Raw genomic sequence first — 57,671 nt, 5'->3', positions numbered from 1 at the left:
CTCCATGATGTTCATCTGGGTGGTGTTGATCGCCACCGTGACCTGATCGGGTTTTGGCGTCAGCTCGGCCAGCATGTGGCGCGTATCGTCAGACAGCCACTTGGCGGCTTCGCCATCGCTTTCGGGGGCGAAGGAAATCGAACCACCGACCTGGATGATCATGTCCGGCACGGCCTCACGCACACCGGCAATCAACTCATTGAATTTGGACAGACGCTTGGAACCCTTGCCGTCCAGTTCGCGCACATGCAGGTGCAGTACGGTAGCCCCGGCTTCATAGCAATCGACCGCTTTCTGTACTTGCTCATCCATGGTCAACGGGATGTCTTCGGGAAAGTCTTCCGGCATCCACTCAGGGCCATACGGGGCCACGGTGATGACCACCTTTTCCATGTTTTCCGGGTGCAGGGAATCGTCGAAGAATTGCATGAGTTACTCCTATTATTATGGTTGTCCGCCCACATGGGGTCGTGCCGGGTAAGCCTGTATGCAGGTGCGAGTGCGAATGCAGTTGCGGTCGATCAGTAAGTCTTGTCGCCGATGATCCCGGCACGCTCCATCTTGCGATGGCACGGCGGGTAATCCATGACGGCGTAGTGCTGGGTACTGCGGTTGTCCCAGATAGCGATGCTGTTGGGTTTCCAGCGCCAGCGCACCTGATACTCGGGGATATAGGCCTGGCTGATCAGGTAGCGCAGCAGCTCACTCGCGCCAGGGTTGGCGTCCTGGCCAAAACGTACCCGCTCGGGGGTGTGGTAGTTACTCAAGTGGGTGGTAAAGGCATTGACGAACAGTACCTTTTCAGCGGTTTCCGGATGGGTGCGCACCACCGGGTGCTCGGCATCCGGGTACATCGCCTTGAGTGCCAGACGCTTTTCGATCGGCATGGCGGCACCAAAACTTGCTTCGATACTGTGGCGGGCGCGCAGGTCGGCAATCTTCGATTTCACGTCATCCGGCAAGCGTGCGTAGGCTTCCACCATGTTGGCCCACATGGTGTCGCCGCCCACGGGCGGGCATTCCACGCAACGCAGCACACAGCCCATCGGCGGTGCTTCGCGCCAGGTAGCATCGGTGTGCCAGGCATTTTCGTAGCGGTCAATCGGCTGATCCGGACTCTTGTAGATGCGCACCAGGCCCGGATGATCCGGATCGCTGCCAGCCACCGGATGATCCTCCAGCTCGCCGAAACGGCGGGCGAATGCCACATGCTCGGCGCGAGTGATGTCCTGATCACGCAGGAACACCACCCGATGCTTGAGTAGCTGAGCACGAATCTCGGCAAAAAGACCATTGTCGTGGATCGCGTCGGCGAGGTTCACGCCGAGCAGTTCCGCGCCAATGCTGCAGGTCAATTGTTCGACTTTCATGGCAGGCGACTCCCTTAAATGACGAAAATCGATGAACCCGTGGTCTTGCGTGATTCCAGGTCGCGATGGGCCTGCACGGCATCTTGCAACGCATAGTGCTGGTTGATCTCGATCTTGATCCGACCGCTGCCGACGAGGCCAAACAACTCGTCCGCCAGAGCAGTTTTTTCCAGCGGGTCGGCGATGTAATCGGCCAAGGCCGGGCGGGTCATGAACAGCGAGCCTTTCATCGCCAGCAGTACCGGATCGAAAGCCGGGATCGGGCCGGACGCCGTGCCGACGCAGACCATCAGGCCGCGGCGCTTGAGCGAATCCAGGGAGCCCATGAAGGTGTTCTTGCCGACACTGTCGAACACCACGTTGACACCGACGCCGTCCGTCAATTCGCGAACGCGCTGGGCGACGTCTTCATGGCTGTAATTGATGACATGATCGCAGCCATGGGCCTGGGCGATTTCGCCCTTGAGCTCGGTGGACACGGTGCCGATGACAGTCAGGCCGAGCAGCTTGGCCCACTGCGAAACGATCAGGCCCACACCACCGGCGGCGGCGTGCAGCAGAATACTGTCGCCCGCCTTGAAATCGTAAATGCGCCGCATCAGGTACGCCGACGTCAGGCCGCGCATGGTCATGGCCGCGGCCGTCTCGAAACTGATGGTTTCCGGCAGCTTGATCAGCGGCGCGGCCGGAATCAGACGCTCAGTGCTATAGGCACCCAATGTATTGAGAAATCCGGTGTAGGTGACGCGATCACCCACTTGTACGTTGGTTACCCCCTCGCCGATTGCCTGGACCACACCGGAGGCCTCAACCCCCATGCCGTTAGGCATCGGGATCGGGTAGGTGCCATTGCGAAAATAGGTGTCGGCATAGTTCAGGCCGACCGCCACATGACGAAGACGGACCTGGCCTGGACCGGGTTCGCCGACTTCGACCTCTTCATAACGAAGAACGTCGGGACCACCGGTTTCGTAGAAGCGTACGGCGTTGGCCATGTTTTCTTATTCTCCATTCTGCAAGGTTGGCGTGCTGCGTCGATTTGCGCTGATTGGACTGTAGGACGCAGTCTGGCGGGCCGCTTCTCATCAGACGACAATGGCTTTTCATTTCGTGACAGCTACCCGCTTGCAGATTCGCAAACAGATTCTCAGCGGAAGAATTCAAGGGGGCGTACGCAGACTCGAAAAAAGTTTTTATTTGACGAGTCGCGTTTCCTTGGAGGGCCTGTATCCAAAGTACGAGCTATAGCACTTGCTGAAGTGACTGGGGGATACAAAGCCACAAGCAACCAACACGTCTACCTGGGATAGCTCTGTGTGCTGGAGCAGTCGGCGCGCCTCGGTGATACGCAGTTCCATGTAATACCGTTGCGGCGTCGTTCCCAGTTGTTCCTTGAACAAGCGTTCGAGTTGTCTGCGTGAACGGCCAGCGTAGACCGCCAACTGCTCCAATTCCAAAGGCTCTTCGAGGTTGGCATCCATCAGCTTCACCACCTCGCGTAATGGTGCGCTCACACAGATATTTTCAGCCGGTTTTATACGCCGATAACGAGACTCCTCGAAAGCCAGGATGTCCTCAATACCCTCGACGAGCGCTTTACCGTGTAATCCCTTGATCCAGTCCAGCGCCATGTGGAATGCCCCAGAGGGACTGGAAGCAGTAAGCCGGTCTCTATCAATGATATAGGGCTCACTGCTGACCTGCGTCGCCTTGCAGAACTCCGCAAGTGCGGGGCGATGTTCGGGGTGGATGGCGCAACGGTAACCGTCAAGCAATCCTGCCCTGCCCAGGAACCATGCGCCATTCCACAACCCGGCCAGACTGACACCGAGGTCTGCGGCAGCTCTCAGCACATGGATGAGCTCGTCCGTTGCCTTGAGTTCTGTCCTGTAGCCGCCGCAAATGACCAGCAGATCGACGTTTTGAATGGCTGAAGAATCGATGCGTGCATCCGGCCGAATGACCAGGCCCAGATCGCTGACAACTTCCCCGTCATTCAAGCCGAACGTTCGGGAAGAGAACAACCCGGGCCGTAGAAGATTCGCAGTGACAATCGTATCCAGTGCCTGGGTAAACGCAGGCAGCGAAAAATGCTCGAGCAGCAGGAATCCTGTCCGAGCCATTTGAGGCATCTCGCTGGGGTTTTCATTCAGATAGCGAAGATTCTTGCCCTTCATACCTCCGCTAAATTGGCGTCGTTCGATCAATGTTTGATCCACTCGGTTACGTTAACGACACTGTCGTTTGGTGCGTTGATAAAGCGTCATGCTAACCGCCGGAGTATAAAGTGTACTACGGGCTGAAACCCGGCCGCCGCCAGCCGGTGTGGCAGGTTTTGAGCACTGACTTACACTGCGATACACCCAATGCAAATGAATGACTGTTCAACAGATCGATAGGTCCCACGGCAATCCGGGCATCACGTAATGATCTGGGTGAAGCCAACATGAAAACGCTCACGACCCTTTTCACCTGTCTGCTCGCTGCCAGCCTGTGCGCGGCGACGAGCACCTGTGCAAATGCTGCGCCCCCTTCGCCACTCTTCAAGACCAGCTTCGACTGTGCCAAGGCAAGTGCATCCGTCGAAAAGCTTATCTGTCGCGATCCGCAACTGGCGCAGATGGATATCGAACTGACGCGTCTTTATCGCCTGGCGCTCACGGATGAACATTCAGTATCGCGTCCAGACAAAGTCATGATCGACCAGCAGTTCTGGATCGAGGCCCGCAATCAGTGTGCCTCCACGCCTGCGCCCAAGGCGTGCACGATCCGAAGTTATGCCGAGCGCGCGCACCAGCTACGCCAAGGCTCGGCAATTGTGAGAACCAAGGATCCAGACAGACTCACCGAAGGCCCCCTGGTTTTTCGTTGTACCGGGATTAACGCGCTGATTGCTGCCACGTTCTTTAGCACGCAGCCTGGTGTGGTGTACCTGAAATGGGCAAACAGCTCGATCACCCTGAGCCAGGTGCAGAGTGATTCGGGAACCCACTACACAGGCAAAGATTACCAGGGGAACTACAGCTTCTGGCAAAACGCCGATGTGATCCTTTTCCAGAAGCCCGGCTCAGGGGAAATGAGTTGTACGGCCGAGCCGGCCAGCTGATTTCTCTGGCGCAGGTACGGTATACACATTTAGGTCAGATCAAGAACCTTCACCAGGACTGCAAAGAGGACATATAGCAAAGCCATCGATGCCAACAGCCAGCGCGAGATGATGCCCTTTCGGAAAGCCAGGAACATGATGCCCACACCTAGCAGAGTGATGACCCCCGCCAAAACCAGCGACTTGTCCAGCGCCCAAGGCGTAAAGAACAAACCGAATGCAGTGGGCACTGTGGCTTGAATCATCATGGCGCCACTGATGTTGGCCAAGGCCAGCCGGTGCTTGCCCTGCCGAATCCAGATGATGGCATTCAGCGTCTCGGGTAACTCGGTAGCAATCGGGCTGAGCAACAGGGCCAACAGTTGAGGGTGAATACCCAGCATTGGACCCAGGGCATCGAGCTGTCCAACAAAGAAGTGCGAAGCAGCAAAGATAACCGCCAAGGCGATAAGCGTTTGAGTCACGGCAGCCGACGTCGACGGAGTCGCTTGGCCTGGCGACAGCTTCAGGGGTTCAAGCTCATGCTCTTCTTCATCCTGCTCAGCACGCATTTCCTTCCAGAAATACGCTGCATAGGCCGCCAGGAAAAGAACACCGAGCCAAGGTTTGTATACGAATACGACAAGACCGAGCGCGATCTTCGCCACAAAGATCGCGAGGAACCATCCTTGATCACGGCTGAGTCGTTTGAAGTCCTGACGGATCGCCTCGGTATTCGCCAAGCGCTGACGACACAGCAAGAGCGTCACACCGACTACCGCATAGGCGATCGTAGCCAGGACCAGAGGACCGCCGAGTGCAGCGCCGACACCGAGGGACTTCTGCTCTGGCGTGTCGCCAAACACAACGGCAATGAACGTGATCACACTTTCGGGTAACGCCGTACCGAAGGCCGCCAGAATGGAGCCCGTGGCCTGCTGCCCGACCGCAAGTTTGCGACCGACCCACTCGACGCCATTGACGAAGTATTCACAAGCCAGATAGATGACAACCGCGGAGCCCAACAGCAACGCAAACGTCATGGGCATTGAATGCATGAGGAAACCTGAGGGGCCGGACACAAGAGCCAATGGTTCAGACACCCGCGTCCGACCCACAGACAGGTATCTTCACCAATGGTCTTGCCAAGTCATACGACCGGTCACGCCATGGCTTGCGAGCCAAGTATGTTGACGTGACCCCTTCCGGAAACGAAGGCGGCTACTCCCCAAGGGAACGGCGATCCTAAAGATGAAGTACACATGCGTCAACGGCTTAGTTGCGAGTCTTCAAACTCAAGACCTTATTACTTTGTTGCAGGCTCATATATAGCTAGAGCAGGCGGAACTTTAAGCGCTCGATACAAGCATTTGTAACATTCCATGTCTCAAAAGCGCTTCGGCAGCAATTTCTGAATGAACGCTGAACACTATCCATCGAGCGGGTTACAGCAAAAGCAATCTCTCTTACTCTTGTTCCGGAAGTAAGCCGTTGGGGATTACCCAACAGTCTTGCGTGGTAATTTTTATATTTGGAGGTAATCAAAAAACAGTGTGTTGACACCGGCGATGCCCGATTCCAGATCGGCCCCGCCTGGTTTATTTAATGTTGCAGTATCTCGTTCGGCGAGGCTCCTGTACAAACACAGGTCACTGATCTGACGACGTCGAGAGACGCCCAAGGTTAAGACAGGCTCTATCGGATTAAGGTTTAGCCCAAGTGACTTCCGGCCGGAGTGGCCCGGATACGTTGTACAGTGCCAAAACTTAGACGTGGAGATCGCTTTCTGCACTCTCTTCTCTGGTTTACGCCCCTATGTGAGAACTGTTTGTGGTCAAAACAGCTACGGGGACTACCTCAAATGTCAATGGCAAGCGCTACCCCTTCCACGTTCAAGGACATCCGGCTGAAAGACACAGTGGTGTCTTATATGAGCCCTCTGCTCATCACCGTGACCGGCAGCATGACGGTCAGCCAGGCCAGGGAACATCTGCTCAAGCAACTGCCGGACGATGATATTCCGGCGCACATCTTTGTCACTGATCCGAATAGCGCTGTGCATGGCCAACTGTCGGTCAAGAAACTGCTCACCGAAAAAATCACGGACCTTTGCGTTCGCGAACTGATGATGCCTATCCGCTTTTCGGTTTCACCGAATCAACTGCGGCGCGACATCGTGCCGGAGCTGATCGAGAAAGGCGTGGACATCGTCCCCGTCGTCAGCGAAGGCCGGCTGCTGGGTGTGTTGTATGAGAAAGAAATCGCGGCGCTGATTCAAGACGAAGGCACCGACGATGCCCAACGCCAGGGCGCCAGCCTGCCGCTGGAAACGCCCTATCTCAGCACCAGCCCGTGGAGTTTGTGGAAAAAACGCTTGCCTTGGCTACTGCTGCTGTTCCTCGCTGAAGCCTACACCAGCACCATTTTGCAAGTATTCGAAGAGCAGCTCGAAGCCGCTATCGCCCTGGCCTTCTTCATTCCCTTGCTGATCGGCACTGGCGGCAACAGCGGCACGCAGATCACCTCCACCCTGGTGCGGGCCATGGCCTTGGGCGAAGTCAGCCTGCGAAATGTCGGCACGGTTTTGCGCAAGGAAGTGACCACCTCCTTCATGATCGCGCTGGCGATCGGCATCGTGGCCTGGATCCGGGCGTGGATGCTGGGGGTGGGATCGGAAATCGCCATGGTGGTCTGCCTGACGCTGGTCGCCATCACCATCTGGAGCGCCATCGTCTCATCCATCATCCCGATGCTGTTAAGAAAGATGCGCATTGATCCGGCAGTGGTCTCGGCCCCCTTCATCGCTACTTTTATCGACGGTACCGGCCTGGTCATCTATTTCAACATTGCCAAACTGGTGATGACTGACCTGCCGGTTTAAGTCGAAACCACCCTCTGTTAAATGGCGGAAGGCAGCGGGAGTCGAACCTGCCCGGGAACGGCTGCCGCCCCCAACCGGGTTTGAAGCCCGGCCGCGCCACCGGACGCGATTGCCTTCCTTGAAGTCAGTCCTCGGTTCGCTGTGCCAGAGCATTCTCCGCACGGATGCGACGCTGGTCGCCAAACCGCCGGGTCAAGCCGATCCGGTCGAAAAACTCAAGTATCTGGATACTGCGCTTGCGGCCGATCCCTACCTTGTCTCGAAACGCCGCCGTCTGAATCAGCGGATTGTCGGCGACCAGTTGCAACAGCATAGCTGCCAATTCGCGCACCGAAGCGTCGAGGTAAAACAGGTCACGGACAACTTGATGAACCAGCCCTGATCTCGCCAGCTTGCGTAGCAGCAAGCGCACGGCAGCTTCATCACATCCAACGGCGCTGGCCAGGTTGCGCACCCAGGGTGGATCGAAGCCAGCCTGTTCGAACAGCGGCTGCAAGCGTTGCCACAGGGCCTCGTCTTCTTCGCTCAGTCGAGCCTGGTGTTCGGGTAAATGCAGCCATGGTCCACTGGCGGCAATGGCGCCGCTGGACAGCAGTTCGTCGAGCAGAGCGATGAAGGTCGGTCGGTCCAGCGGCGTGGCTGCGAACCGGCGCAAGCGATCCCGGTCTGGCCCCAACTCGTCCGGTTCAAGTTGATGAAAGCGCGCCAGTTGCTCCAGCAACGAAACTTTCAGCGTCTCCCAACGTGCAGTGTTGAACAATAACGGACCTTGGCGCGTAGCAATGACACGAACATCTGCCGGCAACTGCCAGGTGCTGCGCAGGCGATTGAACTGGCGTTCCAGGCGCAAGGGGTCGAGCCCGGCGTCACTGTTGGCAAGCAGTTCTGGCAGTGTTTGCTCCAGACTTTCGCTGGCGGCCAGGGCTTGCAACTGCATCAGTCTGGTCGGACTGCGGCGCTGGCGTGCCGGTGCAAACGGGTCGAGCACCCGCCCGCCGCCGAGGGTGCGCCGCGCGCTCTGGTCGCGCAAAACCAGATGGTCGCCATGCACCGCCTGCAACGGCGTGTTCAGCAACAGTTGCGCGAACATCCGCTCACCCGGTTCCAGGTGTGTGCCCTCCAGTAATGCGACCCGGGCGGTGACGTCCTGAGTGCCCAGATGCACGTGCACCGGGCTGAAATGCTCGAAGGCGCGTGGTTCACTGGCCAGCAACTGCATCTCGATGTCCAGGCGCTGCGTGGGCGCGAACAGCCACTCGGCCAGTAACCAGTCACCCCGGTGAATTTGTTCCAGGGCCAGGCGCTCGGCACTCAGGTTCAACGCCACCCGCTGCCCGGCCCAGGCCTCGACGACGACGTGGTTCTGCGCATGCAAACTCCGCACTCGCACAAGCTTGCCTGTCCGACCCAACAGGAGTGTATCGCCCACCTTGACCTGCCCGGCCAACGCTGTGCCGGTAACCACAATACCGGCGCCGGTTACGCTGAAAGCGCGGTCGATTGCCAGACGGAATCCCCCACTGGCGCTACGCTGGCGGACCTCACACTGGGCGGCCAGCAATGCTAGGCGCAGGGCTTCAATGCCCTCCCCGGTAAGGCTCGACACGGCGAACTGCGGCGCACCGTTATACGACCCTGACGCCAGCAACGCGGCGACCTGGGCGTGTACCGACTGCACTCGGTCGGGCTCGACCCGGTCACATTTGCTGATCACGACCAGCAACTGGGGGATGCCCAGTAGCTCGACGATTGCCAAATGCTCGCGGGTCTGGGGCATGACCCCGTCATCGGCAGCCACTACCAGCAGCACCAGGTCGATGCCTTGAGCGCCAGCGAGCATGTTGTGGATGAAACGCTCGTGACCGGGCACGTCGATAAAACCGGTCATTTCCGCCCCGGGTTTCAGCGGTGCATAAAGGAAGTCCAGGTCGATGGTGATGCCACGTTCGCGTTCTTCCCGGCGCCGGTCACCGGCCTGCCCCGTCAGGGCTGCGAGCAACGCTGTTTTTCCATGGTCGATGTGTCCGGCGGTGCCGACGATCACCTTGCCTCCCCCACCCCTTGCAGCAGGTCCAGTTGAGCGAGCCAGGTCGCTTCGTCGTCCAGTTGGCGCAGGTCCAGCCACAGGGCATCGTCGTCGATACGACCGATCACCGGAATGGGCAAGGCGCGCAACGCCGCTTCCAGACCATGCAATTGCCGTCCCCGCATACGTTTGGATACCAGCGGGCGCAGGCATAAGGCAGCGCTTGGCAACCGAGCCACCGGTTGGCTGCCGCTGCCGATCATCCCCAGTGCAGGCAACGCGGCCACCCCCCAGCCGTCGCCCAACACGTGCGCCAGCAGCGGACGCAGACGTTCGGCCTGAACCAGGATATCGGCTTGCGGGCGGGTCAGCAGACGCAGACTGGGCAGACGTTCGGCCAATCGGTTAGGGTCGCGGTACAGCCCCAGCACCGCTTCGAGGGCCGCCAGGGTCAGTTTGTCGACGCGCAAGGCCCGTTTGAGCGGGTTCTTCTTTATCCGGGCGATCAGGTCCTTGCGACCGACGATCAATCCCGCCTGGGGACCACCCAGCAACTTGTCGCCGCTGAAGGTGACGATATCCGCCCCGTCGGCCAGCGCCTGGCGTACTGTCGGTTCGGCGGGCAGGCCCCAGCGAGTCAGGTCCAGCAGACTGCCGCTGCCCAAATCTTCAAGCAATGGCAGTCCATGCCGGTGGGCCAGTTGCGCCAGTTCGGCGGTCGGCACCTGGGCCGTAAAGCCCTGAATGCTGTAATTGCTGGTGTGTACGCGCATCAACAAACCACTGCGAGTGCCAATGGCGGCTTCGTAGTCTCGGGCATGGGTGCGGTTGGTGGTGCCGACTTCGTGCAGCTTGACCCCGGCCCGAACCATGATGTCAGGGATGCGGAATGCACCGCCGATTTCGATCAGTTCGCCACGGGAGATGATGCCCTCTTTGCGCGCACCCAGGCTGTTGAGCGCGAGCAACACGGCAGCGGCATTGTTGTTGACCACCGTTACCGCCTCGGCACCGGTCAGCTCGCGTACCAGGCCTTCGATCAGATCATCGCGATCACCGCGCTTGCCACTTTCCAGATCGAATTCCAGATTAAGTGGATAGCGGGCAGCCTGTTGCACTGCCTCGATCGCTTCCTCCGGTAACAGTGCCCGACCGAGGTTGGTATGCAGCACCGTGCCGGTGAGGTTGAACACTCGCCGTACCCGACTGCGGTGCTGGTTTTCCAGGCGCTCGCCGGCCCTCCCCGCCAATACCTGAGCCGTGAGTTCAATGGCGTCAAGCTGGCCCAGTTGAACCGGTTCGCGCAGGTCATCAAGCAACTGGCGCAGGGTGACGAGCAAGGCCTCGCGGCCATAGCGTTCGGCCAGCGGTTGGCAGGCGGGGCTGCGTAGCAGGCTGTCGATTGAGGGCAAACGCGATGGGGCCTTGGCAGACAACATAGAAATTTCCACCGTCTGTACAGGCCTTGAGTGTAGATGCCGTCTTGCTCCTCGTGAGGCAAGCGCTGATGTTGGGGCAAATAGTGGCCCCTGTAGCAGCTGCCGAAGGCTGCGTTCGCTCGCGAAGCGGGCGCAGAATTCGTGATTGCATGAAAGTCCTGCGGACTTTGACGCAGCCTGGCGGCAGCTGCTACAGGGGTTACGGTATGCGTACCGGCGATCAATCTCCCCCAGGCGTCAGCATCAGGTTCGGCGCCAGACGCTGGTAGCCTTCCAGGTCCAGGCGCATGTCCAGCGTCAAGCTCGCCAGGTCCGCCGAGAGTGCTTCGGCTTCAGCGTCATTTTCCAGGTAGAGCAGTTTCAGGTAGCGGTTGCAGCCGGGGCAGATTTCAGCCCGCAGCGGTGCCTGGTCGGCCGTATGGCGGTCATCCTCGAAGCTGACGTATTTGAGCCCTTTGCTCTGCTCGCAGTAGACGCATTTGACCCGCACCACATGCCATTCGCAGGCACACAGCGAACACACCAGATAACGCAGCCCGTTGTATTTGCCCCGCTGGTGAATCACCCCGGCCATGGCCGGTGAACCGCAAGCCGGGCATTGGCCGAGGCTGGTGCAAGGCTTCAATTCGCCAGTCGGCATGCTGAGTAACCATTGGCTCCAGGCCGCCTGCAAGGCCGCGCCGAGAAACGGCACCAGTGCCGCCGGCAGCCCCGCGTACTGGCCGCTGAGCAAGGCAATCGCCCAGACTTTGCGTTGCCCGACACTGGCGTTGTGCAAGGTTGCCACGGCATTTTTCACGGCAGAGCGTGGCGGTGCCTGGTAACGCCGCAGCAAGGTTTCCAGATACGGCAGCCAGCCGCCCTCGCGCACCAGACTGTCGGCGGCCAGCGGTGGCAAGCCGTGTTCCTGGCACAACAACAGGCGTTCGTGGGCTGGGGCAGGAGTTAGCGGCGGTTCGTCCAACAGACTCTGCTGGAGGTGGCACAGACTGGCGACCAGATGCAGGTAGTCGGCGAGTGGATGCCCATTGGCCAATCGCTCCAGGCGCATCGCGCGCAAGGTGAACAGGTTGTGCGGCGGCAGACGCAGGAACGGCGGCGTGCTCGCCGACGCTTCGATCTGGCCGGGCTCAAGTATCAGGCTCAAGGCATCATCCTTTTTTGCTGATCGGGCGGTCGGGTGGCTCGTCGCGCGTCACCTCGCGGTACCAGAGCGCATGGTGTTTTTTCGCCCAGGCGCGGCTGACCCAGCCATGCAACATCGCGCTGACCGAGCCCTTGATCCAGATGCCGGCATAGATGTGCACGATGATGCTCAACACCAGCACGAAAGCCGCCAGGGCATGCAACAGCATCGCCAGGCGAATCGAGGTGATACCGAAGTATTGGCTGAAATAGACCCGCCAGATCACCACTCCGCTAAACAGCAGCACCAGCATGCAGGCCAGCAGGGTCCAGAACAGCAGCTTCTGCCCGGGGTTGTATTTGCCGATCGGCGGCACGCCCTCCTCCTCGTTACGTATCACCCGGTCGATCCGTTTGAGCCACAGGCGGTCGTTGGCAATGAAAAAATTGGCCCGCCAGAAGCGGATCACCAGCCCGAGGAAAAACACGAACATCAGCACGCCCATGAAAGGATGCAGGATGCGCGTCCAGGGCCCGCCGCCGAATAGCTGGCTGAGCCAGAACAGCGACGGGTGGAACAGTGCCAGCCCCGACAGGGCCGCCATCAAGAACAGAATCGCCACCAACCAGTGGTTGGTGCGTTCGTTGGCGCTGTAGCGCTGGATCGTTTTGTCGTTCATGGTCGTTTTCCCTCCGGCGATCCAGGCGTGTTCGGGTCATAGACATGCACGGTCGGGTCGACCTCATGCACGCTGAGGTCCTTGCCGGGCGGGTGTTCGTCTTCCTCGACGCGCTGCGGGCCGATGCGCACGTAATGGAAGAAGCCCGCCAGCACCGCGGCTCCCATGGCCAACAACGCCAGGGGTTTGCTCACGCCTTTCCACAGCCCTACCAATGGGCTGATGACCGGCTGATTCGGCAAGCCGGCGTACAACGAAGGCTGGTCGGCGTGGTGCAGGACGTACATCACGTGGGTGCCGCCGACTCCGGCGGGGTCGTAGAGACCGGCGTTGTCGAAGCCCCGTGACTTGAGGTCAACGATACGTTCGGCGGCATGCTCTTTCATGTCCTCCTTGCTGCCGAACACGATGGCTCCGGTCGGGCAGGTCTTGACGCAGGCCGGTTCCAGCCCTACCGCCACGCGGTCCGAGCACAGCGTGCACTTGTAGGCCTTGTGGTCTTTCTGCGAAATACGTGGAATGTTGAAGGGGCAGCCGGTGATGCAATAGCCGCAGCCGATGCAATGGTCCTGATCGAAGTCGACGATGCCATTGGCGTGCTTGATGATTGCCCCCGGACTTGGGCACGCCGCGAGGCAGCCAGGTTCGGCGCAATGCATACAGCCATCCTTGCGGATCAACCATTCGAGGTTGCCGGTGTCGGTTTCGTGCTCGGTGAAACGCATCAGCGTCCAGGTCTCGGCGCTGAGGTCCTGAGGGTTGTCGTAGGTTCCATGGTTGTGACCGACCTCGTCGCGTAATTCATTCCATTCCGAACAGGCCACCTGACAGGCCTTGCAACCGATGCATTTGGTGGTGTCGATCAGCTTGGCGACTTCCTCCTGTTGACGTACCGAGGGCGGCAAGGTGGTGGTGGCCGAACGGGCAATGATGTCTTGGTTGGCCATCAGATTTTCTCCACATTGACCAGGAATGACTTGGATTCCGGGGTCTGTGTATTGCCGTCACCGAGAAACGGCACCAGGGTGTTTGTCAGGTAGCCATGCCGGGTTGCCCCGGTGAAGCCCCAGTGCAATGGGATGCCAATCTGGTGCACGGTCTGGTTGTTGACCTGCAGTGGACGGATCCGTTTGGTCACCACCGCCACCGCCTCGATATGCCCACGCTTGGAGCTGACCCGCACCCGGTCACCTGCGGCAATGCCCTTCTCCTTGGCCAACGCTTCACCAATCTCGACGAACTGCTCGGGCTGGGTCACGGCATTGATCGGGCAATGCTTGGTCCAGAAGTGGAAGTGCTCGGTCAGACGGTAGCTGGTGGCGGCATAGGGGAAGTCCTTCGCCGTCCCCAGCGAATCCCAAACGGAATCGAAGATGCGTCCGGCCGGGTTGCTGGTCGCCTTCTTGTTGCCGGGGTGCAGCGGGTTGATGCCGATGGGGGTTTCGAACGGTTCGTAATGCTCCGGAAATGGCCCTTCGTTCATCTTGTCGAGGGCGAAGAAACGCGCCACCCCTTCGGGGTTCATGATGAACGGGTTCATGCCGGCTTCCGGCGGCACATCGGCTTTGTAGTCGGGCACGTCGGTGCCGCCCCAGGCCTTGCCATTCCACCACACCAGGCGCTTTTTCGGATCCCAGGGCTGGCCCTTCGGGTCGGCCGAGGCGCGGTTGTAGAGAATGCGCCGGTTCATCGGCCAGGCCCACGCCCATCCCAGGTTCTGCTTCATCCCGAAGGGGTCGCTGTTGTCGCGGCGAGCCATCTGGTTGCCCTGCTCGGTCCAGCTGCCGCAGAAAATCCAGCAGCCCGACGCCGTGCTGCCATCGTCCTTGAGTTGGGCGAAACCGGACAACTGCTGCCCGGCCTTAAGCGTCGTTCCCGTGGCGTCGGTGACATCGGCAATCGCGTAGCCGTTGAACTCTTTGGCGATCTCTTCCGGCGTCGGATCATCGGGCACCTTGTAGGGCCAACTGAGCTTGAGAATAGGCTCGGCGAAGGCACCGCCGTTGGCCTGGTAGCGCTGACGCAAACGGATGAACAGTTCGCTCATGATCTTGATGTCGGTGCGTGCTTGCCCCGGGCCGTCGGCGCCCTTCCAGTGCCATTGCAGCCAGCGGCCGCTATTGACCAGTGAGCCGTCCTCTTCGGCGAAGCAAGTGGTGGGCAGGCGGATGACTTCGGTCTGGATGCTGGCCGTTTCGACATCGTTGTAAGGCCCGACATTGCGCCAGAACTCCGAGGTCTCGGTGGCTAGCGGGTCCATCACCACCAGCCATTTGAGTTTGGCCAGCGCGGCCATCACGCGGTTCTTGTCGGGCAACGCGGCGATGGGATTGAAGCCCTGACAGACGTAACCGTTGACCTGCCCGTTGGACATCATGTCGAACACTTTCAATATGTCGTAGCCGGGGATGTCGAGCTTGGGCAGCCAGTCGTAGCCCCAGTGGTTGTCGGCGGTGGCGTTGGCGCCGTACCAGGCCTTCATCAGGCTGACATGGAACTTGCCGTAGTTCTGCCAGTAGGACAGCTGTCCGGGCCGAAGTGGTTTGAGCGCACGCTTGGCGATGTAGGTGTCGTAGTCCTGCTCGGCGTCGCCCGGCAGGGTCAGGTAGCCGGGCAGCAGGTTCGACAGCAACCCAAGGTCGGTCAGGCCCTGGATGTTGGAGTGCCCGCGCAGCGCATTGACGCCCCCGCCCGGCATACCGACGTTGCCTAGCAGCAACTGCACCATGGCCGCGCTGCGAATCATCTGCGAGCCGGTCGAATGCTGGGTCCAGCCCAATGCATAGAGGATCGTCATGGTCTTGCCCGGTTGCGAGCAGGTGGCGATCTCTTCCCAGATTTTCTGCATGGCGTCTTGCGGCATGCCGCAGATCTGGCTGGTCAGCTCCAGGGTGTAGCGGCTGTAGTGCTGCTTCATCAGTTGGTAGACGCAACGCGGGTGTAACAGGGACGGATCGACTTTGGCGAAACCGTCCTCGCCGATTTCATAGCCCCAACTGGATTTGTCGCTGTAGGTGCGCTTGGTCGCATCGTAGCCGGTAAACAGCCCGTCCTCGAAGCCGAAGCCTTCCTTGACGATGAACGACACGTCCGTATAGGCATGCACATACTCGTGCTGGATTTTGTTTTCAGTGAGCAAATAGTTGATCAGACCGCCCATGAAGGCGATGTCGGTGCCGGTGCGGATCGGTGCGTAATAGTCGGCCACCGAGGCGGTACGGGTGAAGCGCGGATCGATCACGATCAGCCGCGCCTGGTTGTGCGCTTTGGCTTCGGTCACCCATTTAAAACCACAGGGGTGGGCTTCGGCGGCATTACCGCCCATGACCAGAACCAGATTCGCGTTGGCGATATCGGTCCAGTGGTTGGTCATCGCACCTCGGCCATACGTTGGGGCAAGACTTGCCACCGTCGGGCCATGTCAGACACGTGCCTGGTTATCGAACCCCAGCATGCCCAGACTGCGAACGACCTTGTGAGTCATGTAACCGGCTTCGTTGGAGGACGCCGAGGCGGCGAGAAAACCCACCGAAAGCCAACGGTTGACCGTCTGGCCCAGGGCGTTCTTCTCGATGAAATTGGCGTCGCGATCGGCCTTCATCAGGTCAGCGATGCGATCCAGCGCTTCATCCCAGGAGACCCGCGTCCATTCTTTGCTGCCCGGCTTGCGCACCTGCGGATAGTGCAGCCGGCTGGGGCTATGGACGAAGTCCAGCAGGCCTGCGCCTTTGGGGCACAGCGTGCCGCGATTGACCGGGTGGTCGGCGTCCCCTTCGATGTGAATGATGCTCTGGGTGACGTTCTTGGCCGCATCGCCCTGGCTATACATGATCAAGCCGCAACCCACCGAACAGTAGGGGCAGGTATTGCGGGTTTCACGGGTATGGGCCAGCTTGAAGTGGCGTACTTGTTCGGCGAAGGCAGGCGCCGGGGCCATGCCCAGCGCAGCCAGACTGGAGCCTCCAAGGCCGATAGCGGCGACCTTGAAGAACTGACGACGGTTGAGGTCCATCGTGCACTCCTGATCAGGTTAAGTTACCCGGAGTTTGGCCGGAAAATCCTGGACGATCACGGTGGCTGCGATACGGCCACACATAGTTGAAACTTTAGTCAAGATTTCAAGGGATGTAACGAAACCCGATCGTCGGCGGGGCATGCGCCCTGCTCCGCTTACTTCCTTGGGTGGCCGGTCAATTCAGATGCCCAATGGCCCGGTCACTGGTTTTTTTTGCGATAGGCCATCGAATCGTCGATACGTTTAAGAATGTAGTCGCCCGCAGCCACCGGCGGGTACAGGCTGAGTGCCGGGTCGATACCCAAATCACAGGGATCGACTCTGGCGTTATAGGTCGGGTCGTAGAATGTCGCGATGGAGTAGCGCTCATGGCCTGAAGAGTTGATCACCCGGTGCAGGGTCGAACGAAAACGATTGTTTGACCAATGTGCCAACAGGTCTCCGACGTTCACTACAAGACTGCCCGGAATCGGCGTGGCCTCGATCCAGCGATTGGAGCCCAGTTCGCGCACCTGCAAACCACCGCTGTTGTCTTGATAGAGCAAGGTGATGCAGCCGTAATCGGTGTGAGGGGCCACACCGAACTGGTCAGCTTCTGCCTGCGGCGGTTGTGGCGGGTAATAGACCATCTGCGTGCGCTGCAGGGGTTTGGTGTATTTATCCGCGAAGAAATCTTCTTCGATACCCAACCCCACCGCCACCACCCTCAGCAGGTCCGCCCCAGCCTTGCCGATTTCCGCATAGTACTCAGTCAATGCCTCACGCAGCTGCGGCATGAATGCCGGCCACTGGTTCGGTCCACGCAGAGCCTCACCGGCGAGGACGCAAGGATCATCCTCCGCCAGCTCCAGCCCCATACTGAAGAACTCCTTGTGATCGGGCTTGGTCGCTTCATACATGGTCGCCCCACCCAGCGCATGCCAGCCTCGATGGCGCTTGTTCACCGCGACCTGACGTTTGACCTCGACCGGATAGGCAAAGAACTGCCCGGCAGCCGACATGGCTTTGTCGATCACCGTTTGCGGCACGCCGTGGTTGATGATGTAGAAGAACCCGGTTTCGCTACAGGCTTTTCGAATGGCGTCACCGGCACGACGAATACTCGCCTGATCACCTTCGCGGACACCGGACATATCGATCAAGGGCAGATTGGCGCTAGAGGTCATGTTCATTCCTGGGTGCATCGTGCATGCAAGGGTGGGATGAAGGGTTTCGTCAGTAAACTGTAAACCGGTATATACAGGTTAAAGCACTTACTGTGCCGCTCCGCCAGGCAATCACCGGCAAGCCTCAGACCAAAGCGAACATCCCTTTTTGATAACGGTACAAAACCGCCAGCGAGCTGTTACCTACCGGTTTCCATTCGCCCCAGCCGGGTGCAGAGAGCCCCCACTTGGTGCAACCTTTGGTGACAGGCCTGAAAAAAAAAGGCGCCCGCGATTGCCTCTTCGTCTTGGGTAAACAGCGTCTGGAATGCTGGTTGGCGAGCGAATTCGAAATTATGGCCTGCATATTGCTCTACCTGTATATACAGGAACATATAGCTGCCCTATTTCCCGCCACCCTGACCTCAGGACACTCTCTATGTACGCACCGCTGCAGCTCAAACCCGGCCAACTCTCGCTCGATCAACTGCGCGCCATTTACCAGTTGCAAAGCCCTTTCGAACTGGACCCGACCGCTCGCGACGTGGTCAACGCCAGTACTCGTACGGTAGACGAAATTATCGCCAACCAGCGCACGGTGTACGGCATCAACACCGGGTTCGGCCTGCTGGCACGGACCTCCATTCCCACCGAATCACTGGCCAGGCTGCAGCGCAACCTGCTGCTGTCGCACTGCACTGGCACCGGCCCATTGCTGGATGACGCCAGTGTCGGCCTGATCATGGCGCTCAAGGTCGGCTCCCTTGCCCGTGGTTTTTCCGGGATACGCTGGGAAGTCATTCAGGCCCTGAGCAAGCTTTATGCCGCCAGGGTTTATCCCTGCATACCGTCGCAAGGGTCGGTCGGCGCTTCGGGCGATCTGGCGCCGTTGGCGCATATGTCCGCGGTGCTGATCGGTGTCGGCCGGGTGCGTCATGAAGGGCGTGAAATGGATGCCGTCGAAGGCCTGGCGATTGCCGGCCTGGAACCGCTGGTACTGGGCCCGAAGGAAGGTCTGGCGCTGATCAACGGCACCCAGGTTTCGACGGCGCTGGCCTTGCGTGGTCTGTTTGCCTGCGAAAAACTGTTCAGCGCTGCGGTGGTCGCTGGCAGCCTGAGCGTTGAAGCGTTGAAAGGCTCGGACGTGCCGTTTGACCCACGGATCCAGGCAGTTCGCGGACAACCGGGGCAAATCGACGTGGCATCGTTCTACCGTGAACTGTTGGCCACCAGCGAGATTCGCGAATCCCATCGTGACTGCGACCGGGTGCAGGACCCTTACTCGCTGCGCTGCCAGCCTCAGGTCATGGGCGCCTGCCTTGACCACATGCGCTTCGCTGCCGGGGTGTTTCTGCGTGAAGCCAACGCCGTCTCGGATAACCCGCTGGTGTTCTGCGCCGACGGCGACGTGCTCTCCGGCGGTAACTTCCACGCCGAACCGGTCGCCATGGCCGCCGATGTGCTGGCCCTGGCCATTTCAGAAATCGGTGCGCTGTCAGAGCGCAGGATCGCCCAACTGGTTGATCCGGCACTGTCGGGCCTGCCGGCCTTTTTGGTGCGCGAAGGCGGCCTGAACTCCGGTTTCATGATCGCTCAGGTCACCGCTGCCGCTCTCGCATCAGAGAACAAGACCCTCGCGCATCCAGCGTCGGTGGATAGCCTGCCGACTTCGGCCAATCAGGAAGACCACGTCTCGATGGCGACCTTTGCGGCACGTCGTTTGCTGGACATGGCCGGTAACAGCAGCGCAGTCGTCGCCATCGAACTGCTGGGCGCCGCTCAAGGCGTGGACTTGCATGCGCCTTTGCAGACCTCGGAAAAACTCGGCGAAGTGCTGACGATGATTCGCCGCGAAGTCGCGCATTACGATGAAGACCGCTATTTCGCACCCGACATCGCTGCTGCACGGGCCTGGGTCGAAAACGCAGCGTTCACTCGCTGGTTGCCTGTCGAACGCCTGTACGCCTGATCCTGATCTGTACACCTGAGCCGAACCCGTTCGCCGCGGCGCTGCTGCGCTGCTGCGCTGCTGCGGCGAACACTGATTCTTCCGTAGCCGAGGGGAAATGCTATGCGCCGCTTTTTTTTCAGACCCCGATTATCGTCGAGCACAGAGCTCGCTACCGATGCGGTTTTGCTTGGGCGCGCTACTTTGTATGGAGTGTCGACCGTCACCCGTTGAGCGCGACGCCTACCACCACCTTCACCGTGAGTTGAACCGATGAACGATCTGCAACAGACCCTCGAACAGTTGCGCCAGGCACTGGGCGATGCCGCGGTACTAACGGGCGCCGATATCAGTCAACGGCACTACAGCGACTGGACTGGCCATGCGCCGGCCTGCCCTGCCGCGCTGTTGCTGCCGCGTACCACGGAGCAGGTCGCGAGCGCCTTGCGGATCTGCAATGACGCACAGCAATCGGTGGTTCCCCAAGGCGGGATGACCGGGCTGGCCGGTGGCGCAGTGCCTCGTGAAACAGACATTGCCCTGTCCCTCGAGCGCCTGCGCGGCATCGAAGAAATCGACCCGGCGGCGGCGACCATCAGCGTCTGGGCCGGCACTACTCTTGAGGAAATCCAGCAGGCGGTTGTCGATGCGGGCTTTGTATTCCCGCTGGACCTCGGCGCCCGTGGCTCGTGCCAGATTGGCGGCAACATCGCCACCAATGCCGGCGGCAATGCCGTGATTCGCTACGGCATGACCCGTGATCTGGTACTCGGGCTGGAGGTGGTCCTGGCCGATGGCCGGGTCCTCAATCTGCTCAACAAGATGATCAAGAACAACTGCGGTTATGACCTGAAACAGTGCTTCATCGGCAGCGAAGGCACCCTTGGGGTGATCACCCGTGCGGTATTGAAACTGGCGCCGACACCCGGCGAAACCACCACCCTGCTCTGCGCCCTGCCCGATTACGCCAGCGCGGTCAGCCTGCTGCGGCGGGTGCAGCGCAGTGTTGGTACTCCGCAGGCGTATGAGCTGATGTGGCAGGACTTCTTCCGCCTGGGAGTCAGTTGGCTGGAAAACACCGCCGCGCCGATCTCGCTGGATTACCCGTTGTATGTCTTGCTCGAGTCCGCCAGCTCTCGGGAGTCTCTTGAGCAGACGCTGGAAGAGGCCTTTGGCGCCGGTGAAGTGGTTGATGCAGTCCTCGCCAGCTCCGAGACCCAGGCCCGCGCGCTCTGGAAGATCCGTGAAGCGACCGGCGAATTCCCCCTGCGCATGACCCCGTTGAACTTCGACGTCAGCCTGCCCATCGGCCTGATCGGCGACTTTGCCGAACGCTGTCGCCAGCGCCTTGAGCAACGCTGGCCGGGCAACCACAGCGTGTACTTCGGCCACATCGGTGACAGCAACCTGCACCTGACCGTCGACTGCGCCTCCTTGCCCCAGCCCGCGCCCATCCTTGAAGTCGAGGAGCTGGTCTATAGCGCTGTCGGCGAACTGGGCGGCTCGGTCTCGGCCGAACATGGCATCGGCCTGCTCAAGCGCGAATTTCTCCATCACTCGGTCAGCCTTGAAGCTCGCCAGGCGATGCAGCAACTGAAGGATTGCTTCGACCCCAAAGGCATTCTCAATCCGGGGAAAATCCTCGGCTGAATTCGAATTGAAGCTGTATATACCGCATTGGCACGTTAACTGCTGCAGCGGTCATGAATCACCTGCAACACATAACTAGATCCAACACACACCATAAGCCTCGCTGCACCTGATGAAGGAGTTACACCATGCAACTCGATTCTCTGTTCAGTAAAAAAATCAACGGTCTGTGCATCGCACTGACCCTGGCGGGCGCCTGTATGGCGGCCCAGGCCGATCAGCTCGCCGATGTGAAAAAGGCCGGTGAGCTGGTGGTTGGTACCGAGCTGCAATTTGCACCTTTCGACTTTACCGAGAACGGTAAACAGAAAGGCCTGAACGCCGAGCTGTTCGAGCAACTGGGCAAAGAGCTGGGGGTCAAGGTCAGGTTCATGGACTTGCCATGGCCAAGTGTGTTGCCGGGGCTTGAAGCGAAGAAATTCGACATGGTCGCAGGCCCCATTATCGTCACCAAGGCGCGTAAGGAGCGTTATCACTTCGTGATGCCGATCGCCGAGGCAACAGTGGCCTTGCTGGTCCGCGCCAAGGACAGTCCCATCAATAAACCCGAAGACATCGCTGGCAAAGCCGTGGGCGCCGGCAAGGGTTCGGCGCAGCTCGAAGAACTGAAAACCTTCTCCTCCACCCTGCCGAAGAAAGTCGATGTCCGGGAATACATCGACAACAACCAGGCCTACGCAGAGCTTGGGACCAAACGCATCGTTGCCGTCGCCAACTCGCTGCCGAACATTTCCTACGTCGCCGCCCAGCATCCGGACAAGTACAAAGTGGTCATGCCTCCGTTCGGCAAGAAATCCTACTTCGCCTACCTGGGACGCAAGGATGACGACGCCAATAGCCTGATTGCCGCCCTCGATACCGCCATGTTGAAAATGCACGATGACGGTCGTCTCGCCGCCCTGCAGAAGAAATGGCTGGGAACCGAAATGGACGTGCCAAAAGCTGACTTCGACCCGACCTGGTAAACCGGGTTCGCGGATTCGATGAACGGATCGCCGGCTCAGCCGAGCCGGTGATTTATCCATGCTGGAGGCACGACGATGTTCGATTGGCCTTTACTGCTGCAAAACCTGCCGCTGCTGTTGGGCAGCCTGCTGGTGACCCTCGAGATTTCCGTCTCGGCGTTGGCCATCGGCTTTGTCATCGGCGTTATCGTCGGCAGCTTACGTCTTTCGCCCTTGCCGTTGTTGAGGCGCTTGGGTGGCGCTTATATCTTCGTGTTCCGCGGCATTCCGCTGCTGGTGCAATTGCTGTTCATCTATTACTTCCTGCCGCGTATCGGCCTGCCCAACGTCTCGCCCATGGTGGCGGCGGTGATCGGCCTGTCCCTGGCGGCGGGAGCGTACATCGCTGAAATCATGCGCGGTGGCTTTCTTGCCATCCCCGGCGGTCAGCTGGAAGCCGCCGGGCTGCTGGGGCTGAGTTCAGGGCAAATGCTGGTGCGCATCCGTGTCCCTCAAGCCGTGCGCCTGACCCTGCCGGCACTGGTCAATGAAATGATCCTGCTGATCAAGGCCTCCTCGCTGGTGTCGGTGGTGGGCCTGGCCGACCTGACCCGCACGGCGCAGAACATTGCGGCCAGTGACTACCTGTTCGTTCAGGACTACCTGATGCTGGCCGGCTTCTATTGCCTGATCAACATTCCGCTGGCGTTTTTTGGCGGCCTGCTGGAACGCCATCTGAAGGAGCGCACCGCATGATCTTTGACCCCACGATCATCACCGACCACCTCGGCGACATCGGTGAAGGCTTCATGGTCACCCTCGGCACCTGGTCTTCGGGTGTAGCGCTGGGTCTGCTGTTGGGGCTGTTGATTGCCGTCGCCCAGCTGTTCGGCAACAGCCTGGTTCGCGCGCCGTTGCGGATGTTCATCGAGATGATTCGAAGTACGCCGTTTCTGGTCCAGTTGTTCCTGGTGTATTACGGCGGCCCGTCTTTCGGTCTGAGCCTGGACCCGATACCGGCCGGTATTCTCGGTTTGGGCATTTATGGCAGCGTGTACTTCGCCGAAATTTTCCGCACCGGTTTTGAATCGGTAGCCCGCGGGCAACTGGAAGCCGCCGACTGCCTGGGCATCAGCCGTCTGCAATGCATCACCCGCATCCAGATCCCGCAAATGCTGGTGATCATCCTGCCAGCGTTGGTCAACCTGGTGACTATTCTGTGCAAGGAAACCGCCGTGCTATCGATCATCACCATCCCCGAACTGACCATGGTCCTGACCGGCATCGGCTCGGAAACCTTCGCCTTTGTCGAAACCCTGCTGGTGCTGTGCATTGGCTACCTGCTGCTGGTGGAAGCCTGTTCCCGGCTGGGCATGCTGCTGGAACTACGCGTCGGGCGTTTCATGCAGAAGCAACCGCGATGAACAACCTCCTCCCCACCGCTACGGACCTGCGCGCGAACCCCGTCACTTCGACGCCAGCAGTCCCGCCACACTCATCCGTATTGAAACAATCAGGTGAAGCGATGAAGACTCCCAAGGCACTCTCCGACAACCGCGAGCCGATGCTCACGCTGCACAACGTCGGCAAGAGCTTCGGCACTCTGCGCGTACTCAAGGGTATCGACTTGCAGGTCCGGCATTCTGAAGTGGTGTGCCTGATCGGCCCCTCCGGCTCGGGCAAAAGCACCCTGCTACGCAGCATGGCGTTCCTCGAAGAATACGACGAGGGCGAAATTTACATCGAGGGTCAATTGCTTGGCTGGGTGCCGGAAAACGGCAAAGGCCGCAAGCGCGCGACGCAGTCGCAAATCAATCGGGTGCGGCGCAATGTCGGCATGGTCTTCCAGCAGTTCAACCTGTGGCCGCACATGACCGCCCTCGGCAATGTCAGTGAAGCCTTGTTGCGCGTGCGCAAGCTGTCTGCCGATGACGCTCGGCAACGGGCCATGGCGATGCTCGATAAAGTCGGCTTGGCCCACAAGGCCGCGGCCTATCCGGCGCAGCTGTCCGGTGGTCAGCAACAGCGCGTGGCGATTGCCCGGGCATTGGCGATGGAGCCGCACATCATGCTGTTCGATGAACCCACGTCTGCCCTCGACCCGGAACTGGTCGGCGAAGTGCTGCAGGTCATGAAGACCCTGGCCAGGGAAGGCATGACCATGGTGGTGGTCACCCACGAGATGGGCTTCGCCGCCCAGGTTGCCGACTCGGTGGTGTTTCTCGATCAGGGCCAGGTGGTTGCTCATGGCACGCCCCGCGAAATTTTTCACAACGCCGAACAGCCGCGTCTGCAGCAGTTCCTGCAGAACTACCTGGACCGCAACGCCTTCTGGCAAGACACCCAAGAGATCAGCCCAGTATGAATGCCAACGACTTGAATCTGTTAGCCCGCGCCGAAGTGCGCGACCTTGCCAGCTATAACGCCGGCCTCGGCTCGGATGCGGTGCGCCAGCGCTTCGGCCTGACCCGCGTCGCAAAACTGGGCAGCAATGAAAACCCGATGGGCCCGGCCCCCGCCGTGACGGCCGCCACGGCCCAGGCCTGTGATGAAATTGCGCTGTACCCGGATGCCAGTTGCCAGATATTACGCGCCGCCCTCTCGAAAAAACTCGGCGTACCAGGTGATCAATTGGTCTTCGGCAATGGCTCGGAAGATCTGCTGAGCATCATCAGTCGAGTGTTTTTGGACCACGACGATGAAGTCGTCACAGTGGTACCGTCCTTTGGCTTGCACTTCATTTATCCAATGGCCGCCGGTGCCCGAGTGGTGGGCGTACCGATGACGGCCGACGGGACCTTCGACGTGCCGGCGATGATCGCTGCGCTCACCCCGCGCACTCGTCTGCTGATGTTCTCCTGCCCATCCAATCCCGTCGGCTGCACCCTCAGCGCCGATGAGTTGCAGCAATTGCTCGACGCATTGCCCGCGCACTGTTTGCTGGTGTTCGACGAAGCCTATTACGAATACGCCCGATTCGAGGCCGATTATCCGGATTGCCTGGGCTTGATTCAGGCCAGCGGCAAGCCATTCATCTTGCTGCGGACCTTCTCCAAGGCCTTTTCCCTGGCGGGGTTGCGAGTCGGCTACGGCATCGTCAGCGATCCGCTACTGGCTGATCTGATCAACCGTCTGCGTACGCCCTTCAACGTCAACCGCGTAGCCCAGGCCGCAGCGGTTGCGGCGCTGGCCGACGACGAACATCTACAGGCCTGTCTTTCCCATGTTGCCAGCGAACGCCGGCGTCTGGTGGCCGCTCTGCAGGAACAAGGCCTGGCGACCGCGCCGTCGATGGCCAATTTCCTGTACTTCAGCACCCCATGGCCTGCCGAAATCATCAATCAGGCGCTGCTACGCGAGGGGGTGATCATCAAGCCCTGGCGCGAAGTCGGTCACACTCAGTACTTGCGGGTATCCATCGGAAGCTGTGAGGATAACGACCTTTTCCTCAAAGCCCTGGCAAGAGTACTTGCCGTACAAGAGACGCGGACCGACTGATGATCAAAAATGCACCGCAAGCCCTCTATCGGCGCGCGAAGGACTTTGTGCAGAGCCAGCTTCGCGCGGGCGTCTGGAAGCCCGGCGACCTGATCCCGTCAGAGAACCGTTTGGTGCAGGAGCTGGGCATGTCGCGCATGACCGTCAATCGGGCATTGCGCGAACTGACCGAAGAAGGTCATCTGGTGCGGATCTCGGGCGTCGGGACCTTCGTGGCGGAAAGCAAACCGCAATCGAACCTGCTGCGAATCACCAACATCGCCGACGAGATCGTCGCCCGGGGTCATAGCTACACGTGTCGCGTCCTGCATCTGGGACGCGAGGCCGCCTCGATGCCGGTGGCCGCCGCCCTGGCGCTGGCCACCGGCTCTTCGGTTTTTCATCTGATCTGTGTGCATTGCGAAGAAGGTGTACCGGTGCAACTCGAGGATCGCTACGTCAATCCCGAGTTGGTACCGGAATTTCTGCAGCAAGACTTTGGCGAACACCTGCAACCGGCCAGATACCTGTTGCAGGTCATCAGACCCGATGAAATGGAACATATCGTCGAAGCCAGCCACCCCAGCAGCGATGAAAGCAAGCACATGCAAATCGATGCCAACGAACCCTGCCTGGTCCTCATGCGTCGGACCTGGAGTCAGGGCAAGATCGTCACTTACGTGCGCTTGGTTCATCCCTCCTCACGCTATCGCCTGGGCAGTCGCCTGCCAGTAAACGGAGCCCACAGAGACAGTTGAGCCCTGATCGCCCTAGTGTCACTGGGGCAACCGCTACAGGACCGTTGACTCAGGCATGCCATTGCCGCCTTTCCCGGTCACATCGTCCACCCAGCTCATGGCCGCAATGACGGTCGGGAAACCGATGGTGCTGGTCAGTGCGATCAGTGTGTGATGGATCTCCTCAGTCGTCGCCCCGGCTGCCAGCGCTCGTCGGGTATGACTGTGCACTGCGCCCTCCGAGCGGATCGCCGCCGCGGCACCGAGCTGAATCAACTGGACGGTTTTCTCGTCCAGCGGCCCGGCATGATGCGCCGCTGTACCCAAGGCCTCCATGGCACTGAAGTAATCAGGGTATAGATGTTTGAGGCGTTGGTACGTGTACGGGTTGTGATCGCTCTTGCTGTCCATCTTTACCTCCTCGCGTTGACGGTTCGATTCAGTTCTGGCCCTTCACTTCAGACAGCGCTCTACAAGTTCCTTGGCGCTGGTTACCGGGGGTTCGCACGTGTGGTTTCGGCACACATAGGCGCTGGTTTGCCCCGCGAGCGCATGCCGGCCCGCGCCGATGGGCACATCCTCGGCAAAGGCCAGGACGCGCGCCGGCAGGTAGCGGCGCTGCAGGCTAGTGACCAAGTCGCTGGCGGCGGAACGCTCGCCGGCAATCACGATGCTGATCGGGCCACGCTGTACCCAGTCCTGCGCCGCCAGTAGATGGGCGAAACCGAAGGGATTCTGCGCGGCTGCGGCGCGGTACATCGTCAATACCTGCTCGGCACGCTCGCGGTAAAGCTCGCGGCCGGTCAGTTCAAAGAGTCGCAAGAAAGCGAACACGCAAGCCGAGGTTCCCGACGGCCAGGCACTGTCGTGTGGCGCCCGAGGCCTGTGCACCAGCGGCTCGCCATCGCTGGGCGTGAAGTAGAGTCCGTCCTCCCAGAACTTATCGAGGATCACCTCAACCAGTTGCGTGGCGCGTTCGAAATAGCGTTTTTCGAAGTCGCACTCGTAGAGATCGATCAAGGCGTTGGCAAGGAAAGCATAGTCTTCGAGGAAGCCTGGAACCTTCGCCACGCCCTCCCGCCAGGCCCGGTACAGACGACCCTCGGAGGTCAAGAGTCGGTCCAGAATAAAATCGGCGGCGCGCCTCGCGGCATTCAGGTGGGTTGTGGTTCCGGTCGCCTGGTAGGCGGCGCAGAGGCCCTGGATCATTAGCGCGTTCCAGCTGGTGAGGATGTTCTCGTCGCGACCCGGACGAATACGTTGGGTACGTGCCAGCAATAACCTGTCGCGCAGCCCCGCCAGTTGTACTTCCTGCGCCGCGTCCAGATCGACTGCGCGGTGCAGCACTGTGCTGGCATGCTCGAAGTTGCCAACAGCGGTGATGCCGTAGGCCCGACAGGCCAGCGCGGCATCCGGGTCGCCGAGCACGGCTTGCACCTGAGCGGGTGTCCACACATAGAACTTGCCTTCTTCACCCTCGCTGTCAGCGTCCTCACTGGCGTAAAAACCACCTTCAGGGTGGGTCATGTCACGCAGGATGTAGTCGATCGTCTCCTCGAACACGCGCCGCCAGGCAGGATTGCCGGTCTCGCGATAGCAGTCGGCATAGAGCTTCACGAGCTGGCCGTTGTCGTAGAGCATTTTTTCGAAGTGGGGCACGGCCCAGCGTTCATCCACGCAGTAACGAGCAAAGCCGCCGCCCAGGTGATCGTAGAGCCCACCGGCGGCCATGCGATCAAGAGTCAGCTCCACAGAACTCAGCAAATCGGGTTCACGTAGACGCTGATAGAGACGCAGGACGAGATCATGGCAGGCCGGGTTGGGAAACTTCGGTGCGTTGCCCAGGCCACCGTGTACAGGGTCGGTGCTTCGGGCAAACAATCGGGCTGCGGCCGCCGGTTGGTCTTGCTCCAGCGGAGTATCGCCTTCCAGCATTGACGCCTCCAGCGTGCGATACCCCTGAAGGAACTGCTCGACGTTCTGTTGCAGCGCCGCGCGGTTGTTTTGCCAGGCGTCGCTCAGACCGAGCAGGAGTTGAGTGAAGCCTGGCCTGCCATAACCGTCGTCTGGCGGGAAGTAAGTGCCGCCGAAGAACGGCTCGCGCTGCGCAGTCAAGAACACTGTTAGCGGCCAGCCACCGCCCTGCCCCATCATTTGTACGACTGTTTGATAGATGTCGTCGAGGTCAGGCCGTTCCTGGCGGTCGACTTTGATGTTGATGAAACGCTCGTTCATCAGGCGCGCGGTCTCGGGGTTCTCGAACGACTCATGCGCCATCACGTGACACCAGTGGCAGGCGGCATAACCCAGCGACAGGTGGATGGGTTTGTCCTCGTCGCGCGCGCGGCGGAACGCCTCCTCGCCCCAGGGATACCAATCCACAGGGTTCTCTGCGTGCTGCCGCAGATAGGGCGAAGTTTCTTTGGCGAGTCGATTGCTCACGATTGGCTCCTCACACCGGGTTCCTCAGAACAGCCCCAACTGCAAGCGCGCCGCCTCGGACATGCGGCTTTGATCCCAAGGCGGGTCCCAAACGATCTCGACCTCGACCTCGCTGACCCCAGGGATAGTCTCGACTTTGCTGCGCGCCTCTTCCTTCAGCACGTCGCCCATTCCGCAACCGGGCGCGGTCATCGACATCTTGATCTCGACTCGCTGGCCGCCGTCGGCGAGCAAGCGGGCTTCACATTGGTAGATCAACCCGAGATCGACCACATTGACCGGAATCTCCGGGTCGTAGACGGTGCGCAACATGTCGAGCACCTGCTGGATGTCGAAGGCACCGCTGACCGCCGGTTGCACGCTTGCCTGAGGTTGCCCTTGCGGGTGAGCGTCCTGGCCCAGCGCATCGGCGTCAGCGGAGGCGATTCGCGCCAGCCGACCCCTGGAGATTTGAACCGTGAAGCTGCCACCGAGCGCCTGGGTCACCACCACCCGCTCGCCGCGCCCCAGTTGCAGTCGCTCCCCTCCGGGAATCAGCGTCACCACGCAGTCCCGTGTGAGTTCGACCGGTTGCAGATAGCCCGGCTTATTCGGGTTATCGAAGTGGAAGCCGGCGCCATGCAGGTCATACTCGAAATCGATGGACAAGCCATCGGCACGTTCCGCGCTCGCGGGATCGAGCAACAGCGTGATGCCGTCTGCCTCGACCGCGATATCTCCTTCGGCAGCGCGCTCGAAGAAAAACTGATGCGCGAAGTGCTCGTCGATTTTCAGCCGCACCCCGCGCACGTGCCCATCCGCCAGAGCATCGAGCAAGACTTTTCGCGCCGAGTTGCTGAGGTGAATGCCGGGGATTGGTAATGTGGCTGCCATGGCTGATTACTCCGTCGTGACCTGCGAGGCGCCGCCTTCGAGGGCGCTACGCAGTGTGTGCCAGGCCAGAGTGGCGCACTTGACCCGCACCGGAAACTCCCAAACGCCTGAAAGCACCGCGAGTTTGCCGAGTTCCGCGGGCGTCACCCGGGCGTTTGGCCCTTCGGTGAGCAACGTATGCACGCGGGCAAAAAGTGCCTGCGCCTCCTCCGGTTTTTTGCCCTTCACCGCCAGCGTCATCAGAGATGCCGAGGCCTGGGAGATGGCGCAGCCAACCCCCTGAAAACTGATGTCCTCGATCACCCCGTTCGCAAGCTTGAGGTAAATCTTGAGCTCATCGCCGCACAACGGATTGAAACCCTCCGCCGTACAGGTAGCATCCTCTATCTGGCGGAAGTTACGCGGCCGCTTGCCGTGGTCGATGATCACGTCCTGGTAGAGGTCGCGCAGTTCGTCGTGGCTCATCGGAACACCTCCTGAACCTTGGCCAGCCCCGCCACCAGCGCATCGATATCAAGCTCGGTGCTGTAGCAGCCAAGTGAGGCGCGGGCGGTGGCGGCCACGCCGAAACGGTTCATCAAGGGCTGCGCACAGTGGTGCCCGGTGCGAATCGCGATCCCTTCGCGGTCAAGGATGGTGCCGATATCGTGCGGATGGATCCCGTCGAGGACAAACGAGAGAACACCGACCTTCTCCGCTGCCGTACCGATCAGCCTGAGGCCGGGCACCGCTGCCAGCGCCTTCGTTGCGTAGGCCTGCACGGCCTGCTCGTGAGCAGCAATCGCCTCTGGTCCCAGTTCACCGAGAAAATCGATCGCTGCGCCGAGGCCGATAGCGCCGGCCATGTTCGGTGTTCCCGCTTCAAACTTGTACGGGGGTTTGTTGTAGACGGTCTTCTCGAAGCTGACCGAGAGGATCATGTCGCCGCCGCCCTGATAAGGCGGCATGCTTTCGAGCAACTCGTGGCGGCCGTAGAGCACGCCGATGCCCGTGGGGCCGTACATCTTGTGGCCGGACAAGGCGTAGAAATCGCAGCCTAGTGCCCGCACGTCGACCTTGAGGTGGGGAGCCGCCTGAGCACCGTCGACCAGCACGCGTACGCCTTGGGCGTGGGCGAGTTCGACAATGCGCCGGATCGGATTGATGGTGCCCAGCACATTTGAGACATGCGTGACGGCCACCAGCCGGGTTCTGGGTCCGATCAGCCGTTCCAGCTCATCGAGCAGCAGTTCGCCAGCGTCGTTGATAGGCGCCACCCGTAGCCGGGCGCCAGTCTGTTCGCAGAGCATCTGCCAAGGCACGATATTGGAGTGGTGCTCCATGGCAGTAATCAGCACCTCGTCGCCTGCACGGAGCTGAGTCTTGCCATAGGTTTGCGCCACCAGATTGATCGCTTCAGTCGTGCCGCGAACAAAGACGATCTCCTCGACATGCTCGGCATTGAGGAAGCCCTGGACCTTGGCCCGAGCCTTCTCGTACTCCTCGGTGGCGCGCACCGAGAGGTAGTGCACGCCACGGTGTACGTTGGCGTTCTCCTTCAGGAAGAAATGCGACATGGCATCGATGACCGCCTGCGGCTTCTGGCTGGTGGCGGCGTTGTCGAGGTAAATCAGCGGTTTGCCGTAGATCGTCTCCGTGAGGATCGGGAACGCCTGGCGCACGCGTTCGACGTCGTAGCCAGGCGCAAGATCAAGCGGTTTCGATAGTCCTTGAAGGCTGTTTTCGAGGTCACTCATGCCGACACCTCCAGGCTACGCAGCTGCGCGGCGACCCGTCGTTCCACATGCTCGCGCAGCGGTTCCAGCTGAATCAGTTCGAGCATCTCGCTGACGAACGCAAAAGTCAGTAAAGACCGCGCCGCCGCCAAGGGAACGCCTCGCGAGCGCAGGTAGAAAACAGCTTGCTCATCCAGTTGGCCGACGGCGGCACCGTGAGCGCATTTGACGTCATCGGCGAAGATCTCCAGCCGTGGCTGGGTGTTGACCTGGGCCGACGTCGACAACAACAGGTTCTTGTTGGTCTGGCTGGCATCGGTCTTCATTGCATGTGGGCGCACGATGATCCGCCCGTCAAAGATCCCATGCCCATGATCATCGATCACACCTTTATAGAGTTCGCGGCTGGTGCAGCGCGGTGCCAGATGCTCGATGGTCGTCTGGTTGTCGAGGTGCTGCTGTCCTCGCGGCAGGTACAGACCGTTCAGGGCAACCTCCGCGCCGAGGCCCTCGAGCATGACCCGCACTTCCTGCCGTGCCAGTGCCGCGCCGAGTGCAAAGGAATGCGAAGCAAAGTGACTGCCCTGAGCCTGACGCACGCTGAGCAGCGCGACATGGAACGCAGCCGTGCTCTCGTTCTGCAGCGTGTAGTGTTCGAGTACAGCCTCCGCTTCGAGTACCACCTCGCTGACGGCATTGCTCAGGTAGACCTCACCTGCGCTGCCAACATGGCTTTCCACCAGAATCGCCCGGCTCCCTGCCCCCACCCGCACCAGGACGCGTGGCTGTGTCACCCGTGGCGTGGCGCCTGGAGCCGAGAAAAACACCAGGTGGATCGGTGCTTCGACCGTCGTGTGAGCGGGTATCTGCACCAACGCCCCGTCCTCGGCGAGCGCAGCATTCAGCGCCGTAAAGGCCTGCGGCTGCGAGCGAAACGCATGTGCGAACAGACTTTCGAGCGCCCCGTTTTCGGCGTTCAACAAGGTCGCAAAAGGGCTCACCTGAGTGCCTGGGGGTAGCCCTTCAAGTACCGAGAGCTCAGCGGCGTAATGGCCATTGACGAAGACCAGCCGCACACCGCCGTAGTCGCCGGCGAGTCGTTCGACGTTGACCGCAGACAGGTCCTGACTCGCGCCCGGTTCGGCCGGCTGGAACGGGATCTTCAGGATCGGCGCGACTCGTGTGTGCTTCCAGGCCTCGTCCTTGGCCGTGGGAAAGCCTTGTTCGGCCACCCACTGGAACGCTGCGCTGCGCAACGCTTGCAGCCACGCAGGATGCCGGGCATCGGTCCTGGGCGTGAGCGGCGCAAGGAACGCCGTGGTGTTCATGGCCTGACTCCGGGCGCCGGATCCTGCTCATAGCTCGCATAGCCGTGTTTTTCCAGCTCGACGGCCAGCTCCTTGCCGCCAGACTGGACGATCCGGCCGTTGGCCATGACATGCACGCGATCCGGGACGATGTAGTCGAGCAGTCGTTGATAGTGGGTAATCACCAGCAGTGCGCGGTCCTTGCTCCGCAGCGCGTTGACGCCCGCCGCGACGATCCGCAGCGCGTCGATGTCGAGGCCCGAGTCGGTCTCGTCGAGGATCGCCAGCCGGGGTTCGAGAATCGCCATCTGGAAAATCTCGTTGCGCTTCTTCTCGCCACCCGAGAAGTCGACGTTGACCGAGCGGTTCATGAAGCTCTGGTCCATCTCGACCAGCGCCATGCGCTCCTTGGCGAGTTCGAGGAAATCCAGCGCATCGAGCTCTTCGAGCCCGCGCTGCTTGCGCACAGCGTTGAGTGCCGTGCGCAGGAAATACAGGTTGCCGACGCCGGGAATCTCGACCGGGTACTGAAACGCGAGAAAGATACCGGCGACTGCGCGTGCTTCCGGCGGCATGGCCAGCAAGTCCTGGCCGTCATAGAGCACCTCGCCGCTGACCTCGTAGGTCTCAAGGCCCGCGAGCACCTGGGCCAGCGTGCTTTTGCCAGAGCCGTTCGGCCCCATGATCGCGTGCACCTCGCCCGCTTCAACCCGCAGTGTGATGCCCCGCAGGATTTCACGGCCTTCGACACTGGCGTGCAGATCATTGATGTCGAGCATGCTCCCACCCCGGGCCTCAGCCCACGCAGCCCTCCAGGCTCACGCCCAGTAATTTCTGGGCTTCCACCGCGAACTCCATCGGCAGTTCCTTGAGCACCTCGCGGCAGAAGCCGTTGACGATCATCGGCACCGCGTCCTCCGCGCTGATGCCGCGCTGCCGGCAGTAGAAGAGTTGCTCATCGCTGATCTTCGAGGTCGAGGCCTCATGCTCGACCTGAGCGCTGGGGTTTTTCACGTCGATATAGGGGAACGTGTGCGCGCCACACTCGCTGCCCAGCAGCAGAGAGTCACACTGCGTATGGTTGCGTGCGCCGGTCGCGGCTTTCTGGATCTTCACCAGACCGCGGTAGGTGTTCTGTCCATGGCCGGCGGAAATCCCCTTGGAAAGAATGGTGCTGCGTGTGTGCCGGCCGATGTGGATCATCTTGGTGCCGGTGTCCGCCTGTTGGTGATTGGCTGTCAGGGCGACTGAATAGAACTCGCCGACCGAATAGTCGCCCTGGAGAATCACCCCCGGATACTTCCAGGTGATCGCGGAGCCGGTTTCGACCTGAGTCCAGGAAATCTTCGAATGCACGCCTGCGCACTTGCCGCGTTTGGTCACGAAGTTGAAGATACCGCCGCGTCCTTGGGCATCGCCCGGGTACCAGTTCTGCACCGTGGCGTACTTGATCTGGGCGTTATCCAGCGCGACCAGCTCGACCACCGCCGCGTGCAGCTGGTTATTGTCGCGCATCGGTGCGGTGCAGCCCTCGAGGTAGCTGACGTAGGCGCCCTCCTCTGCAACGATCAGCGTGCGCTCGAACTGACCGGTGTCCGCGGCGTTGATGCGGAAATAGGTCGACAGCTCCATTGGGCAGCGTACGCCCTTGGGCACGTAGCAGAAGGAACCATCGGAAAACACTGCCGAGTTAAGTGTGGCGAAGAAGTTGTCGCTGTAAGGCACGACCGAACCGAGGTACTTGCGCACCAGCTCCGGATGGTTCTGCACGGCTTCGGAGAAAGAGCAGAAGATCACGCCGACTTCAGCGAGTTTGTGCTTGAAGGTGGTCGCCACCGAGACCGAATCGACCACGGCATCCACCGCGACGCCGGTCAGGCGCTCCTGCTCGGCGAGCGAGATGCCGAGTTTGCCAAACATCTCGCGCAGCTCGGGATCAACCTCGTCAAGACTATTGGGGCCCGGCGTTTTCGGTTTGGGCGCCGAGTAATAGATGATGTCCTGGTAGTCGATGGGCGCGTAATGGACGTTCTGCCAGGTGGGTTCGCGCATCAATAGCCAGTGGCGATACGCCTTCAGGCGCCAGTCGAGCAGCCACTGCGGCTCGTTCTTCTTCGCCGAAATCAGGCGAATGAGGTCTTCGTTGAGCCCGCGCGGGGCCGCATCGCTCTCAAGATCAGAGACAAAGCCGTACTTGTAGGCCCGGTTACTGAGTTCGCGGATCCTGGCATTGTCAGTGCTCATCGCTGATGCCTCCCGCTTTTGGCAGGACGATGTGATCTTTTAACTATACTCCTTCCCTCTATCTTGCGACCCGAGCTCGTCGGTAGGCTCTGTACGAAAACTGCCTGCGCGTCGACCAGGCTGCGTTAAAAACAGGCTCGGACGAACGGAGTGAGAACGTCCGAAGGACGGCCCGAAGGGGCCGCGCAGCGGATAATGCTCATTTAGGGGCCTAAACTCCGCTTCCTCGCCTGTTTTTGCCTTGCCTGATCGCCGCTCGGCGAGTTTTCGTACAGACCCTAGCGTTCAAACATCCGACGATTGCCGCAACAGAATGTCGTTGCCGTCCACCCGGACCTCGAACTGTTCGACTTGGTAAGCCGGCTCTGTAAGGCATTCGCCACTGGTGACGTCAAACTCGTAGGCATGAACCGGGCAGATCACCACGTTGTCGCAGAGTATTCCTTCGCCCAGCGAACCGTCTTCGTGCGGGCAGGTGTTGTGGATGGCGAAATACTGGCCATCGACATTGAACAGCGCGACGGGCGTGCCCCCAAGGTTCACGGTTATACCATTACCCGGTTCGATATCACCCACAGATGCGACTTTGACGAACTCACTCATGGTGCCACCCCTCTTGAGTGTCATTTTAGCTTCTGGAAGCGGCTGCTGATTAACAGCAGTAGGCTAAGCTTTCAGCAGCTATTCACCGGTGTACGCCTTCACCGTAGGGTATTTATGGATATTTACGGGGATGGCGTGCAGCCGACATTTCAGACAGGCCAAACAATTCACGCAGGACTGACGTGATGACCGAGCCCCTTCTCAGCTTCGAAGAACTGAAACTTGCCGCTACCGCAGGCGATATCGATACCGTGCTGGTCTGCATGGTCGACATGCAGGGACGACTGGTCGGCAAGCGATTCCAGGTCGAGTTTTTCATCGACAGCGGCCATGAAGAAACCCACTGCTGCAATTACCTGCTGGCCGACGACATCGACATGGAGCCGGTGCCGGGTTACGCCGCCGCCAGCTGGAGCAAAGGCTATGGCGATTTTGTGCTGAAACCCGACATGGCCACCTTGCGTCGCGTGCCGTGGCTGGAATGCACGGCGCTGGTGCTCTGCGATGTGCTCGATCACCACCATCGGCGGGACCTGCCGCACAGCCCGCGGGCAATCCTGAAAAAGCAGGTCGAGCGATTGCACGAGCGCGGCTATAGCGGCATGTTCGCCTCTGAGCTGGAGTTCTATCTGTTTGACGAGAGTTATGAGGCCATCCACGAGCGCAACTACCACAAGCCGAAAACCGCGGGCCACTACATCGAGGATTACAACATCCTCCAGACTACCCGCGAAGAGCCGGTGCTCCGGGCGATTCGCAAGCATCTGCAGGCCTCGGGCATTCCCGTGGAAAACTCCAAGGGTGAATGGGGGCCAGGCCAGGAAGAGATCAACATCCGTTATGCCGATGCCCTGACCATGGCCGACCACCACGTCATCATCAAGCACGCCTGCAAAGAGATCGCGCAATTGCAGGGCAAGGCGATCACGTTCATGGCCAAGTGGCGCTATGACGCTGCCGGCTCCAGCAGCCATATCCACAACTCGTTGTGGGACAAGAATGCCAAAAAGCCGCTGTTTTTCGACCCCAAGGCCGAGTTTGGCATGTCGACACTGATGCGCTCCTGGGTGGCCGGGCAGCTCAAATACGCTAACGACATCACCTGTTTTCTCGCGCCCTACATCAACTCGTACAAGCGCTTTCAGGCCGGCACCTTCGCGCCGACCCGTGCAGTCTGGAGTCGGGACAATCGCACCGCTGGCTTTCGTTTGTGCGCCGAAGACAGCAAAGCCATCCGTATCGAATGCCGCATCGGCGGCGCTGACCTCAACCCTTATCTGGCCTTCGCCGCGTTGATCGCCGCGGGTCTGGCCGGTATCGACGAGAAGCTCAGCCTGACGCCGCCCTTTGAAGGCGATGCCTACCTCGACGAGCACTTGCCGGAAGTCTCGAAGACCCTTCGCGATGCTTGTGCCGCGCTCAAGGCCTCGAGCATGTTGCGCGAGGCGTTCGGCGATGAAGTGGTCGACCACTACGTGCACACCGCCGAATGGGAGCAGAAAGAGTACGACCGGCGGATAACCGACTGGGAACTGCAGCGCGGCTTCGAGCGCTATTGAGGCCACCATGACTTCAATGATTCAACTCATCTCACCGGTCGATGGCCGGGTCTACGCCGAACGCCACTGCGCCGATGCGACGCAGATCGAACAGGCTCTGACGGCTGCCGCAGTCGCCCAGGCGTTATGGAAGCGCCGGCCACTGAGCGAACGCGCCGCCCTATGCAGCGCCGCCGTGGACGCGATGCTGGCAATGAAGGCCGAAATAGTGCCGGAACTGGCTTGGCAGATGGGTCGCCCGGTACGTTTTGGCGCCGGCGAGTTGCGCGGTTTCGAAGAGCGCGCCCGCCACATGATCGCCATTGCACCTGAAGCGTTGGCAGCAATAGAACCCACGCCTATCGCGGGTTTTCGGCGCCAGATCAAACGCGAGCCGCTGGGTACGGTCCTGGTGGTCGCGCCCTGGAATTACCCTTACCTGACGGCGGTCAATACGATTATCCCGGCGCTGATGGCCGGCAACAGCGTCATCCTCAAACACGCCTCGCAAACGCTATTGGTCGGGGAACGTTTCGCCGAGGCCTTTCGCCGCGCCAACCTGCCCGAAGGGCTGTTCCATAACCTGCTGCTCAATCATACCTATACCGCGGCGATCATTGCCTCTGGACGGGTGCAGCAGGTGAACTTCACTGGCTCGGTCAACGCCGGCAAAGCCATGGAAAACGCCGCCACCGGGCACTTCCTCGGCATGGGGCTGGAGCTCGGCGGCAAAGACCCGGCTTACGTGCGGGCAGACGCCAACCTTGCACATGCGGTGGAAAACCTGGTGGACGGTAGCTTCTTCAATTCCGGGCAGAGCTGCTGTGCTGTCGAGCGTATTTATGTCGATGAAAAAATTTACCCGGCATTCGTCGAGCGCTTCGTCACCTTGACCCGCCAATACGTGCTGGGCAACCCGCTGGACGAAGCCACCACGCTCGGCCCGTTGGTCAATCCGAGTGCCGCTGAATTCGTGCGCGGGCAGATCGCCGATGCACTGGCAAAGGGCGCCACCGCGCTGATCGATCCGAAGACCTTCGCTGCTGACGCTCCGGGCAGCGCTTACCTTGCACCGCAGGTGTTGGTCGACGTCACCCATCACATGTCGGTGATGCGTGAGGAAAGCTTTGGTCCGGTAGTCGGCATCATGCCGGTGGCCAGCGACGACGAAGCCATTACCTTGATGAACGACAGTGAGTTCGGGCTCAGCGCCTCGATCTGGACCGCGGATCTTGCCGCCGCCGAACGTATCGGCAACGAGATCGCCACCGGCACCGTGTTCATGAACCGTTGCGATTACCTGGACCCGGCCTTGGCCTGGACCGGAGTGAAGAACAGCGGGCGCGGCGTCACGCTTTCACGCCTGGGTTTTGAGAGCCTGACCCGAGCCAAATCCTTCCATTTGCGCCACGAGATCTAAGCCATGAGCCTGACCGCGAACTGGAACTACCCCACGAGCATCCACTTCGGTGTTGGCCGTATCGCCGAGCTGGCCGAAACCTGCCGCAGTCAAGGTATCCAGCGACCGTTGCTGGTCACCGACAGCGGCCTGGCGCGCGCGCCAATCACCACCGCGGCGCTGGAGTCCTTGCGCGCCGCCGGCCTTGGCGTAGAACTGTTCTGCGACCTCAAACCGAATCCGGTTGAAGCCAACCTGGCGGGCGGGCTCGACGCCTGGCGCGCCGGCAAGCACGATGGCGTAGTCGCTTTCGGCGGTGGCAGCGGGCTGGACATGGGCAAACTCATCGCCTTCATGAGCGGCCAGACCCGACCGGTGTGGGATTTCGAAGACATCGGCGACTACTGGACCCGCGCCGACGAAAGCAGCATCGCCCCGATCATTGCGGTGCCGACCACTGCCGGTACGGGGTCCGAGGTCGGCCGTGCAGCGGTGATCATTGATGAGAGTACGCATACCAAACGCATCATTTTCCATCCGAAAATGATGCCGCGGGTGGTCATCAGCGACCCGGCCCTCACCGTCGGCATGCCGACAAAAGTCACCGCCGGCACCGGCATGGATGCCTTTGCGCATTGCCTGGAGTCGTACTGCGCTCCCGGTTTTCATCCCATGGCCGAAGGTATCGCGGTCGAAGGCATGCGCCTGGTGGCCAATGCCCTGGTGCGGGCAGTACGCACACCCTCCGACCTTGAGGCGCGCGCGGAAATGCTCGCAGCGGCCGCGATGGGCGCTACCGCCTTCCAGAAAGGCCTGGGCGCGATACACGCGCTCTCACATCCGGTGGGCGCCCTGTACGACACCCATCACGGCATGACCAACGCCACGTTCATGCCCTATGTCTTGAAGTTCAATCGCCCGGCTATCGAAGAACGCATCACCCGCCTGGCGGCTTACTTGCGACTGCCATCCCCAGGCTTCGACAGCTTTCTGGCCTTCGTCCTCAAGTTACGCAAGGACATCGGCGTGCCGCATACGCTGTTTGAGCTGGGGGTGGATGATCGGCAGGTCGATCTGATCGCCGACATGGCGATTGTCGACCCCTGCGCTGGCGGCAACCCGCTGCCATTGACACGAAATGGCGCGGCAGAAATTTTCAATGCGGCTTATCACGGCCGTCTCTAGGGCCATCGTCAGTCCATGGCCGAGGTATGAACGCGCACTGCCAAACCGACGAACGGTTCCCGGCGGCAATGTACACAGCGCCCCATGGATTAATCTGTAGGTATCGGGAAACTCATCTTCGGACGGTAGTGGATATGCTTGATGCTCCCAGGCCACAACAGAACCATCTGCTGGCGGCCCTTCCCGCACAAGCACTGGAACGCTTGTTGCCCTACCTCGAACCGGTCACCCTGCCGCTCGGCAAGGTACTCTACGAGTCCGGAGATGCCTTGCGGCATGTCTACTTCCCCACCGACTCCATCGTGTCCCTGCTGTACGTGATGGAAAACGGCGCATCGGCGGAAATTTCAGTGGTCGGCAATGAAGGCTTGATCGGCATCGCCGTATTCATGGGCGGCGAAAGCACGCCGAGCCGGGCGATTGTCCAGAGCGCCGGGCATGCTTTTCGGCTGCCCGGCCAGCGACTCAAGGATGAGTTCAACCGCCACGGCGAGATGCTCCTGTTGATGTTGCGCTACACCCAGGCGTTGATCACGCAGATGGCCCAGACCGCGGTGTGCAACCGCCACCACTCGATTGATCAGCAATTGTGCCGCTGGTTGCTGCTGTCCCTCGATCGTCTGCAAGATAATCAACTGATCATGACCCAGGAACTGATCGCCAACATGCTCGGCGTACGCCGCGAAGGCGTAACCGATGCCGCCGGCAAGCTGCAACGCCTGGGCGTTATCGAATACACCCGTGGCCACATCAAGGTGCTGGACAGGGACGCGCTCGAGAAACTCAGCTGCGAGTGCTACGCCGTGGTCAGAAAAGAAACCGAGCGCCTGCTGCCCTACGTTCCATTAAAGCCCACTCGCTGAGGCCTGCGACCGACGCCTGCGTGTTCTAGCGAACAGACCGGCCCTATCGGAGTCACTCACACTTAACGCATGAGACGGCTCGGCACCTGTCCCGCCCAACCCGGGCCCACTGTGCTGCAGGACGCTCGTGTGCCAAATACACCAGGGCGGCAAGTAGAAAACCGACTACTTCAGGGGCTGTCGAAAATTGACTACGGCCGGCTGGAGGCGCAGTGCGATAAAGTCGAACTGACCGTTGGCACCGTCCTGTGTGAGCCGGGTCATCCGATCCTGCATGTGTACTTCCCGCAAACAGCGTTCATCTCTCAAGTGGTTACGCTGTACAGCCACCCTCCTCTTCAAATGAGCCTGATCGGTAATGAAGGGATGCTCGGGGCGACGCTTGCTCTGGGGGTTAATACCGCCCCCATGCGCGCCGTGGTGCAAGGCGCCGGTACGTGCCTGAGGTTGAGTGGCTTACAGCTGCAGGTCGCATTGCGCGAGAGCCCGTTATTACTGCGCAGGCTCAATCAGTACCTGTATGTGCAGATGATGCAGCTCGCTCAAACCGCCGCCTGTACCCATTTTCATAAGATCGAGCCGCGTCTGGCGCGCTGGTTGCTGATGACCCACGATCGTGCGCACGGCAATCACTTTCATCTGACCCACATGTCCCTGGCGAACATGCTTGGGGTTCGGCGCAGTGGCGTGACGCTGGCAGCCGGTGCGCTGCAACAGCGTGGATTGATCCGCTACACCCGTGGTGAAATCACGATTCTTGACCGCAAGGGATTGGAGGCGGCGTCATGCGAGTGCTATAGCGACACCCACTCGACTCCGCTATGACGTGGCTATCGTGACAGGGGAAACGTCGCCGTAAACGTAGTGCCCTCTTCTATCGAGGAGCTCACCTTCACATTGCCGTGATGCGCTCTGACAATCTCTCTCACAATGAACAGGCCGAGCCCGACACTGCGCAGTCGCGCATTATCGTGACTGCCGCGAATCATCGGTTCGAACAGGTTGTCGAACAGCTCTGAGGGGATCGGCGTGCCAAGGTTGTGCACGGCAATGATCACTTGACCCTCAAACCGCGAAGACACCGTAACCCCACCCTCAGCCGTGCCATAGGCAATCGCGTTGGCAACCAGATTGCCAATAAGCTGGTAGAGCCGATCACTGTCGGCGATGAAATTACCTTGGCCGACACAAAGATGGGTCAGCGTGTGCTCAGGGAACACCAGACTCAGCTCGTCCAGGCATTCGCCCACCAGTGTGTGCAAATCAACCGGTTTGAGAGAAACCGCAATGCTTCGCCCAACTTGCCTCAGGGTGAAGTCCAGCAGGTCTGCCACCAGACGCTGCGCACGCTCTGCTGCCTGCGTGATGTGGCCGAGTATTTGTGCTTGTTTAGGAGGCAAGTCACGGCATCCGAGCAATTGCGAAGCCATTTTTATCGCCGCCAGTGGATTGCGCAGATCGTGACTGACAATCCCGATCAACTGTTCGGCGAACAGCGCCCGGTCTTCTGCCGCCGCATAGTTGCTACGTAACCCGTCCTGTGCAACGTCCAGTGCGTGTTGGGGCTTTAGGTTCGTTGCCAGGTGCCGTCCGGCAAGCATGCGTGCAGCGAGAGGCCGGTCGTCAGTCTTGAACAGCCTCATCTCATGAAACGTGCCGTGATACGTAATGCCGGGTTGCACGCTATTCACTCCAATGCAAGTTCAGCGTTTCGATGGATTTACCATCGAGTGCAATCGTGTGGCGCTCTTCATGGCCATTCAAACTGGCAATGACCAGGTATTTGTTTGCCGGCAATTGCGCGTACACGATGGGTCCCACCTGACTCAGCGACAACAGGGGGCTACCTTTTTCGCTCTGGATCACCACATCGACATTGCTGACGTACTGATTGGCCGATCCTGTTGAAAAGGTCATGTGAAGGTTGTAACCCTGAGTCTGGAGCAAGGCCTTTGACTCATCCAGGCCGATGCCACCCGTCAGATAGCGGATTCCGTTCTGCTCTTGCGGTTCCAACTGTACGGCCGACATATCGACCGGCTCTGCGGTGGCTGCATGCAGCACCACGGGAGACAAACCGAGCAATAGGGCCAGGGCGAGACTTGAAAGCGTCAGTGAATGACTGAACATCAGGCTGGTTTTCATGTGTTCTCCGGTAAATGACTGGCAGCAATAATCTGCCTGGCACTCAGAGTGCGCGTAGTGGCCGGATTGAGTCTGTGCGCTAGTGCACGGAGACCTGTTTGTATTATTGACAGGCTGATGACGGAAAGTAGCGGTAAGCGAAGGTGGTGGTGTTGCGCTCCCCCACGGCGAATATCTCCCCACTATTCACCGCAACCACTTGAGCGCTGGGTTGATTGTCGAGGGGTGTCAAATTCTCCCTAGCAATAGCAACACAATCAGGACAATAACGACGACACCCAATAAACCGCTAGGCGCATAGCCCCAGCTTCGGCTGTGCGGCCATGTCGGAATGGCGCCAAACAGCAGCACAATCAGCAAGATCAATAGAATGAGTCCCAAGCTCATGGCTTTTCTCCTTGAGTCTGCAAGTGAGTGAATTATGTGCAGGCAGTGAGACCCTGATCTGCGCGCTGCATACCACCAAAGTGGCCCAAGTATCGGGTACGGTCTGTACGGCAACACACATATCGTCATTGTTTAATTGATCAAATGCGCAGTAGTTGTTATTTCGCTTGTGCTATGAGCTGGGTCCTATAAACGGCCGCGCAAAACACGCAACCGACTGCGAGTTAGCCGATACGCAAGTCTGGGAGAGACTGCCTTAGGCAGCCTCTATACCCCAGTTGTTCGTTATCGGATTTATCGTTTGATCAGCGAAATCTTGGTGCCTTCAATGCTGACGCCAGCCATCAGGCCTTGCTGGCCAAAGACAAACGCATAAGCATCGTCCTTCAACGTCGAGCTAGACAGATTTTTCGCCAGACCTTCATCAACCAGGACGACGGTCGGGCCCACGCCAACTTCCCAGCCTTTGGTCTCACGGACATACTTAACCGCCTTGTCTGTCATCAGGAACACGGCATAAGCATAGGACTGGGCACCCGCCTGCAAACCCCATGAACCGGTCACAGTGTTGTAGTAATTGTCTACTTTTGAGCCACTGAACATGACCCCCTCGCCATAACTGCCACCAAATACCAGACCCGCCTTGATAACTTTCGGGAACACCAGCACAGCCTTGGCAGTGCGCGACATGGTCTCGGCCACCGGATTGGCTTTGTAGAGGATTTGCAAGGCATGCCGGGAATCCTGGTCCAGGTCCGCGGCCGTTGCGGCGCTTGCGGTATTGAGCAAACCTGTTGAAGCCAGCGACAGGGTTGCGAGAGCGATAAACAGAAGTGAGCGTAGTGAGGTTGTCATGGTTGTACTCCAATGCAAGCGATACAAACGATGCGGTAAGCCGATAACCATCAGGATGGGCAGCCGCCGACTGTTCATTAGAGTGTAGTAGCGACCGGCCCGCGTCTGTTCGGTGGCGCACAATACCGGCGTCTGAAACGATTCAATCCTGGCGCAACTACTCGATAACCACCCGAACTCTGCTCTGGATGAGCGGACGAGCCTGCTAATGAGGGATTTTGCGGGCAGCACCATAAGCGGGTGTTGTCGGAATGATCAACACTCTCAAGACAGTGGAGATCCCTGTGGGAGCGAGCTTGCTCGCGATGGCGGCGTATCAGGCAGCTTCGATGTTGGATGTGCCGACGTCATCGCGAGCAAGCTCGCTCCCACAGGGTTTCGTGTGTTTATGCCAAGCGGCGCGGTGTCAGTCGAGGGCTACGCGGCCTTGCGTTGTGACCTACACCTGCGCCAGAACCCGCCGGCTTGCGCGCCTGGCACCGGGTCTCTATCGTTTCCGTGTCGCTGAATGTCCAGTGACCGGGTGTGAGAACTCGAAACAATCAAGGGTGCAACAGTGCCCTACATGACATGTAGTGGCTCCCAACAGTCAAGGAGCTAGACCATGCCCCACCCTCTGCCTCTGAAAACCGCCGGCCTCACCCCCTTCTCCATCCACAACGATCAAGCCCTGTTCCGCGTCAACAGCGGCGTGCCGATCCGCGAAGCGCTGTCCCATGTTTCCGATTTGCTGCACCTGTCCAAGATGCTGGCCGAAGACGCCGCCATGAAACGCGGTACCGACCGCTATGCCTGGGCGTCGCACTACTTGCAGGAAATGAGCAAGGCGGTGATCGATGATGTGGTGAAAGTGCTGGGTGCGGCGGACGGCCAGCGCACCCAGTAGAAAGGAATAGCGTCGATCCCGTCATTGTGATCCTCGCCTAACCCAATGTGGGAGCGAGCTTGCTCGCGATGGCGGCGTATCAGGCAGCTTCGATGTTGGATGTGCCGACGTCATCGCGAGCAAGCTCGCTCCCACAGGTTATGTGGTCTTGATCAGGCGTCGGCGGCTGCCGGTTTGCGCAACGGATACAGCTGTTCGTCGAACTGCGACAGACGAGGAAACTCAAGGGGTTGCTCGTCGCCAAGGTGCTCCAGGCGCAGGCGATAATCCTCAAGGAATGCCTGGCGCGCCTCATCGCTGATGTAAGGCACATGCCAGGCCACGAATGGTTCCAGCACCTCGAACCCGACGTAGGCCAGGGTACCGCGCAGAATTGGCCGCAACATGTCCTGCAACGGGCCGTGAATCGCGTCCTCGCCGAACATGTGCTCACGTCCGCCAAGGGTCACGCTCACCAGCGCCTTCTTGCCGCTCAACCCGCCCTGATCGTAAAAGCGCTTGCCGCCGTAGCAGACACCGGACACCAGCACCCGGTCGATCCAGCCCTTGAGCATCGCTGGGGCGGAGAACCAGAAGATCGGGAAGTTGAGGATCAGCAAATCCGCCCACAACAGTTTGTCGAGTTCTTGCTGGATATCCATCGCCAGCGACTGGCTCTTCACGCCCAGCCGTTGCTCCAGCGCATAGACCAGGTACTCCGGGTTTTCCCGCGAAGAAAAGTCATCGCTGCTTGCCACCGGATTCCAGTTCATGGCGTACAGGTCGCTGACCTGGACCTGATGCCCTTGGGCTTCAAGGGTGGCGACAGCCTGGTCACGCAGTGCGGCGGTAAAGGATTTCGGTTCTGGATGGGCATGGACGATCAGTACTTTCATGGTAATTCCTTAGACGTTTGCAAGCTTTGTGTTTGAAGACGGTGACGCGCGTTCATCTCGAGATCACACCTGGATCGCCTTCACTTCGACGAACTCGGCAAGCCCTTCTTCTCCCCATTCGCGACCGTTGCCTGATTGTTTGTAACCACTGAACGGCGCCTGATAGTTGAACGCCGCACCATTGAGAAAGCACTGGCCCGCCCGTAACTGACGACCCAGCTGCAAGGCGCGGTCAGCGCTACCGGCCCAGACACCGCTGGACAGACCGAACGGTGAATCGTTGGCGATCTGAATCGCTTGCGCTTCATCGGCGTAAGGAATCAGGCACAGCACCGGGCCGAAGATTTCTTCCTGAGCGATGCGCATCCGGTTGTCGACATCGGCGAACAGCGTCGGGCTGACGTAGTAACCACGCTCGAACGCCTGCGCCGTGTCGCCGCCACACACCAGCCGTGCACCGTCTTGTTGGCCGACCTGAATGTAGTCACGCACGGTGCGCCGTTGGGCTGCCGAACACATCGGCCCGAGGAAACTTTGCGGATCGAGCGGATCACCCATGGACAGGCTCAAGGTTTCTGCCCGCGCCAGTTCCACCGCCTCGGCGTAACGACTGGCCGGCAGCAACATGCGGGTCAACGCGGTGCAGGTTTGCCCGGAGTTGATCATCACGTCCTGCACGCCGTAGCGCACCGCTGCGGCCAGGTCCGCGTCCTCGGCAATCAGCAACGGCGACTTGCCGCCCAGTTCCAGGCAGACGCGCTTCACCGACGGTGCCGCCGCTTGCGCCACTCGCACGCCGGCGCCGGTGGAGCCGGTGAACGACACCATGTCCACGTCCGTGTGCTTGGCCAGCGCTTCACCGACCTTCGAACCCGGCCCGCTAACCAGGTTGAACACCCCGGCCGGCAAGCCGATGGCCTCGATCATCTGCGCCAGTAAAAAGGCGTGCAGCGGGGTTTCCTGACTCGGCTTGACCACCACCGTGCAACCGGTGGCCAGCGCCGGTGCGAGCTTGCCGATCAATTGATGCAGCGGGTAATTCCACGGATTGATGAAGGCGCAAACCCCTACCGCCTCGCGAATGACCAGCGAATTGCCGACCTCGCGCACTTCATCCATCAGGCCTGCGAGTTCGACGTACTGCTCCAGCCCGATGATCGGTCCATCCACTTGAACCGAACGGCACCACTGCACCGGCATTCCCAATTCAGCGGTGATGACCGCCGCCATTTCGTCGGCCCGCGTACGCAACTGATCGGCAAGTGCGCGGATGTATCCGGCGCGTACGCTGGATGGCGTCCGTGACCAGGGTCCGAAGGCCCGACGTGCGGCGGCCACCGCGTTCTCGACATCGCGTTCATCACCCAGCGGCACCACACCGGCCACTTCCTCAGTCGCCGGGTTGATCACCTCGGCAATGCCTTGCCCTGACGGTGTTTGCCAGCGTCCATCAATAAACAGCGTCGTGTGCTTATGCATGGACCTGAGCCTCCATCAGTTCACGGGCACAACGGGCGATCCGCTGGCAGGCATCGCGCAACGGTTGCGCTCCCACCACCAGTCCCAACCGAATATGCCCGGCGGCGCTTGGGCCAAACGCTTCACCGGCCAGCACTGACACGCCATGGCGGTCCAGCAGGCGATCGGCAAATGCCTGGGCGCTGAGCCCGGTTTCGCGAATATCGACCATCACGAACATCCCGCCATCAGGCTTCAACGGGCGCACGCCGGGGCAATCGGCGAGGCTTTCGCACACCAGATCGCGGCGCTGGCGATAGGCATCGCGCATGGCTGCGAGCTCCGGCAAGTTGCTTTCCAGCGCGACGACAGCGGCGTCCTGAACGAAATCCGGCGAGCCGTAAAGCATGCACAGCGCTAGGTTTTCCAGATGCGCTGCCAATGATTGTGGCGCCACCACCCAACCGACTCGCCAGCCGGTCATGGCGTGGGATTTCGACAGGCTGTTAAGCGTCGCGGTGCGCTCGGCCATGCCCGGCAAACTGGCCGGACTGACGTGTTCACCCTCGAACAGCAACTCGCTGTAGACCTCATCGGAAATCAGCCACAGGTCGTGGGCGATGCACAGCTCTGCCAGCGCCTGCCAGGTGGTGCGCGGCAGACTGGCGCCCGACGGGTTGTGCGGGCTGTTCAGCGCCAGCGCCCGAGTGCGCGGAGTGATGCGTGCGGCGACGTCTTCGGGCAGTACCCGAAAACCGTTCTCCGAGCGCACCGGCACTGGAATCACCACCGCACCGCAAGCACCGAACACCGCTTCATAAGTGACGTACATCGGCTCGGCAACAATCACTTCATCGCCTGGGTTCAGCACACATTGGGCGACGCTGAACAGCGCACACTGCGCGCCGGCCAGCACGGTGACCTGATCGGCCGAAACCTGCTGGCCGCTGCGTAGCTGGTGACGCTTGGCGATGCTTTCGCGCAAGGCGCGTTTGCCACGCACTTCGGCGTAGTGAGTGTTGCCGGACAACAGGCTGTCGATAGCCGCCTGCACGATCGGCACCGGGGTATCGAAATCCGGGTCGCCCACCGACAGCAACAGAATGTCTTCACCCTGTTCTTGCAGCGCCAGTGCACGGTAATGAATGTCCCAGGCGGCGGCGCCGTCACCGGCGATACGTTGAGTCAGATCGGAAAAGCGCATGGCTCCATCCCCTTAAAAAAAGCCCCGCAACAATGTTTGCAAGTCAGGCTGAAAGTCAGTGCGCGCACGCATGCTTGAGTTCGATCAGGGTCACGCCGTTGCGCTTGAAGCCGTGGCGCAAGTCGGTTTGCAACTCAGCCAGACTCTGCGGCTGGCTCACGCTGCAACCAAAGGCACGGCCAAGGGCGGCGAAATCCGGGTTACGCGGCAGTACGCCAATCGGCTCGATATCCAGCCCGAGCATGTCGTCACGAATCTGCCCCAGCGCGTCGTTGTTCCACAGCAGCACCACCAGCGGGCTGTCCAGTTCCTCGACAGCGGTCGCCAGTTCCTGCGCGGTGTAGAGAAAACCGCCGTCGCCGACCAGCACTAATCCGGGCCGCTGCGGCGCGCCGAACTTGGCGCCGATGCCCGCCGGCAAGCCATAACCCAAGGTGCCGTAGCCGGTCGGATGCAACCAACTGCGCGGCGCCAGGCTATTGAAGGCGTAGTTGCCGGTGTAGGCCAGTTGGGTCATGTCGGTGCTGATGAACGCGTTGTCCGGCAGCTCGGCGGCGATACGCTCAAGAATCGCCTGATGGATCGACTGTAACGGACCGTGGCCGGCCCTCACTGCTTCTCGCAATGCAGCGACGGCGGCAATCGACGCGCCGGCATCCCGCGTGGTGGGCGACAGACGCTCAAGCAACGCTGCGAGGGTTTGTTGCGCATCGCCGTGCAACGCCACCGCGCACGGATAGAAGTCGTTGAACTTACGTGGGTCGATGTCCACGCGCAGCAGCTCGGCGTTCAGCGGCAGACGCTCGCGCCAGAAATCGGTGTCGGCCATTTCAGTGCCAACCGCCAGCACCACATCGGCCTCGGCGATCAATTGCCAGCCGGGTTCAACACACAGGGTCGAGCCAGCATTGAGCGGTGCATCCGGCGGCAACAAGCCTTTACCGGCGACGCTGGTGAAAAACGGCGCAGCCAGTCGAGTGCTGAGGCTCTGGAGTTCCTGCGCCGCGTTCAGTGCACCGCCGCCGGCAATAATCATCGGACGCTTGGCCGCCTGCAGCTTGGCCACGGCTTGATCCAGCGCAGTAGCTGCCGGAACGCCGCGACCTGGACGACGCACCACTTCATGACTCCAGTCGCGGGTCACTTGCGCCGACAGCACATCCAAAGGCACGGAAATATGCACCGGGCGTGGTCGCTCACTGTCGAATACCGCGTAGGCACGGGCGATCAACTCAGGCAGATCCTCAGCGCTCAACGCCACTGCCGAGAACGCGGTGATCGGCGCGGTCATTGCGCGCTGGTCCTGGGTTTCGTGCAGGCAACCCCAGCCCTTGCCGAGGCTGGCGGTATGGTTGACGCTGGAAATCACCAGCATTGGAATCGAGTCGGCATAGGCCTGACCGATACCGGTCGCGGCGTTGGTCACGCCGGGGCCGGTAATGATGAAGCACACGCCGGGTTTGCCGCTGACCCGCGCATAGCCGTCGGCCATGAAACTGGCGCCTTGCTCGTGGCGGGTCAACACGTGGCGAATGCCGCTGCCGGGCAAGCCGCGATACAGCTCCAGGGTGTGCACCCCGGGAATACCGAACACGGTGTCGACGCCGTAGTTGGCCAGCAGGCGTACCAGGGCCTGGCCGCCGGTCAAAGTTGTGGTTTGCATGTTCATATCCTCACTTGTGGCCGAGGCGAATCAACGCATCGACCGCAGTCGTGCCATAGGCACCGACCAACAATGGGTTCACATCGAGTTCCAGCAACTGTCCGGCGTTCTCGCAGGCGTAATCGGCCACGGCACGGATCGCCGCCACCAACGCATCCAGGTCCGCCGCTTCGCGACCGCGAAAGCCTTGCAGCAAAGCGGCGCTGCGCAGGCTCAACAACGCCCCGCGAATCGCGCCATCGGTGGTCGGCAGCAGCAGGCTGCGGCTGTCCTTGAGCAACTCCACCAAAATCCCGCCAGCACCGATCACCAAGGCCAGGCCGAAGTCGTTTTCACGCTTGATGCCGACAATCAGTTCGGCCAATGGCGATGTAGCCATGGGCTCCAGCAGCACCCGATCGAACGGTACATCCGGCGCGTAATCGGCAATGCTGGCGCGCATCTTTTCCAGCGCTGCGCTCAAGGCCGCGCCATCCTTGAGGTTCAGCGCCACGGCGCCGGCTTCGGTTTTGTGCGGCAGTTGCGCGCTGAGCGCCTTCAACACCAAGGGATAACCCAGCGCATTGGCATCATTCAGTGCCTGGTCCGGGGTGCTCAACACGCCGTTCGGAGTCGGTAGGCCGAAGGCTCGCAACGCCTGTTTGGAGTCCCACTCATTGAGCAAGCGGCCTTCGCCGTCCAGTGCCTGCGGACACAACGGCACCAGCGCCGCTTCACCGAGCGCCAGCAACGCCTGACGATTGCGCTGATAACCGGCAATGCGTCCCCACGCGGCCAGTCCATCCTCCACGCCTTGCAACGCCGCCACGCCTTGAGCGTGCAATCGCTCGCGAGCACTGGCCGGCAGCAGTTCGGGAAAGGCCGAAGTGACGAAACCGGTTTTGCCGTGTCGGACCAACGCCGCGCAGTACAACTCCAGCAGCAGGTCGCATTCCTTGCGTTCGCCGGTGAACTCCGCCGGGTAATCCAGCACCAGCATCGCTGCATCGGCTTCGGTACGCAGGGCGCTGTCGAGCATGCGGTTCAAGGCGTCGCCATCACCCCAGATCGCCGTGGTGAAATCCAGCGGATTGACCAGATTGGCGTAGCTCGGCAGCACTTCGGCCAGCTCGCCGCGCTGACTTTCATCAAGCTTGGGCAGGCTCAGGTCGTTGCGTTCGGCGTAGTCGGCAATCAACCCGGCATCGCCGCCCGAACAGGCCAGCGCGATCAGACTGTTGCCCGCCGGCAGCTTGCCGCACGCCGCAGCCTTGAGGGTTTCGACGAAACTCACCGGGCCACTGACGCGGATCACCCCAAGCCGTGCAAACAGACTGTCGTACAGCGCATCGGAACCCGACAGCGAGCTGGTGTGACTGAGGGCCAGTTCGGCACCGATCTGCGATACACCGGTTTTCAAAGCGATGATCGGAATGCCCTTCTCCAGCGCCTTGTGCGCCGCGCGGGCGAAACCTGGAACGTCTTTCAAACCTTCCAGGTGCAAGCCAATGGCAGTAACCCGAGGTTCGTCGAGCAACACGTCCATCAATTCGGCAATACCGAGTTGTGCCTGATTGCCGACCGAGGCCATGTAGGCCACCGGCAGCGAACGGTCGCTCATCGACAGGTTGTAAGCGAAGTTGCCGCTCTGAGTCAGCACCGCGACGCCCTTCTCTACCGGTTTGCCGCCATGGGCCACCGGCCACAGCGCCGAGCTGTGCAGGTAGTCGAGCAAGCCGTAGCAGTTAGGCCCGAGCAACGCCATGTTGCCGGCAACCTTGAGCAATTGCGCTTGCAGGGCCTGACCTTCGGCGCCGGTCTCGGCAAATCCGGAGGCATAGCAAATCACCCCGCCCGCGCCCTTGGCGGCCAACTCGGCCACGCAGGTCAGGGTCAAATCACGGTTGGTCGCGACAAAAACCGCGTCCGGGCCGCACGGCAGTTCGGCGATGTTGCGCACGCACGGCACGCCTTCAAGGCTTTCATGCTGCGGGTTGACCAGCCACATTTGCCCAAGGTAGCCACCTTCAGCGCAACGCTTGAGGGCCCGGGCCATGCTGCGGCCGCCGACAAACGCCAGATGGCGCGGCGCGAGCAGGCGTTTGAGGTTGTCACGAATCGTCTGGGACATGGGTATTCTCCGGGGCGATCAGCGCAACAGCGGCCGCAGCAGCTCGCGGGAAATGATGTGGCGCTGGATTTCCGAAGTGCCTTCCCAGATCCGCTCGATCCGCGCGTTACGCCAGATACGCTCCACCGGACCTTCATCCATCAGGCCCATGCCGCCGAAAATTTGCACCGCCTCATCGGCCGCCCGACCGAGCACTTCACTGGCGAACAACTTGGCCATGCCGGCCTCGCCGTCAGTCATCGTGCCCTGATCCATTTTCCACGCCGTGTGCAAGGTCAGCAGTTCAGCCGCGCGGATCTGCGTGGCCATGTCCGCCAACTTGAACGACACACCTTGGTAGGTGCCGATCGGCTGGCCGAACTGCTTGCGATCCGCCGCCCATTGCAGCGACACATCGAGTGCGCGTTGGGCCTGACCGACGCAGTTCGCCGCAACCATCACCCGCCCGGCAGTGAGCCAGGCGTTGGCCACTTCCCAGCCCTTGCCGACTTCGCCCAGCACCTTTGACGCCGGTACGCGGCAGTCGTCGAAGAACATCTCGAAGGTGTGATAACCGCGGTTGCTTACGCACCTTGGCCCACGGCGAATGGTCATGCCTGGAGTGTTGCGATCCACCAGGAACGAGGTCACGGCGTTGCGCTGGCGGCCATTGTGTTCGTAGGTGTCGGTGACCGCGAAAACGATGGCGAAATCGGCGTGCCCGGCGTGGCTGATGAAGTGCTTGCTGCCGTTCAACACGAAGTCATCACCGTCACGCACCGCGCGGGTCTTGATCGCGTTGGCATCGGAACCGGCACCCGGCTCGGTCAACGCGAAACAGTCGATCTTCTCGCCCTGAATGCACGGCAGCAGGTAATCGTTGATCTGCTGGCCGGTGCAGGCCATGAGGATTTTCGACGGCCGTGCGACAAACACATGCAGCGCCCAGGAAACCTTGGACAGCTCACGTTCGATCAGCGCCTGCGACAGGTAATCGAGGCCGCCACCGCCGACTTCTTCAGGCATGTTGAAGGCATAAAAACCCGCCGCAATCGCCTTGCCGCGAATCTGTGCCGCCAGCTCCGGGGAGACTTCGTCGGCGCGATCAACCGCTTCTTCATGGGGCAGCAGTTCCTTGGCGACAAAGCTGCGTACCGCGTCCACCAACATTTCTTGTTCTTGGGTCAGCTGGAAATTCATGGTGCTACCTGTTGTTCGTTTACTGAATAGATGAGCGACGCGGGCCTACTTGCCGACAAACTGTGCCGAACGCTTTTCCATGGCCGCGCGCAAAGCTTCGGCGCCGTCTTCACTGCGACCGCAGAGCAAACCCGCCGCCAGCTCGGCTTGCAGCTGTTCTGGCAGGCTGCGCTGGGCGCCTTCACGCATGAGTTTCTTGGTCTGGGCAAACGCAAAGGTCGGGCCAACGGCCAGGCGTGCGGCCAATTCACCGGCGGCGCCAAGCAGCTGTTCATCGGCGCACACTTCGCTGACCAGACCCGCTGCCAAGGCGCGATCGGCGCCCCACAACTCGTCGAGAAACAGCAGGCGTTTGGCTTGTTCGGTGCCGATCAGGCGTGGCAGATGCCAACTGGCACCGGCGTCCGGCGAGTAAGCCATGCTGGTGTAACCGGCCTTGAAGCGCGCCGATTGCCCGGCGATGCGCAGGTCGCAGCACAGCGTCAGGTCCATCCCGGCGCCGACGGCGGTGCCGTTGATGGCGGCGATGGTCGGTTTATCCAGGCTGTACAGCCGGCTCATCAGCGCATGGGCGGTTTCGGTCCAGCCATAGCTTTCCAGTGCGCCACGGGCTTCGGCTTCGGCCCACTCCGCGAGGTCGGCACCGGCGCAGAAACTGCGGCCGCTGCCGGTCAGCACGACGACCCGAACCATAGGGTCGGCATTAAAACCGTCCAGCAAGGCGTGAAGATTTTTCAGGGTTGGAATGTCCAGCGCATTGCGCTGAGCGGTGCGATTGAGGGTGATCCAGGCAACGCCTGCTTCGACCTGACTGAGCAGAGAAGATTGAGTAGTCATGCGAGTCCTCGAATTATTGTGTTTGGCATGAGGTGATGCGACTTGAGGCCATACTAAACGAGTGTTCAGCAAGACGGCAATCTGCGAAGAAATGGGCTGTAACAGCCTTTTTAACTCTATAAATAATTGATTTTATTGAATTATTTTCTGTTTTCTGGCTCTGCAACAGCTGAACTGTTACAACTTTGAACAACTGGCGACAGGGCACCGCAAACCACTGTGGGAGCGAGCTTGCTCGCGATGGCGGCACCCCATTCAACATCTCTGTTGACTGATCGACCGCTATCGCGAGCAAGCTCGCTCCCACAGGGAATGTGCTTAATAAAAGGAATCAAATGGTCGGCAGAGTCGGCGCCAACACCGCTTGGCGTTTGCGATGAATCAGGAAATACGCGCCGTAGCACAGCGCCATGAACCCAAAACCCCAATACAGCGAAGGACGCTGGGTTTCATCCATCGCCAGGAACACGAACAGCGAGCAGCACAAGGCGATGCACAGGATTGGCAACAGCGGGAACCACGGTGCACGGTATTTCAGGTCGCTGAGTTTTCCACCATCGCGCAGGTAGGCTTTGCGGAACTTGTACTGCGCCAGTGCAATGACGATCCAGGTCACGGTGCCAGCCATGCCGCTCACCGCCATCAGCACCATGAACAGCGTGTCGGCCGCGACGAAACTGGTCATCAGTGAAACCAGTGCAAAACACAAAGTGACGCTCAACGCCCGCAATGGCACGCCGCGCTTGCTCAATGGAGACAGGCTTTTCGGTGCCATGCCGGTTTTCGACATTGCCCACAAAATGCGGGTCGAGGCGTATAGGCCAGAGTTACCGACCGACAGAATCGCCGTAAGGATCACGAAATTCATCAGGTCGGCGGCGTAGGGAATGCCAACCATGTCGAACACCTGCACGAACGGGCTTTCCATCAACCCGGCCTGCTGCCACGGCACGATGGCCGACAGCACCACGATCGCCAACACGTAGAAGATCAACACCCGGAACACCACGTTGCGCACGGCACGCGGGATGCTTTTTTCCGGCTGATCGGTTTCACCGGCGGCCACGCCCATGATCTCGCAGCCCTGGAAGGCGTAGACCACGGTCATCATCACCGCGAACACTGCCGACAGGCCGTTGGGGAACAACGAGTCGCCAATCAGGTTGGTCATCATTGGCGCTGGTGCGCCGCTGGTCAGCGGGATGGCGCCGAAGATCACCAGTACGCCGACCACGATGAAACCGAGAATTGCCGCGACCTTGATCCCGGAGAACCAGTATTCCGCTTCACCAAAAGCACGGGTCGCCAGGGCATTCAGGCCGAACAGGACAACCACGAACAGCGCCGACCAGTACCAGATCGGCACGGTGGGGAACCAGCGCACCATCAACATCCCTGCCGCGGTGAATTCCAGGCCGACGGTAGAGGCCCAGCTCATCCAGTACACCCAACCGATCATGAAACCGGTGGCCGGCCCGATGAACTTGGTCGCGTGGGTCTGGAACGACCCGGATACCGGCATTTGTACCGACAGTTCGCCGAGGCAAACCATCACCAGGTACATCAGGAAACCGGCAACCAGATAGGCCAGAATCGCCCCCACCGGACCACCCTGGTTGATGGTCACGCCGGAGCCCATGAACAGCCCGGTGCCGATCACGCCGCCCAACGAGAGCATGAAAATGTGCCGGCTTTTAAGGGCGCGGGTCAGTTGTATGCCTTTGCGTTCGATAGTTTCACTCATGTCGGCACCTCAGTAGTCGGCGAGGTGCGCGGCGGATGACAGGACGTCATGGCGCTGGGAAGGATCAGCTTTACGGCAGTTCATTATTATTATCTCCAATAAGCTTCGAAGACCGCACTGAGGCGGTTGTGTCGATTATTGGAAACCCATGTAAGTTCGCGTTGAACGTAACGATCAAAGATGTAAAAAGTCGTAACGTTTTTGTACGTCAGGCTTGTACATCAAGCGTGCAACAGGTCCGCCAGCGTCTGTTGCGAACGCTGCAATTGCTCATGCACCCGTGGTGCCAGCACTCGCAGCGCCGACGCATCGTTGACCAGCGCCGCCTCTTCCAGCGTGCGCAGCACGTTGGCCAATGCGCGAAAGCCCAGTGAGTCGCTGCTGCCGGCCAAGCGATGGGCCAGATGGGCGACTTCGGTACAGTCGTCGGCCTCGATGGCCTCGGTCAGTGCGTCCCGGTGCTGAGTGATCGAGTTGCGCAATACCGCCAGCAAGCCCTGAACCTTCTGTTCGCCGAGCAAGGTCCGGTGAGTGTCTAACAACGGCCAATCCATCGCATCGTCATCGTGCTGCGGCTCAGGAGTTGGCGACTGCCCGGCCAACGCCTGTCGCAGGTTTTCCAGCTTCAAGGGTTTGGCGAGAATGCCGTCCATCCCGGCATCCAGATACCCGCGCACCAGGGCGGGTTGCACACTGGCGGTCAGGGCGAAAATCCGGCTATGGCGATTCGGGCCGGCGCTGCTGCGGATCAGTTTGCACAACTCGACACCGCTGATACCCGGCAAGTGCACATCGAGCAGGATCAAATCGAAGGTCTGGCTCGCGCATAGTGTCAGCGCCTGTTCGGCCTCCTCAGCGAGCCACACCTGATGCCCATCGCGTTGCAGCAAACCGCTGACCACTTCACGGTTCAGCGCCACATCCTCGACCACTAGAACATTGAGCGCCCGGCCCGGTGCACTGCTCGACACCACTTCAGTCACGCCGGTGGCCGGTTGCAACGTCAGCTCAAACCAGAAACAACTGCCGCGCCACACTTCACTGTCAACGCCGATCCGCCCGCCCAACTGCTCCACCAAGTGTTTGCAAATGGCCAGGCCGAGGCCGGTGCCGCCAAACCGTTGCGCGACATCTTCGCTGGCCAGGGTGAAACGCTCGAAGATTTTCTCCTGCATCGCCGGGGCAATGCCGATGCCGTTGTCCGTCACACTCAAACGCAGCCGTTGACCGCTCTGGCCCGAGGCTTGTGCCAGTAGCGTCACCTCGACGCTGACCCGCCCGCCTTCGGTGAACTTGATCGCGTTGGCCAGCAGGTTGCTCAACACCTGACGCAAAAACTGCTCGGCGCCGTGATGCCTGTCGCCGACCTGCGGATCGATGCGACAGTGCAGTGTCGTGTCGTTGCTCAGCGCGCGCGGTTCCAGCAGCGTCAGCACCTCGTCGAGCAATTGCCGGACCGAGAAATCGACCGGTTCCGGGTGGCTTTCACCCTCTTCCAGCCGGGCGAAATACAGCACTTCGTTGAGAATCGTCAGCAACCCTTCGCCAGCCTTGTACAGCGCATCCAGACGTTTACCGTCGCGCTCATCAAGGCTGGCGCCGCGCAGCAACTCAGCCATGCCAAGGATGCCGTTCAG

At 60.4% G+C, this 57,671-nt stretch carries 50 protein-coding genes, 1 tRNA gene and 2 riboswitches (2 of these 53 cut by a window edge); of the genes, 16 read left to right on the top strand and 35 right to left on the bottom strand.

Features of this window, described 5'->3' with window-relative positions:
* From BK659_RS08580 to BK659_RS08565, 4 genes are all read right to left on the bottom strand, one after another.
* On the bottom strand, window positions 1–429 hold the start of the coding sequence (locus BK659_RS08580; RefSeq protein ID WP_123424644.1) for a beta-keto acid cleavage family enzyme. The gene continues 624 nt to the left of window position 1, outside the view; only the first 429 of its 1,053 coding nucleotides appear in the window; the start codon lies at window positions 427–429; the stop codon falls past the left edge of the window.
* 92 nt (window positions 430–521) lie between these two features.
* Window positions 522–1,370 carry a TauD/TfdA dioxygenase family protein gene (locus BK659_RS08575; protein ID WP_123424643.1) on the bottom strand — a complete coding sequence of 283 codons (849 nt, stop codon included), beginning with the start codon at window positions 1,368–1,370 and terminating at the stop codon, window positions 522–524.
* A gap of 14 nt (window positions 1,371–1,384) precedes the next feature.
* The gene (locus BK659_RS08570; protein WP_123424642.1) at window positions 1,385–2,365 is read right to left on the bottom strand and encodes a quinone oxidoreductase family protein; all 981 of its coding nucleotides are present in this window, start codon (window positions 2,363–2,365) and stop codon (window positions 1,385–1,387) included.
* A 198-nt stretch (window positions 2,366–2,563) separates the two neighbouring features.
* Entirely contained in the window at window positions 2,564–3,547 is a 984-nt protein-coding gene (locus BK659_RS08565) for a GlxA family transcriptional regulator (RefSeq protein WP_185015295.1), read from the bottom strand.
* A gap of 269 nt (window positions 3,548–3,816) precedes the next feature.
* On the opposite strand from BK659_RS08565, the gene BK659_RS08560 reads away from it, so the two are divergent.
* Window positions 3,817–4,476: an MliC family protein gene (locus BK659_RS08560; protein ID WP_123424640.1), complete on the top strand. Its 660-nt coding sequence runs from the start codon at window positions 3,817–3,819 to the stop codon at window positions 4,474–4,476.
* Between the two features lie 29 nt (window positions 4,477–4,505).
* On the opposite strand, the gene BK659_RS08555 is transcribed toward BK659_RS08560, so the two are convergent.
* Entirely contained in the window at window positions 4,506–5,513 is a 1,008-nt protein-coding gene (locus BK659_RS08555) for a sodium:calcium antiporter (RefSeq protein WP_259740224.1), read from the bottom strand.
* A 10-nt stretch (window positions 5,514–5,523) separates the two neighbouring features.
* A riboswitch (yybP-ykoY riboswitch) is annotated at window positions 5,524–5,690 on the bottom strand.
* 375 nt (window positions 5,691–6,065) lie between these two features.
* Window positions 6,066–6,240: riboswitch (M-box (ykoK) riboswitch) on the top strand.
* A 145-nt stretch (window positions 6,241–6,385) separates the two neighbouring features.
* Between BK659_RS08555 and BK659_RS08550 the strand changes: the two genes are divergently transcribed.
* On the top strand, window positions 6,386–7,336 hold the full coding sequence (locus BK659_RS08550; protein ID WP_221178145.1) for a magnesium transporter: 951 nt from the start codon (window positions 6,386–6,388) through the stop codon (window positions 7,334–7,336).
* A gap of 22 nt (window positions 7,337–7,358) precedes the next feature.
* On the opposite strand, the gene BK659_RS08545 is transcribed toward BK659_RS08550, so the two are convergent.
* The 8 genes from BK659_RS08545 to BK659_RS08505 form a co-directional block, all read right to left on the bottom strand.
* A tRNA-Sec gene (locus tag BK659_RS08545) sits at window positions 7,359–7,454 on the bottom strand.
* A 6-nt stretch (window positions 7,455–7,460) separates the two neighbouring features.
* Window positions 7,461–9,380: a selenocysteine-specific translation elongation factor gene (gene selB, locus BK659_RS08540; protein ID WP_123424638.1), complete on the bottom strand. Its 1,920-nt coding sequence runs from the start codon at window positions 9,378–9,380 to the stop codon at window positions 7,461–7,463.
* A complete protein-coding gene (gene selA / locus BK659_RS08535; protein ID WP_123424637.1) occupies window positions 9,377–10,801 on the bottom strand; it encodes an L-seryl-tRNA(Sec) selenium transferase in 1,425 nt (474 codons plus the stop codon). The genes selB and selA overlap by 4 nt, the downstream gene beginning before the upstream one ends.
* 220 nt (window positions 10,802–11,021) lie before the next feature.
* Window positions 11,022–11,948: a formate dehydrogenase accessory protein FdhE gene (gene fdhE / locus BK659_RS08530; RefSeq protein WP_123424636.1), complete on the bottom strand. Its 927-nt coding sequence runs from the start codon at window positions 11,946–11,948 to the stop codon at window positions 11,022–11,024.
* 4 nt (window positions 11,949–11,952) lie between these two features.
* Window positions 11,953–12,606 carry a formate dehydrogenase subunit gamma gene (locus BK659_RS08525; protein WP_123424635.1) on the bottom strand — a complete coding sequence of 218 codons (654 nt, stop codon included), beginning with the start codon at window positions 12,604–12,606 and terminating at the stop codon, window positions 11,953–11,955.
* Complete coding sequence (fdxH, locus tag BK659_RS08520) at window positions 12,603–13,553, bottom strand: formate dehydrogenase subunit beta (protein WP_123424634.1); 951 nt, start codon at window positions 13,551–13,553, stop codon at window positions 12,603–12,605. The genes BK659_RS08525 and fdxH overlap by 4 nt, the downstream gene beginning before the upstream one ends.
* Entirely contained in the window at window positions 13,553–16,618 is a 3,066-nt protein-coding gene (fdnG, locus tag BK659_RS08515; protein ID WP_148050423.1) for a formate dehydrogenase-N subunit alpha, read from the bottom strand. The genes fdxH and fdnG overlap by 1 nt, the downstream gene beginning before the upstream one ends.
* Window positions 16,619–16,821: 203 nt before the next feature.
* Window positions 16,822–17,787, bottom strand: a complete 966-nt coding sequence (locus BK659_RS08505) for an isopenicillin N synthase family dioxygenase (protein WP_123424631.1) — start codon at window positions 17,785–17,787, stop codon at window positions 16,822–16,824.
* Window positions 17,788–18,205: 418 nt separating this feature from the next.
* On the opposite strand from BK659_RS08505, the gene hutH reads away from it, so the two are divergent.
* The 8 genes from hutH to hutC all read left to right on the top strand — a co-directional run bounded on the left by hutH (window position 18,206) and on the right by hutC (window position 26,543).
* Window positions 18,206–19,735, top strand: a complete 1,530-nt coding sequence (hutH, locus tag BK659_RS08495) for a histidine ammonia-lyase (RefSeq protein WP_123424629.1) — start codon at window positions 18,206–18,208, stop codon at window positions 19,733–19,735.
* A gap of 252 nt (window positions 19,736–19,987) precedes the next feature.
* Complete coding sequence (locus BK659_RS08490; protein ID WP_123424628.1) at window positions 19,988–21,364, top strand: FAD-binding oxidoreductase; 1,377 nt, start codon at window positions 19,988–19,990, stop codon at window positions 21,362–21,364.
* A gap of 128 nt (window positions 21,365–21,492) precedes the next feature.
* Window positions 21,493–22,329 (top strand): transporter substrate-binding domain-containing protein, encoded by an 837-nt coding sequence (locus BK659_RS08485; protein WP_123424627.1) that lies wholly within the window; start codon window positions 21,493–21,495, stop codon window positions 22,327–22,329.
* 75 nt (window positions 22,330–22,404) lie between these two features.
* A complete protein-coding gene (locus BK659_RS08480; RefSeq protein WP_123424626.1) occupies window positions 22,405–23,064 on the top strand; it encodes an amino acid ABC transporter permease in 660 nt (219 codons plus the stop codon).
* A complete protein-coding gene (locus BK659_RS08475) occupies window positions 23,061–23,732 on the top strand; it encodes an amino acid ABC transporter permease (protein WP_123424625.1) in 672 nt (223 codons plus the stop codon). Before BK659_RS08480 ends, BK659_RS08475 begins: the two co-directional genes overlap by 4 nt.
* A gap of 101 nt (window positions 23,733–23,833) precedes the next feature.
* On the top strand, window positions 23,834–24,673 hold the full coding sequence (locus tag BK659_RS08470) for an amino acid ABC transporter ATP-binding protein (protein ID WP_123424624.1): 840 nt from the start codon (window positions 23,834–23,836) through the stop codon (window positions 24,671–24,673).
* Window positions 24,670–25,806 carry a histidinol-phosphate transaminase gene (hisC, locus tag BK659_RS08465; RefSeq protein ID WP_123424623.1) on the top strand — a complete coding sequence of 379 codons (1,137 nt, stop codon included), beginning with the start codon at window positions 24,670–24,672 and terminating at the stop codon, window positions 25,804–25,806. The genes BK659_RS08470 and hisC overlap by 4 nt, the downstream gene beginning before the upstream one ends.
* The gene (gene hutC, locus BK659_RS08460) at window positions 25,806–26,543 is read left to right on the top strand and encodes a histidine utilization repressor (RefSeq protein ID WP_123424622.1); all 738 of its coding nucleotides are present in this window, start codon (window positions 25,806–25,808) and stop codon (window positions 26,541–26,543) included. The genes hisC and hutC overlap by 1 nt, the downstream gene beginning before the upstream one ends.
* A 33-nt stretch (window positions 26,544–26,576) precedes the next feature.
* Here the strand turns inward: hutC and BK659_RS08455 are convergent, their stop codons facing one another.
* From BK659_RS08455 to BK659_RS08415, 9 genes are all read right to left on the bottom strand, one after another.
* Window positions 26,577–26,933, bottom strand: a complete 357-nt coding sequence (locus tag BK659_RS08455; RefSeq protein ID WP_123424621.1) for a carboxymuconolactone decarboxylase family protein — start codon at window positions 26,931–26,933, stop codon at window positions 26,577–26,579.
* A 42-nt stretch (window positions 26,934–26,975) separates the two neighbouring features.
* On the bottom strand, window positions 26,976–28,964 hold the full coding sequence (locus BK659_RS08450; protein WP_123424620.1) for a thioredoxin domain-containing protein: 1,989 nt from the start codon (window positions 28,962–28,964) through the stop codon (window positions 26,976–26,978).
* A gap of 24 nt (window positions 28,965–28,988) precedes the next feature.
* Window positions 28,989–29,837, bottom strand: a complete 849-nt coding sequence (sufT, locus tag BK659_RS08445; protein ID WP_221178144.1) for a putative Fe-S cluster assembly protein SufT — start codon at window positions 29,835–29,837, stop codon at window positions 28,989–28,991.
* A gap of 6 nt (window positions 29,838–29,843) precedes the next feature.
* Window positions 29,844–30,302 (bottom strand): Fe-S cluster assembly sulfur transfer protein SufU, encoded by a 459-nt coding sequence (gene sufU / locus BK659_RS08440; protein WP_123424619.1) that lies wholly within the window; start codon window positions 30,300–30,302, stop codon window positions 29,844–29,846.
* Window positions 30,299–31,573: a cysteine desulfurase gene (locus BK659_RS08435; RefSeq protein WP_123424618.1), complete on the bottom strand. Its 1,275-nt coding sequence runs from the start codon at window positions 31,571–31,573 to the stop codon at window positions 30,299–30,301. The genes sufU and BK659_RS08435 overlap by 4 nt, the downstream gene beginning before the upstream one ends.
* A complete protein-coding gene (sufD, locus tag BK659_RS08430; protein ID WP_123424617.1) occupies window positions 31,570–32,880 on the bottom strand; it encodes a Fe-S cluster assembly protein SufD in 1,311 nt (436 codons plus the stop codon). The genes BK659_RS08435 and sufD overlap by 4 nt, the downstream gene beginning before the upstream one ends.
* The gene (sufC, locus tag BK659_RS08425; protein ID WP_123424616.1) at window positions 32,877–33,638 is read right to left on the bottom strand and encodes a Fe-S cluster assembly ATPase SufC; all 762 of its coding nucleotides are present in this window, start codon (window positions 33,636–33,638) and stop codon (window positions 32,877–32,879) included. The genes sufD and sufC overlap by 4 nt, the downstream gene beginning before the upstream one ends.
* 16 nt (window positions 33,639–33,654) lie before the next feature.
* Window positions 33,655–35,103: a Fe-S cluster assembly protein SufB gene (gene sufB / locus BK659_RS08420; RefSeq protein WP_123424615.1), complete on the bottom strand. Its 1,449-nt coding sequence runs from the start codon at window positions 35,101–35,103 to the stop codon at window positions 33,655–33,657.
* Window positions 35,104–35,388: 285 nt separating this feature from the next.
* Complete coding sequence (locus BK659_RS08415) at window positions 35,389–35,706, bottom strand: Rieske (2Fe-2S) protein (RefSeq protein WP_123424614.1); 318 nt, start codon at window positions 35,704–35,706, stop codon at window positions 35,389–35,391.
* A 185-nt stretch (window positions 35,707–35,891) separates the two neighbouring features.
* Here BK659_RS08415 and BK659_RS08410 point away from each other — a divergent pair, with 185 nt between their 5' ends.
* The 5 genes from BK659_RS08410 (at window position 35,892) to BK659_RS08390 (ending at window position 41,516) form a co-directional block, all read left to right on the top strand.
* A complete protein-coding gene (locus BK659_RS08410; RefSeq protein WP_123424613.1) occupies window positions 35,892–37,265 on the top strand; it encodes a glutamine synthetase family protein in 1,374 nt (457 codons plus the stop codon).
* A 7-nt stretch (window positions 37,266–37,272) separates the two neighbouring features.
* Entirely contained in the window at window positions 37,273–38,664 is a 1,392-nt protein-coding gene (locus tag BK659_RS08405; RefSeq protein WP_123424612.1) for an aldehyde dehydrogenase family protein, read from the top strand.
* A 3-nt stretch (window positions 38,665–38,667) separates the two neighbouring features.
* A complete protein-coding gene (locus BK659_RS08400; protein WP_123424611.1) occupies window positions 38,668–39,828 on the top strand; it encodes an iron-containing alcohol dehydrogenase in 1,161 nt (386 codons plus the stop codon).
* A gap of 134 nt (window positions 39,829–39,962) precedes the next feature.
* The gene (locus tag BK659_RS08395; protein WP_123424610.1) at window positions 39,963–40,691 is read left to right on the top strand and encodes a Crp/Fnr family transcriptional regulator; all 729 of its coding nucleotides are present in this window, start codon (window positions 39,963–39,965) and stop codon (window positions 40,689–40,691) included.
* A gap of 129 nt (window positions 40,692–40,820) precedes the next feature.
* The gene (locus BK659_RS08390) at window positions 40,821–41,516 is read left to right on the top strand and encodes a Crp/Fnr family transcriptional regulator (RefSeq protein WP_123424609.1); all 696 of its coding nucleotides are present in this window, start codon (window positions 40,821–40,823) and stop codon (window positions 41,514–41,516) included.
* Window positions 41,517–41,521: 5 nt separating this feature from the next.
* On the opposite strand, the gene BK659_RS08385 is transcribed toward BK659_RS08390, so the two are convergent.
* The 4 genes from BK659_RS08385 to BK659_RS08370 all read right to left on the bottom strand — a co-directional run bounded on the left by BK659_RS08385 (window position 41,522) and on the right by BK659_RS08370 (window position 44,078).
* Window positions 41,522–42,373, bottom strand: coding sequence for a sensor histidine kinase (locus tag BK659_RS08385; RefSeq protein WP_259740223.1), 852 nt, complete (start codon window positions 42,371–42,373; stop codon window positions 41,522–41,524).
* 1 nt (window position 42,374) lies between these two features.
* A complete protein-coding gene (locus BK659_RS08380) occupies window positions 42,375–42,836 on the bottom strand; it encodes a carboxypeptidase regulatory-like domain-containing protein (RefSeq protein ID WP_259740222.1) in 462 nt (153 codons plus the stop codon).
* A gap of 228 nt (window positions 42,837–43,064) precedes the next feature.
* Window positions 43,065–43,223 (bottom strand): DUF3309 family protein, encoded by a 159-nt coding sequence (locus BK659_RS08375; protein ID WP_123424608.1) that lies wholly within the window; start codon window positions 43,221–43,223, stop codon window positions 43,065–43,067.
* A 294-nt stretch (window positions 43,224–43,517) separates the two neighbouring features.
* Complete coding sequence (locus tag BK659_RS08370) at window positions 43,518–44,078, bottom strand: lipid-binding SYLF domain-containing protein (protein ID WP_123424607.1); 561 nt, start codon at window positions 44,076–44,078, stop codon at window positions 43,518–43,520.
* Between the two features lie 604 nt (window positions 44,079–44,682).
* Here BK659_RS08370 and BK659_RS08360 point away from each other — a divergent pair.
* Window positions 44,683–44,964 carry a DUF3077 domain-containing protein gene (locus tag BK659_RS08360; RefSeq protein ID WP_123424606.1) on the top strand — a complete coding sequence of 94 codons (282 nt, stop codon included), beginning with the start codon at window positions 44,683–44,685 and terminating at the stop codon, window positions 44,962–44,964.
* Window positions 44,965–45,116: 152 nt separating this feature from the next.
* On the opposite strand, the gene BK659_RS08350 is transcribed toward BK659_RS08360, so the two are convergent.
* The 9 genes from BK659_RS08350 to BK659_RS08305 form a co-directional block, all read right to left on the bottom strand.
* On the bottom strand, window positions 45,117–45,839 hold the full coding sequence (locus tag BK659_RS08350; RefSeq protein WP_123424605.1) for an NAD(P)H-dependent oxidoreductase: 723 nt from the start codon (window positions 45,837–45,839) through the stop codon (window positions 45,117–45,119).
* 63 nt (window positions 45,840–45,902) lie between these two features.
* The gene (locus BK659_RS08345) at window positions 45,903–47,318 is read right to left on the bottom strand and encodes an aldehyde dehydrogenase family protein (RefSeq protein ID WP_123424604.1); all 1,416 of its coding nucleotides are present in this window, start codon (window positions 47,316–47,318) and stop codon (window positions 45,903–45,905) included.
* Entirely contained in the window at window positions 47,311–48,501 is a 1,191-nt protein-coding gene (locus BK659_RS08340; RefSeq protein WP_123424603.1) for a pyridoxal phosphate-dependent aminotransferase, read from the bottom strand. Before BK659_RS08340 ends, BK659_RS08345 begins: the two co-directional genes overlap by 8 nt.
* 55 nt (window positions 48,502–48,556) lie before the next feature.
* Window positions 48,557–50,164 (bottom strand): 5-guanidino-2-oxopentanoate decarboxylase, encoded by a 1,608-nt coding sequence (locus BK659_RS08335; RefSeq protein ID WP_123424602.1) that lies wholly within the window; start codon window positions 50,162–50,164, stop codon window positions 48,557–48,559.
* 10 nt (window positions 50,165–50,174) lie between these two features.
* Window positions 50,175–52,274 carry an acetate--CoA ligase family protein gene (locus BK659_RS08330; RefSeq protein ID WP_123424601.1) on the bottom strand — a complete coding sequence of 700 codons (2,100 nt, stop codon included), beginning with the start codon at window positions 52,272–52,274 and terminating at the stop codon, window positions 50,175–50,177.
* Window positions 52,275–52,292: 18 nt separating this feature from the next.
* The gene (locus BK659_RS08325; protein WP_123424600.1) at window positions 52,293–53,453 is read right to left on the bottom strand and encodes an acyl-CoA dehydrogenase family protein; all 1,161 of its coding nucleotides are present in this window, start codon (window positions 53,451–53,453) and stop codon (window positions 52,293–52,295) included.
* Window positions 53,454–53,498: 45 nt separating this feature from the next.
* Window positions 53,499–54,290, bottom strand: coding sequence for an enoyl-CoA hydratase/isomerase family protein (locus BK659_RS08320; protein ID WP_123424599.1), 792 nt, complete (start codon window positions 54,288–54,290; stop codon window positions 53,499–53,501).
* Window positions 54,291–54,621: 331 nt separating this feature from the next.
* Complete coding sequence (locus tag BK659_RS08310) at window positions 54,622–56,034, bottom strand: amino acid permease (RefSeq protein WP_123424597.1); 1,413 nt, start codon at window positions 56,032–56,034, stop codon at window positions 54,622–54,624.
* A gap of 221 nt (window positions 56,035–56,255) precedes the next feature.
* Window positions 56,256–57,671, bottom strand: the 3' portion of a protein-coding gene (locus tag BK659_RS08305) for an ATP-binding protein (protein ID WP_123424596.1). It continues 846 nt past the right edge of the window; 1,416 of the gene's 2,262 nt are visible here — the last part of the coding sequence; its start codon lies beyond the right edge, outside the window — the gene reads right to left on this strand; the stop codon is at window positions 56,256–56,258.

Origin of the sequence: Pseudomonas brassicacearum, from assembly GCF_003732225.1 — a bacterium.
Classification (GTDB): Bacteria; Pseudomonadota; Gammaproteobacteria; order Pseudomonadales; family Pseudomonadaceae; genus Aquipseudomonas; species Aquipseudomonas brassicacearum_E.
This window is presented reverse-complemented; position numbering and strand designations above follow the sequence as displayed.

Coding starts and splice junctions, on each gene's coding strand:
- BK659_RS08575 (WP_123424643.1), bottom strand. CDS start 1,370: ATGAAAGTCGAACAATTGACCTGCAGCATTGGCGCGGAACTGCTCGGC.
- BK659_RS08570 (WP_123424642.1), bottom strand. CDS start 2,365: ATGGCCAACGCCGTACGCTTCTACGAAACCGGTGGTCCCGACGTTCTT.
- BK659_RS08565 (WP_185015295.1), bottom strand. CDS start 3,547: ATGAAGGGCAAGAATCTTCGCTATCTGAATGAAAACCCCAGCGAGATG.
- BK659_RS08560 (WP_123424640.1), top strand. CDS start 3,817: ATGAAAACGCTCACGACCCTTTTCACCTGTCTGCTCGCTGCCAGCCTG.
- BK659_RS08555 (WP_259740224.1), bottom strand. CDS start 5,513: ATGCATTCAATGCCCATGACGTTTGCGTTGCTGTTGGGCTCCGCGGTT.
- BK659_RS08550 (WP_221178145.1), top strand. CDS start 6,386: ATGAGCCCTCTGCTCATCACCGTGACCGGCAGCATGACGGTCAGCCAG.
- selA (WP_123424637.1), bottom strand. CDS start 10,801: ATGTTGTCTGCCAAGGCCCCATCGCGTTTGCCCTCAATCGACAGCCTG.
- BK659_RS08525 (WP_123424635.1), bottom strand. CDS start 12,606: ATGAACGACAAAACGATCCAGCGCTACAGCGCCAACGAACGCACCAAC.
- fdxH (WP_123424634.1), bottom strand. CDS start 13,553: ATGGCCAACCAAGACATCATTGCCCGTTCGGCCACCACCACCTTGCCG.
- BK659_RS08505 (WP_123424631.1), bottom strand. CDS start 17,787: ATGACCTCTAGCGCCAATCTGCCCTTGATCGATATGTCCGGTGTCCGC.
- hutH (WP_123424629.1), top strand. CDS start 18,206: ATGTACGCACCGCTGCAGCTCAAACCCGGCCAACTCTCGCTCGATCAA.
- BK659_RS08490 (WP_123424628.1), top strand. CDS start 19,988: ATGAACGATCTGCAACAGACCCTCGAACAGTTGCGCCAGGCACTGGGC.
- BK659_RS08485 (WP_123424627.1), top strand. CDS start 21,493: ATGCAACTCGATTCTCTGTTCAGTAAAAAAATCAACGGTCTGTGCATC.
- BK659_RS08480 (WP_123424626.1), top strand. CDS start 22,405: ATGTTCGATTGGCCTTTACTGCTGCAAAACCTGCCGCTGCTGTTGGGC.
- BK659_RS08475 (WP_123424625.1), top strand. CDS start 23,061: ATGATCTTTGACCCCACGATCATCACCGACCACCTCGGCGACATCGGT.
- BK659_RS08470 (WP_123424624.1), top strand. CDS start 23,834: ATGAAGACTCCCAAGGCACTCTCCGACAACCGCGAGCCGATGCTCACG.
- hisC (WP_123424623.1), top strand. CDS start 24,670: ATGAATGCCAACGACTTGAATCTGTTAGCCCGCGCCGAAGTGCGCGAC.
- hutC (WP_123424622.1), top strand. CDS start 25,806: ATGATCAAAAATGCACCGCAAGCCCTCTATCGGCGCGCGAAGGACTTT.
- BK659_RS08455 (WP_123424621.1), bottom strand. CDS start 26,933: ATGGACAGCAAGAGCGATCACAACCCGTACACGTACCAACGCCTCAAA.
- sufT (WP_221178144.1), bottom strand. CDS start 29,837: ATGGCAGCCACATTACCAATCCCCGGCATTCACCTCAGCAACTCGGCG.
- sufU (WP_123424619.1), bottom strand. CDS start 30,302: ATGAGCCACGACGAACTGCGCGACCTCTACCAGGACGTGATCATCGAC.
- BK659_RS08435 (WP_123424618.1), bottom strand. CDS start 31,573: ATGAGTGACCTCGAAAACAGCCTTCAAGGACTATCGAAACCGCTTGAT.
- sufD (WP_123424617.1), bottom strand. CDS start 32,880: ATGAACACCACGGCGTTCCTTGCGCCGCTCACGCCCAGGACCGATGCC.
- sufC (WP_123424616.1), bottom strand. CDS start 33,638: ATGCTCGACATCAATGATCTGCACGCCAGTGTCGAAGGCCGTGAAATC.
- sufB (WP_123424615.1), bottom strand. CDS start 35,103: ATGAGCACTGACAATGCCAGGATCCGCGAACTCAGTAACCGGGCCTAC.
- BK659_RS08415 (WP_123424614.1), bottom strand. CDS start 35,706: ATGAGTGAGTTCGTCAAAGTCGCATCTGTGGGTGATATCGAACCGGGT.
- BK659_RS08410 (WP_123424613.1), top strand. CDS start 35,892: ATGACCGAGCCCCTTCTCAGCTTCGAAGAACTGAAACTTGCCGCTACC.
- BK659_RS08405 (WP_123424612.1), top strand. CDS start 37,273: ATGACTTCAATGATTCAACTCATCTCACCGGTCGATGGCCGGGTCTAC.
- BK659_RS08400 (WP_123424611.1), top strand. CDS start 38,668: ATGAGCCTGACCGCGAACTGGAACTACCCCACGAGCATCCACTTCGGT.
- BK659_RS08395 (WP_123424610.1), top strand. CDS start 39,963: ATGCTTGATGCTCCCAGGCCACAACAGAACCATCTGCTGGCGGCCCTT.
- BK659_RS08380 (WP_259740222.1), bottom strand. CDS start 42,836: ATGAAAACCAGCCTGATGTTCAGTCATTCACTGACGCTTTCAAGTCTC.
- BK659_RS08375 (WP_123424608.1), bottom strand. CDS start 43,223: ATGAGCTTGGGACTCATTCTATTGATCTTGCTGATTGTGCTGCTGTTT.
- BK659_RS08370 (WP_123424607.1), bottom strand. CDS start 44,078: ATGACAACCTCACTACGCTCACTTCTGTTTATCGCTCTCGCAACCCTG.
- BK659_RS08360 (WP_123424606.1), top strand. CDS start 44,683: ATGCCCCACCCTCTGCCTCTGAAAACCGCCGGCCTCACCCCCTTCTCC.
- BK659_RS08350 (WP_123424605.1), bottom strand. CDS start 45,839: ATGAAAGTACTGATCGTCCATGCCCATCCAGAACCGAAATCCTTTACC.
- BK659_RS08345 (WP_123424604.1), bottom strand. CDS start 47,318: ATGCATAAGCACACGACGCTGTTTATTGATGGACGCTGGCAAACACCG.
- BK659_RS08340 (WP_123424603.1), bottom strand. CDS start 48,501: ATGCGCTTTTCCGATCTGACTCAACGTATCGCCGGTGACGGCGCCGCC.
- BK659_RS08335 (WP_123424602.1), bottom strand. CDS start 50,164: ATGCAAACCACAACTTTGACCGGCGGCCAGGCCCTGGTACGCCTGCTG.
- BK659_RS08330 (WP_123424601.1), bottom strand. CDS start 52,274: ATGTCCCAGACGATTCGTGACAACCTCAAACGCCTGCTCGCGCCGCGC.
- BK659_RS08325 (WP_123424600.1), bottom strand. CDS start 53,453: ATGAATTTCCAGCTGACCCAAGAACAAGAAATGTTGGTGGACGCGGTA.
- BK659_RS08320 (WP_123424599.1), bottom strand. CDS start 54,290: ATGACTACTCAATCTTCTCTGCTCAGTCAGGTCGAAGCAGGCGTTGCC.
- BK659_RS08310 (WP_123424597.1), bottom strand. CDS start 56,034: ATGAGTGAAACTATCGAACGCAAAGGCATACAACTGACCCGCGCCCTT.